Source organism: Ideonella aquatica, assembly GCF_018069755.1.
Classification (GTDB): Bacteria; Pseudomonadota; Gammaproteobacteria; order Burkholderiales; family Burkholderiaceae_C; genus Ideonella; species Ideonella aquatica.
Genome location: NZ_JAGQDE010000022.1, coordinates 1 through 55569, shown reverse-complemented (window position 1 = coordinate 55569; position 55569 = coordinate 1). Strand labels below are relative to the sequence as shown.

Annotated in this window: 54 protein-coding genes and 1 pseudogene; 28 read left to right on the top strand and 27 right to left on the bottom strand. The window is 70.5% G+C overall.

The features are described 5' to 3' along the window. The first annotated feature begins 61 nt into the window (after positions 1 to 61). Complete coding sequence (locus KAK06_RS19345) at positions 62 to 1195, top strand: substrate-binding domain-containing protein (protein ID WP_210803790.1); 1134 nt, start codon at positions 62 to 64, stop codon at positions 1193 to 1195. A gap of 6 nt (positions 1196 to 1201) precedes the next feature. Here the strand turns inward: KAK06_RS19345 and KAK06_RS19340 are convergent, their stop codons facing one another. The 4 genes from KAK06_RS19340 to KAK06_RS19325 form a co-directional block, all read right to left on the bottom strand. Further along, complete coding sequence (locus KAK06_RS19340) at positions 1202 to 2197, bottom strand: quinoprotein relay system zinc metallohydrolase 1 (protein WP_210803789.1); 996 nt, start codon at positions 2195 to 2197, stop codon at positions 1202 to 1204. Next, positions 2194 to 2988 (bottom strand): quinoprotein dehydrogenase-associated SoxYZ-like carrier, encoded by a 795-nt coding sequence (locus KAK06_RS19335; protein ID WP_210803788.1) that lies wholly within the window; start codon positions 2986 to 2988, stop codon positions 2194 to 2196. The genes KAK06_RS19340 and KAK06_RS19335 overlap by 4 nt, the downstream gene beginning before the upstream one ends. A 2-nt stretch (positions 2989 to 2990) precedes the next feature. Next, positions 2991 to 5099 carry a TonB-dependent receptor family protein gene (locus tag KAK06_RS19330; RefSeq protein WP_210803787.1) on the bottom strand — a complete coding sequence of 703 codons (2109 nt, stop codon included), beginning with the start codon at positions 5097 to 5099 and terminating at the stop codon, positions 2991 to 2993. A 169-nt stretch (positions 5100 to 5268) separates the two neighbouring features. After that, complete coding sequence (locus KAK06_RS19325; protein ID WP_210803786.1) at positions 5269 to 6270, bottom strand: XdhC family protein; 1002 nt, start codon at positions 6268 to 6270, stop codon at positions 5269 to 5271. Between the two features lie 251 nt (positions 6271 to 6521). On the opposite strand from KAK06_RS19325, the gene KAK06_RS19320 reads away from it, so the two are divergent. The 6 genes from KAK06_RS19320 to KAK06_RS19295 all read left to right on the top strand — a co-directional run bounded on the left by KAK06_RS19320 (position 6522) and on the right by KAK06_RS19295 (position 13031). Then, positions 6522 to 6986 carry a (2Fe-2S)-binding protein gene (locus KAK06_RS19320; protein WP_210803785.1) on the top strand — a complete coding sequence of 155 codons (465 nt, stop codon included), beginning with the start codon at positions 6522 to 6524 and terminating at the stop codon, positions 6984 to 6986. Positions 6987 to 7004: 18 nt separating this feature from the next. After that, complete coding sequence (locus tag KAK06_RS19315; protein ID WP_210803784.1) at positions 7005 to 9356, top strand: xanthine dehydrogenase family protein molybdopterin-binding subunit; 2352 nt, start codon at positions 7005 to 7007, stop codon at positions 9354 to 9356. Between the two features lie 24 nt (positions 9357 to 9380). Beyond that, on the top strand, positions 9381 to 10166 hold the full coding sequence (locus KAK06_RS19310; protein WP_210803783.1) for an FAD binding domain-containing protein: 786 nt from the start codon (positions 9381 to 9383) through the stop codon (positions 10164 to 10166). A 70-nt stretch (positions 10167 to 10236) separates the two neighbouring features. Further along, positions 10237 to 11157 (top strand): AAA family ATPase, encoded by a 921-nt coding sequence (locus tag KAK06_RS19305; protein WP_210803782.1) that lies wholly within the window; start codon positions 10237 to 10239, stop codon positions 11155 to 11157. 88 nt (positions 11158 to 11245) lie between these two features. Continuing rightward, complete coding sequence (locus KAK06_RS19300; RefSeq protein ID WP_210803781.1) at positions 11246 to 12451, top strand: vWA domain-containing protein; 1206 nt, start codon at positions 11246 to 11248, stop codon at positions 12449 to 12451. A gap of 25 nt (positions 12452 to 12476) precedes the next feature. Further along, on the top strand, positions 12477 to 13031 hold the full coding sequence (locus KAK06_RS19295) for an SRPBCC family protein (RefSeq protein WP_210803780.1): 555 nt from the start codon (positions 12477 to 12479) through the stop codon (positions 13029 to 13031). On the opposite strand, the gene KAK06_RS19290 is transcribed toward KAK06_RS19295, so the two are convergent. After that, on the bottom strand, positions 13032 to 13652 hold the full coding sequence (locus tag KAK06_RS19290; protein WP_210803779.1) for a LysE family translocator: 621 nt from the start codon (positions 13650 to 13652) through the stop codon (positions 13032 to 13034). Between the two features lie 9 nt (positions 13653 to 13661). After that, positions 13662 to 14012, bottom strand: coding sequence for an iron chaperone (locus KAK06_RS19285; protein WP_210803778.1), 351 nt, complete (start codon positions 14010 to 14012; stop codon positions 13662 to 13664). A gap of 315 nt (positions 14013 to 14327) precedes the next feature. Here KAK06_RS19285 and KAK06_RS19280 point away from each other — a divergent pair, with 315 nt between their 5' ends. The 13 genes from KAK06_RS19280 (at position 14328) to KAK06_RS19220 (ending at position 29484) form a co-directional block, all read left to right on the top strand. Then, on the top strand, positions 14328 to 15566 hold the full coding sequence (locus KAK06_RS19280; protein WP_247652984.1) for an ABC transporter substrate-binding protein: 1239 nt from the start codon (positions 14328 to 14330) through the stop codon (positions 15564 to 15566). 16 nt (positions 15567 to 15582) lie between these two features. Continuing rightward, positions 15583 to 16515 (top strand): carbohydrate ABC transporter permease, encoded by a 933-nt coding sequence (locus KAK06_RS19275; protein ID WP_375140904.1) that lies wholly within the window; start codon positions 15583 to 15585, stop codon positions 16513 to 16515. Positions 16516 to 16558: 43 nt separating this feature from the next. Next, positions 16559 to 17392 (top strand): carbohydrate ABC transporter permease, encoded by an 834-nt coding sequence (locus tag KAK06_RS19270; RefSeq protein ID WP_247652989.1) that lies wholly within the window; start codon positions 16559 to 16561, stop codon positions 17390 to 17392. A gap of 8 nt (positions 17393 to 17400) precedes the next feature. Then, the gene (locus KAK06_RS19265) at positions 17401 to 18543 is read left to right on the top strand and encodes an ABC transporter ATP-binding protein (protein ID WP_210803775.1); all 1143 of its coding nucleotides are present in this window, start codon (positions 17401 to 17403) and stop codon (positions 18541 to 18543) included. Then, entirely contained in the window at positions 18540 to 21038 is a 2499-nt protein-coding gene (locus KAK06_RS19260) for a family 20 glycosylhydrolase (protein WP_210803774.1), read from the top strand. The genes KAK06_RS19265 and KAK06_RS19260 overlap by 4 nt, the downstream gene beginning before the upstream one ends. Beyond that, positions 21035 to 21727, top strand: coding sequence for a GDSL-type esterase/lipase family protein (locus KAK06_RS19255; protein WP_210803773.1), 693 nt, complete (start codon positions 21035 to 21037; stop codon positions 21725 to 21727). The genes KAK06_RS19260 and KAK06_RS19255 overlap by 4 nt, the downstream gene beginning before the upstream one ends. A gap of 28 nt (positions 21728 to 21755) precedes the next feature. Continuing rightward, entirely contained in the window at positions 21756 to 23000 is a 1245-nt protein-coding gene (locus KAK06_RS19250) for an ABC transporter substrate-binding protein (RefSeq protein ID WP_310741124.1), read from the top strand. Between the two features lie 12 nt (positions 23001 to 23012). Continuing rightward, on the top strand, positions 23013 to 23729 hold the full coding sequence (locus KAK06_RS19245) for a response regulator (protein ID WP_210803772.1): 717 nt from the start codon (positions 23013 to 23015) through the stop codon (positions 23727 to 23729). Then, the gene (locus KAK06_RS19240; protein ID WP_310741123.1) at positions 23719 to 25161 is read left to right on the top strand and encodes an ATP-binding protein; all 1443 of its coding nucleotides are present in this window, start codon (positions 23719 to 23721) and stop codon (positions 25159 to 25161) included. Before KAK06_RS19245 ends, KAK06_RS19240 begins: the two co-directional genes overlap by 11 nt. Positions 25162 to 25359: 198 nt before the next feature. Beyond that, positions 25360 to 26484, top strand: coding sequence for an acyltransferase family protein (locus tag KAK06_RS19235; RefSeq protein ID WP_210803770.1), 1125 nt, complete (start codon positions 25360 to 25362; stop codon positions 26482 to 26484). After that, entirely contained in the window at positions 26481 to 27365 is an 885-nt protein-coding gene (locus tag KAK06_RS19230) for a glucosamine kinase nucleotide-binding domain-containing protein (RefSeq protein WP_210803769.1), read from the top strand. The genes KAK06_RS19235 and KAK06_RS19230 overlap by 4 nt, the downstream gene beginning before the upstream one ends. Next, positions 27362 to 28468 (top strand): N-acetylglucosamine-6-phosphate deacetylase, encoded by a 1107-nt coding sequence (gene nagA, locus KAK06_RS19225; protein ID WP_210803768.1) that lies wholly within the window; start codon positions 27362 to 27364, stop codon positions 28466 to 28468. The genes KAK06_RS19230 and nagA overlap by 4 nt, the downstream gene beginning before the upstream one ends. Before the next feature lie 5 nt (positions 28469 to 28473). After that, on the top strand, positions 28474 to 29484 hold the full coding sequence (locus KAK06_RS19220; protein ID WP_210803802.1) for an SIS domain-containing protein: 1011 nt from the start codon (positions 28474 to 28476) through the stop codon (positions 29482 to 29484). Positions 29485 to 29513: 29 nt separating this feature from the next. Here the strand turns inward: KAK06_RS19220 and KAK06_RS19215 are convergent, their stop codons facing one another. From KAK06_RS19215 to KAK06_RS19170, 10 genes are all read right to left on the bottom strand, one after another. Continuing rightward, positions 29514 to 29837 carry an addiction module antidote protein gene (locus KAK06_RS19215; protein WP_210803767.1) on the bottom strand — a complete coding sequence of 108 codons (324 nt, stop codon included), beginning with the start codon at positions 29835 to 29837 and terminating at the stop codon, positions 29514 to 29516. Further along, positions 29834 to 30136 (bottom strand): type II toxin-antitoxin system RelE/ParE family toxin, encoded by a 303-nt coding sequence (locus tag KAK06_RS19210; RefSeq protein WP_210803766.1) that lies wholly within the window; start codon positions 30134 to 30136, stop codon positions 29834 to 29836. Before KAK06_RS19210 ends, KAK06_RS19215 begins: the two co-directional genes overlap by 4 nt. A 147-nt stretch (positions 30137 to 30283) precedes the next feature. Next, positions 30284 to 31147 carry an endonuclease/exonuclease/phosphatase family protein gene (locus KAK06_RS19205; RefSeq protein ID WP_210803765.1) on the bottom strand — a complete coding sequence of 288 codons (864 nt, stop codon included), beginning with the start codon at positions 31145 to 31147 and terminating at the stop codon, positions 30284 to 30286. Continuing rightward, positions 31144 to 31992: a glycoside hydrolase family 16 protein gene (locus KAK06_RS19200; RefSeq protein WP_210803764.1), complete on the bottom strand. Its 849-nt coding sequence runs from the start codon at positions 31990 to 31992 to the stop codon at positions 31144 to 31146. The genes KAK06_RS19205 and KAK06_RS19200 overlap by 4 nt, the downstream gene beginning before the upstream one ends. Beyond that, positions 31989 to 33341, bottom strand: a complete 1353-nt coding sequence (locus KAK06_RS19195) for a GH1 family beta-glucosidase (protein WP_210803763.1) — start codon at positions 33339 to 33341, stop codon at positions 31989 to 31991. Before KAK06_RS19195 ends, KAK06_RS19200 begins: the two co-directional genes overlap by 4 nt. Then, complete coding sequence (locus KAK06_RS19190) at positions 33338 to 34171, bottom strand: carbohydrate ABC transporter permease (protein WP_210803762.1); 834 nt, start codon at positions 34169 to 34171, stop codon at positions 33338 to 33340. The genes KAK06_RS19195 and KAK06_RS19190 overlap by 4 nt, the downstream gene beginning before the upstream one ends. Beyond that, on the bottom strand, positions 34168 to 35067 hold the full coding sequence (locus KAK06_RS19185) for a carbohydrate ABC transporter permease (RefSeq protein ID WP_210803761.1): 900 nt from the start codon (positions 35065 to 35067) through the stop codon (positions 34168 to 34170). The genes KAK06_RS19190 and KAK06_RS19185 overlap by 4 nt, the downstream gene beginning before the upstream one ends. After that, positions 35064 to 36353: an ABC transporter substrate-binding protein gene (locus tag KAK06_RS19180; RefSeq protein WP_210803760.1), complete on the bottom strand. Its 1290-nt coding sequence runs from the start codon at positions 36351 to 36353 to the stop codon at positions 35064 to 35066. Before KAK06_RS19180 ends, KAK06_RS19185 begins: the two co-directional genes overlap by 4 nt. Before the next feature lie 47 nt (positions 36354 to 36400). Beyond that, complete coding sequence (locus tag KAK06_RS19175) at positions 36401 to 37879, bottom strand: sensor histidine kinase (protein WP_210803759.1); 1479 nt, start codon at positions 37877 to 37879, stop codon at positions 36401 to 36403. A 3-nt stretch (positions 37880 to 37882) separates the two neighbouring features. Further along, on the bottom strand, positions 37883 to 38572 hold the full coding sequence (locus tag KAK06_RS19170; RefSeq protein ID WP_210803758.1) for a response regulator transcription factor: 690 nt from the start codon (positions 38570 to 38572) through the stop codon (positions 37883 to 37885). Between the two features lie 146 nt (positions 38573 to 38718). Here KAK06_RS19170 and KAK06_RS19165 point away from each other — a divergent pair, with 146 nt between their 5' ends. The 8 genes from KAK06_RS19165 to KAK06_RS19130 all read left to right on the top strand — a co-directional run bounded on the left by KAK06_RS19165 (position 38719) and on the right by KAK06_RS19130 (position 50036). Further along, a complete protein-coding gene (locus tag KAK06_RS19165; protein WP_210803757.1) occupies positions 38719 to 41493 on the top strand; it encodes a TonB-dependent receptor in 2775 nt (924 codons plus the stop codon). An 87-nt stretch (positions 41494 to 41580) separates the two neighbouring features. Beyond that, positions 41581 to 42936: a GH1 family beta-glucosidase gene (locus tag KAK06_RS19160; RefSeq protein WP_210803756.1), complete on the top strand. Its 1356-nt coding sequence runs from the start codon at positions 41581 to 41583 to the stop codon at positions 42934 to 42936. A 14-nt stretch (positions 42937 to 42950) separates the two neighbouring features. Next, positions 42951 to 44213: an ABC transporter substrate-binding protein gene (locus KAK06_RS19155; protein ID WP_375140903.1), complete on the top strand. Its 1263-nt coding sequence runs from the start codon at positions 42951 to 42953 to the stop codon at positions 44211 to 44213. An 80-nt stretch (positions 44214 to 44293) separates the two neighbouring features. After that, positions 44294 to 45172, top strand: coding sequence for a carbohydrate ABC transporter permease (locus KAK06_RS19150; protein ID WP_210803754.1), 879 nt, complete (start codon positions 44294 to 44296; stop codon positions 45170 to 45172). Continuing rightward, positions 45169 to 46023, top strand: a complete 855-nt coding sequence (locus KAK06_RS19145; RefSeq protein WP_210803753.1) for a carbohydrate ABC transporter permease — start codon at positions 45169 to 45171, stop codon at positions 46021 to 46023. Before KAK06_RS19150 ends, KAK06_RS19145 begins: the two co-directional genes overlap by 4 nt. Then, the gene (locus tag KAK06_RS19140; RefSeq protein ID WP_210803752.1) at positions 46020 to 47096 is read left to right on the top strand and encodes an ABC transporter ATP-binding protein; all 1077 of its coding nucleotides are present in this window, start codon (positions 46020 to 46022) and stop codon (positions 47094 to 47096) included. Before KAK06_RS19145 ends, KAK06_RS19140 begins: the two co-directional genes overlap by 4 nt. 19 nt (positions 47097 to 47115) lie before the next feature. After that, entirely contained in the window at positions 47116 to 48639 is a 1524-nt protein-coding gene (locus KAK06_RS19135) for a tryptophan halogenase family protein (RefSeq protein ID WP_210803801.1), read from the top strand. Next, entirely contained in the window at positions 48636 to 50036 is a 1401-nt protein-coding gene (locus tag KAK06_RS19130; protein WP_210803751.1) for a glycoside hydrolase family 30 protein, read from the top strand. Before KAK06_RS19135 ends, KAK06_RS19130 begins: the two co-directional genes overlap by 4 nt. A 17-nt stretch (positions 50037 to 50053) precedes the next feature. Here KAK06_RS19130 and KAK06_RS19125 read toward each other — a convergent pair whose 3' ends face one another. The 11 genes and pseudogenes from KAK06_RS19125 to KAK06_RS19075 form a co-directional block, all read right to left on the bottom strand. Next, complete coding sequence (locus KAK06_RS19125) at positions 50054 to 50476, bottom strand: DUF3052 domain-containing protein (RefSeq protein WP_247652983.1); 423 nt, start codon at positions 50474 to 50476, stop codon at positions 50054 to 50056. A 38-nt stretch (positions 50477 to 50514) separates the two neighbouring features. After that, a complete protein-coding gene (locus KAK06_RS19120) occupies positions 50515 to 50865 on the bottom strand; it encodes a DUF2200 domain-containing protein (RefSeq protein ID WP_210803750.1) in 351 nt (116 codons plus the stop codon). Between the two features lie 57 nt (positions 50866 to 50922). Continuing rightward, on the bottom strand, positions 50923 to 51225 hold the full coding sequence (locus KAK06_RS19115) for a hypothetical protein (RefSeq protein WP_210803749.1): 303 nt from the start codon (positions 51223 to 51225) through the stop codon (positions 50923 to 50925). Between the two features lie 114 nt (positions 51226 to 51339). Then, on the bottom strand, positions 51340 to 51831 hold the full coding sequence (locus KAK06_RS19110) for a GNAT family N-acetyltransferase (RefSeq protein ID WP_210803748.1): 492 nt from the start codon (positions 51829 to 51831) through the stop codon (positions 51340 to 51342). A 61-nt stretch (positions 51832 to 51892) separates the two neighbouring features. After that, entirely contained in the window at positions 51893 to 52423 is a 531-nt protein-coding gene (locus tag KAK06_RS19105; protein ID WP_210803747.1) for a hypothetical protein, read from the bottom strand. Between the two features lie 96 nt (positions 52424 to 52519). Then, positions 52520 to 53188 carry an alpha/beta fold hydrolase gene (locus tag KAK06_RS19100; RefSeq protein ID WP_210803746.1) on the bottom strand — a complete coding sequence of 223 codons (669 nt, stop codon included), beginning with the start codon at positions 53186 to 53188 and terminating at the stop codon, positions 52520 to 52522. Between the two features lie 66 nt (positions 53189 to 53254). Continuing rightward, on the bottom strand, positions 53255 to 53770 hold the full coding sequence (locus KAK06_RS19095; RefSeq protein WP_210803745.1) for a hypothetical protein: 516 nt from the start codon (positions 53768 to 53770) through the stop codon (positions 53255 to 53257). Next, a complete protein-coding gene (locus KAK06_RS24450; RefSeq protein WP_210803744.1) occupies positions 53767 to 54042 on the bottom strand; it encodes an IS66 family transposase in 276 nt (91 codons plus the stop codon). The genes KAK06_RS19095 and KAK06_RS24450 overlap by 4 nt, the downstream gene beginning before the upstream one ends. A 64-nt stretch (positions 54043 to 54106) precedes the next feature. Beyond that, positions 54107 to 54631, bottom strand: a complete 525-nt coding sequence (locus KAK06_RS24280; protein WP_310741127.1) for a DUF924 family protein — start codon at positions 54629 to 54631, stop codon at positions 54107 to 54109. A gap of 168 nt (positions 54632 to 54799) precedes the next feature. Next, positions 54800 to 55207: pseudogene (locus tag KAK06_RS24275) on the bottom strand (GNAT family N-acetyltransferase); the annotation flags it as partial. A 263-nt stretch (positions 55208 to 55470) separates the two neighbouring features. After that, a complete protein-coding gene (locus KAK06_RS19075) occupies positions 55471 to 55563 on the bottom strand; it encodes an integrase core domain-containing protein (RefSeq protein ID WP_310741126.1) in 93 nt (30 codons plus the stop codon). Positions 55564 to 55569 lie beyond the last annotated feature (6 nt).

Sequence of the window (55569 nt, the reverse complement as noted above, 5' to 3'; positions counted from 1 at the left end):
GCTGAAGGGTGCGGCAAGGCGCCGCCAGCGGGCATCGGTTATCGTTCAAGCTGGAGCCCTCATGAAATCCCGCGGCGTTCACCTTCAATACAGCTTCCAGTCGGACGGCCAGCGCGGCGCGGACATCCAGAACCCGCTGTTCGACCTGCTCTCGGCGCTGCGTCAGCACGGCTCGATCCAGCACGCGGCCACGGCCACCGGCGCCTCTTACCGCCACGTCTGGGGCGCGCTCAAGCAGTGGGAGCAGGTGATCGGCGAGCCGCTGGTGCTGTGGGCCAAGGGCCAGCCGGCCCGGCTGACACCCTTTGCCGAGCGCCTGCTGTGGGCCGAGGCGCGCGCCCGCACACGCATGACACCGCACATCGAGGCCCTGCGCTCCGAGCTGGAGCGCGTGCTGGCCGAGGCGCTGGATGGCAGCCACCAGGTGCTCACCATCTACGCCAGCCATGACCTGGCGCTGCCGGCGCTGCGCGAGGTGGCCGCCGAGCACCACCGCCTGCACATCGACCTGCGCTTTGCCGGCAGCATGGACGCGCTGCGCGCGCTGTCCGAGGGCCGCTGCACCGTGGCGGGCTTCCACGTCCCGCCGCTGGAGGACGCACGCAACCTGTTCGCCGAGGCGCTCAAGCCGCTGCTCAAGCCCGGCGTGCACAAGCTGATCGGCTGCACCCGGCGCACCCAGGGCCTGATGGTGGCGCGCGGCAACCCGCTGCGCCTGCGCGGCCTGGCGGACCTGGCCAGCGGCTCGGTGCGCTTCATCAACCGCCAGGAAGGCTCGGGCACCCGGCTGCTGACCGATCACCTGCTGGCCCAGCAAGGCCTGTCCAGCAGCTTCGTGCCGCGCTACCACGACGCGGTGGAAGACAGCCACCTGGCCGTGGCCGCGGCCATCGCCAGCGGCCTGGGCGACGTCGGCGTGGGCATTGCCGCGGCGGCCGAGCAGTTCGGCCTGGACCTGGTGCCCCTGGTCGAGGAAGACTACTTCCTGGTCTGCCTGAAGGATGCGCTGGAACATCCGGCGGTGCAGCAGTTGTGCGAGGCCCTGGCAGGCACGCCGATGCACAACGCCGTCTCGGCGCTGCCGGGCTATGCGCTGAACACGCCGGGCGAGGTGCTGTCGCTGACCCGGGCCCTGCCCTGGTGGCATTTCCGCACCCGCAAGGAAGCGCACGAGGCCCGCCACGCTGCCGAGTAGGCCCGGTCAGCGCCGGGACGCGGCGGCCAGCGCCTCGCGCTCGTAGCGCGGATACAGGTGGGCCACGTTGCGCACGTACTCGGTGCGGAACGCGGCCCAAGCGCGGAATTCGTCGGGCACGGGCGCGCGCAGCAGGTCGTTCATCTCCCAGCCCTGCTGCGCGGCGCGGCGAAAGTGGCCGTCCAGCCACTGCAGGTAGCGCCGCGTCTGTGCCAGGCCGCGCGTGCCCTCGTGCACCGGCCCATGGCTGGGGACCACGGTGCGCAGGCCCTGGGTCTGCAGCGCGTCCAGGCTGGCCAGCCAGTCGGGGATGCGGGCGTGCGGCGTGGTGGGAATGCGGTCGGCAAAGACCAGGCCGCCGACGAAGGCCACGCCGCTGGCGCGGTCGAACAGCACCAGGTCGGAATCGGTGTGGCCGCGCCACTCGCGCAACTCCAGCTCGCGCGAGCCGATGCGCCAGCGCAGGCCCTCGGGCGGCACCACCAGGTCGGTGTCGGGCGCCAGGGTCTCGGTGCCCTTCATCCAGTCGCCGCACAGGCGGTAGAGGTTGGTTTCGTAGGCGGCCGCTTCGCGCGCCACGCCGGCCCGCGTGGTGGCGGTGGCGCGCCGTGGCACGTCGGCAAAGGCCTGGTCGCCCAGGAAGTAGTCGGGGTGCAGGTTGAGCTGCAGCACCTGCACCACCGGCTCGGGCGTGGTGCGGGCGATCAGGGCGCGCAGTTGCTGGCCATACAGCCGGCTCGGGCCGGTGTTGATGACCACCACCCCCGCACCGGTGGCGATGAAGCCGGTGTTGATGATGTTGCAGCCATTGGCCACGCTGAAGTCGTCGTTCGCGCCTTCGACCACCCACACGCCGGGCGCCAGCGCGCGCGCCTGCAGTCGGTAGTCCTGCGTGCCCACGTCGGGCGCGGCCTGCACGCACGAGGGCAGCGCTGCCAGCGCCACCAGCGCACAGGCCAACAGCAGCGCGCCCAGGGGCGTCTGGAGACCGGGCCACTTCATTCGAGCCGTCCGTCGATGCGGTTGCCGTTGTTGTCGGCGCCCACGATGCGTACGCCACCCGCGGGCGGGCTGCGGAAATCCAGGCTGAACACCGGGTTCTCGCTGACCGGCTCAAAGGCCTGCAGCCGGGCCAGCTCGCGCCCCTGCCCGTCCTGCACCGACAGGCGGTTGACGAAGAAGGCCGGCACACCGCCCACCAGGCCGGTGTCCATCGGGTGCATCACGCGCAGGCGCAAGCGCGCCGCCGGGCTGGAGGGGCCTTCGCTCTGCAGCGCAAAGACGCGGCCGCTGAGCTCACCCAACGTGCGCGACCAGCTTCCGTCCTTGCGGCTGTCACCGCTGACCGTGCAACCACCGCCGGCCGAGTCGATCTCGGTGCCGCCAACGTGCCACACGCCATCGGCGGTGCGCGCGGCGGCGCGGATCGGCGAAGCCTGCTCCAGCTTGAAGCGCAGCGACAGGCTGGGCAGCGCCAGCATCGGCTGGAAGGCCACCACCCGCTTGATCGGGTTGCGGTCGACCAGCACCACAATCTGCTCGATCGGGCCCAGCGCCGGATCGACACGCACGCTCACCGGCACGTTCATCGGGTCTTCGGCGAAGGCCGGGGCCTGCACCTGCACCCGCTGGTCATAGACCACCCGCCCGCCGCCCAGGTACTCGCGGCGCATGTCGATCCAGACGTGCGAGCGGTAGGGGTCGCCCTCGAACTCATCGGCGCGCGCGCCGAGGCCGCCGGCCAGCGCGGCGGCCGCCCCGAGCCAGCGCAGGCAGTCGCGACGCAGCAGCATGGTCAGCGCCCCAGTCCCAGGCGCAGGCCCAGCAGCACGCTGCGCGGTGCGCCCGGCTCGAAGAAGCGGCCGTTGCCGTCGTTGACGATCACGCTGCCGGCGTAGACCCGATCAGCCAGGTTGTCAACGCGCGCCAGCAACTCGGCGCGGGTGCCGTCGGGCAGCGTGTAGGCCTTGCGCCAGCGCAGCGCCAGCACGCCGTAGCCGCCGGCAAAGTCGGTGTTGCGGTCGTTCACCGCCACGCTGCCGGAGCCGCGCGCTTCCAGGCCGAATTCGCCCCAGCGCGCATCGCGCCAGGCCACTTCGGCAAAGCCGGTGCTGCGCGGCGCACCGGCCACGCGGTTGCCAGCCGCCACATCGGCGGTGGGCGCGGTACAGGGCGTGCCAGCGCAGGTCTTGAAGGCATCCAGGTAGGTGGCGTCCAGCCAGGTCAGCGCGGTGGCCGCGCGCCAGCCGCTGGCCGGGCGCCAGGCGGCCGACAGCTCGGCGCCCTGGCGGCGGGTGCGGCCCACGTTCTGGAAGCTGGAGCGGCCGCCGCTGTTGGTGGCGGTGCTCAGTTCGTCGTCGACCTGGGTGTGGAACAGCGTGGCATCGAGCTGCCAGGCCTGGGCGCGCCAGCGCGCACCCAGCTCGGCCTGGCGGCTGGTCTGGGCCTTCAGCGCGGTGTTGAAGCCGCCCTGGCCGTCGGGCCGGTAGGCCAGCTCGCCCAGCGTGGGCGCCTCCACACCCCGGGCCACGCTGGCATGCAACTGCCAGCCTGGCGCGGCCTGCCAGCGCAGGCCCAGCACCGGGTTGGTGTAGGTGTAGCTGACCTCGCCGGAGTCGTCGCCGTTGGCCAGGTAGGCATCATCCGCCGACAGGCTGACCTTGCCGTGGCGCAGGCCGGCACTCAGCGCCAGCGTGGGGCTCAGCTGCCAGTCGGCCTGGGCGAACACATCGCGGGTGTCGGCGCGGTCGACCTCGTCGCGCCGCAGGCGACCGGTCACGCCCAGCGTGCTGCCGATGAAGTTCTCATAGCCGCGGCGGTCATCGCGCTGGCTGTCGAGCGCCGCACCAACCACCAGGTCCAGCGCGTCCCAGCCCCAGCGCAGCCGGGCCTCGGCGCCATGGAAGCCGCGGTCGAAGTCGACCACGCCGCCGCCATGGCGCGGGCTGCCCTGCGCCGCCACCGGGATGGCCTGCCACTGCGTCACACTGCGCTGGCCGCTGTAGCCCGCCAGGCTGGCCTCGCGCAGCGCGCCGGCGTCGAAGCGGTGCGTCCAGCTGCCGCCCACCTGGGTCTGGGCCAGTTCCTTGCGGGTGTTGAAGTCCAGCGCCACCTGCGCGGTCTGGTAGGGATCGGCGTCGAAGTCGGCGCGGTTCAGGCCCAGCGCGTCCTGCGCGTTCTGGCGCAGATGGTTGAGTTGCAGCACGACGCGGTCGTTGCCCTCTTCCCAGGCGCCGCGCAGTGTGCCCAGCGTGCGCTTGGCGGCGCTTTGCGGCCGGAAGCCGTCCAGCGTCATCTGCGTCAGCGAGGCGCGCACGCCAATGCCTGCGGTCGTCAAGGCGCCCACCGAGGCGCGCACCTGACGCAGGCCATCACTGCCGCCGTCGACGCTGAAGTCGGCCTCGGGGCCCTTGACCGGCGCGCTGAACAGCGAGATCACGCCGCCCGAGCTGTTGCCATACAGCGCCGAGAACGGCCCGCGCAGCACCTCGATGCGCTGCGCATTGACCAGGTCGAACTGCGAGACCTGGCCCTGGCCGTCGGGGCCGCTGGCCGGGATGCCGTCGGTGTACAGGCGGATGCCACGCACGCCGAAGCCGGCCCGCGCGCCAAAGCCGCGGGCGCTGATCTGCAGGTCCTGGGCGTAGTTGCTGCGGTTGTTGACGACGACGCCGGGCACGCGGCCGATGGCCTCGCTGAGGTTGATGCCCGGGCCGGCGGCGCTGATCGTGTCGCGGTCGACCACGCCGATCGCGAAGGGCACCAGGTCGGCGGCGCGCGGCGCGGCGCTGCCGCTGACCACCACCTGGGTGGCGGCGGCGTCCTGGGCCTGGACGGACGGAAGACAAGCGGCCAGCGCGGCCAGCGCGACAGGGCGGAGCAGGGAACAGTGGTGTCGAATCATGGGGCGCGATTGAGCAGCAGCCGACTCGGCCGCGATCTGATCCGCATCAGACCCGGACGGCGCGCGCCCGCAAAGCTCGCGAAAACCCCGAGCGCTGCGCCAGGACGTGACACTGCCCAGCGCGCGCGCTGGCGCCGCCCCGGATCAGGGCTTGCCCCAGGTGTGGGAACTACACCACGCAGCCGGCCGTGACGCTGGTCGCCGCGCCGCCCACGAAGCGGGGCTCGGGAATCGCCCAGCCGTAGCGGATGGCCGTCAGCTCGGCCAGGATGGACACCGCGATCTCGGGGGGCGTGCGCGCGCCGTTCTTGATGCCCACCGGGCCGTGCAGCCGCGCCAGCTCGGCCTCGGTCATGCCGAAGTGCTCGGCCAGGCGCTGCTTGCGCTTGGCCTGGTTGACGCGCGAGCCGATCGCACCGACGTAGAAGCAGGGGCTCTTGAGCGCCTCCATCAGCGCCAAATCGTCCAGCTTGGGGTCGTGGGTCAGGGCGATCACCGCGGTGTGGGCATCGGGCTTCATCGCGATCACCGCGTCGTCGGGCATCTCGCGGGTGCGCTGCACGCCGGGCAGCTCGGGCAGGTACTCCTCGCGCGGATCGCAGACCGTGACCTGGTAGTCCAGCGCCTGCGCCATCTGCGCCAGGTAGACCGTCATCTGGCCGGCGCCGATCACCATCAGGCGCCAGTGCGGGCCGTGGGTGGAGACCAGCGTGGTCTCGTCCAGCAACACGGTATCGGCACCCTCGGCCGGGGCCAGCGTGACCGCGCCGCTGTGCATGTCCAGCGTGCGCCGCACGCGTTGGCCGCTGGCCAGGCGCTGCAGCAGGTCCTCGACCAGGCTGTGCGCCGCCAGCGGCTCCAGCACCAGCTCCAGCGTGCCGCCGCAGGGCAGGCCGAAGCGCGCGGCCTCGTCGCCCGACACACCGTAGCGCACCACCTGCGGCGCATCGGCCACCAGCGCCTTCTCGCGCATGCGGGCGATCAGGTCGTCCTCGATGCAGCCGCCCGACACCGAGCCGGCGATCTGGCCGTCATCACGCACCGCCACCACCGCGCCCACCGGCCGCGGCGCCGAGCCCCAGGTGCGGGTGATCGTGCCCATCACCACCGCATGGCCGGCCTCGCGCCAGGTCACGACCTGGCGCAGCACCTGCAGATCCACGTTGTCCATCGCTCGATTCTGATCCGGGTCCGCTGCCCCTGCAGCCTCAGGCCGCATTAGGCCCCTGGGCACGGTCGGGCAGGCGCGCGTCTTTCCCTTATGCAGATCCCTGCATAGCGCGCAAACCCACCCATGCACTGTCACCCATGCACGCGATTTCATAAGTGTTTCCGGGACAAGCCAAGGACCGGCGCCCTGCCTAGCATCGTCGCGGTCGCGGGGCTGAACCCGCACGCCATCCAACCGCCAGGAGACAAGGCATGACCACGATCACGTTGAAGGTCAACGGCCAGAGCGTCACGAAGGACGTCGAGCCGCAGACCCTGCTCGTCGAATTCATCCGCGAGACACTGCGCCTGACCGGCACCCACGTCGGTTGCGACACCGCCCAGTGCGGCGCCTGCACCGTGCACCTCAACGGCCGCGCGGTAAAGAGCTGCAACATGCTGGCCGTACAGGCCCACGGCGCCGATGTCATGACCATCGAGGGCCTGGCCGCCGCCGACGGCACGCTGCACCCGATGCAGGTGGCGTTCAACCAGTGCCATGGCCTGCAGTGCGGCTTCTGCACCCCCGGCATGGTGATGAGCGCGGTCGACCTGGTGAAGCACCATGGGGCGGCCTCCGACGAATCGGTGCGCGCCGGCCTGGAAGGCAACATCTGCCGCTGCACCGGCTACCAGAACATCGTCAAGGCCGTGCGCAGCGCGGCCGCCCAGGGCTGAGCGCAGGAGGCACGACCCATGAACGCACCCCAAGGATTCATCGGCAAGTCGGTCGTCCGCCGTGAGGACACCCGCTTCCTGACCGGCCGCGGCCAGTACACCGACGACATCACCCTGCCCGGCCAGACCTTCGGCTACTTCCTGCGCAGCCCCTATGCGCACGCCCGGATCAAGTCGCTCGACACCAGCGCCGCAGCGGCGGCGCCCGGCGTGGTGGGCATCCTCACCGGCGATCACTTCAAGGCGGTGGGCGGCCTGCCCTGCGGCTGGCTGATCAACAGCCTGGACGGCAGCCCGATGAAGGAGCCCAAGCACCCGGTGCTGGCCGACGGCAAGGTGCGCTACGTGGGTGACCGCGTGGCGCTGGTGGTGGCCGAGACGCTGGAGCAGGCCAAGGCTGCCGCCCAGCTGATCGAGGTGGACTACGACGAGCTGCCACCGGTCATCAACCCCGCGGGCGCCACCAGCGCCCCGGCCAACGTGCACGACGACGCGCCGGGCAACCTCTGCTACCACTGGGGCATTGGCGACAAGGATGGCGTCGAGGCCGCGTTCAAGGGCGCCGCCCACATCACCACGCTGAAGTTCAGGAACAACCGGCTGGCGCCCAACGCCATGGAGCCGCGCTGCGCCAACGCCAGCTACAGCCGCGCCGACGACAACTACACGCTCTATGTGGCCAACCAGAACCCGCACGTCGAGCGCCTGCTGATGTGCGCGTTCGTGCTGGGCATCCCCGAGCACAAGATGCGCGTGGTGGCGCCCGACGTGGGCGGTGGCTTCGGCAGCAAGATCTTCCTCTACGGCGAAGAGACCGCACTGGTCTTTGCCAGCAAGCTGCTGAACCGGCCGATCAAGTGGACCAGCGAGCGTGGCGAGGCCTTTCTCTCCGACGCCCACGGCCGCGACCATGACAGCCTGGCCGAGCTGGCGCTGGACAAGGACGGCCACTTCCTGGCCCTGCGCGCCACTACCACGGCCAACATGGGCGCCTACCTGTCCACGTTCGCCTCGTCGATTCCCACCATCCTGCACGCCACGCTGCTGGCCGGCCAGTACAAGACGCCCAAGATCTGGTGCGAGGTGACCTCGGTCTTCACCAACACCAGCCCGGTAGACGCCTACCGCGGCGCCGGCCGCCCCGAGGCCACCTACCTGCTCGAGCGCATCGTCGAGACCGCGGCTCACGAGATGGGCATTGATCCGGCCGAGATCCGCCGCCGCAACTTCATCACCGAGTTCCCCTACGCCACCCCGGTCGGCCTGACCTACGACACCGGCGACTACAACGCCACGCTGACCCGTGCGATCGAGCTGGCTGACGTGGCCGGCTTCCCGGCGCGCAAGGCCGCTTCCGAGGCCAAGGGCCTCAAGCGTGGCCTGGGCTACTCGGCCTACATCGAGGCCTGCGGCATCGCGCCGTCCAGCGTGGCGGGCGCGCTGGGCGCCCGGGCCGGCCTGTTCGAGGCCGGCGAGGTGCGTGTGCATCCCACCGGCAAGGTCACCATCTTCACCGGCGCCCACAGCCACGGCCAGGGCCATGAGACCACCTTCGCGCAGGTCGTGGCCGACAAGCTGGGCATCCCGCTGGAGGACGTGTCCATCGAGCACGGTGACACCGGCAAGGTGCTGTTCGGCATGGGCACCTACGGCAGCCGCTCGCTGGCCGTGGGTGGCACCGCCATGGTCAAGGCGCTGGACAAGGTCATCGCCAAGGGCAAGAAGATCGCCGCCCACCTGATGGAGGCCGCCGACACCGACGTCGCCTTCGAGAACGGCGTCTTCAAGGTGGCGGGCACCGACAAGAGCGTGCCATTCGCGGCGGTCGCGCTGACCGCCTACGTGCCGCACAACTTCCCGCACGACAAGCTGGAACCCGGCCTCAACGAGAACGCCTTCTACGACCCCAGCAACTTCACCTACCCGGCCGGCAGCTACATCTGCGAACTGGAGGTCGACCCCGCCACCGGCGTGGTGCGGCTGGACCGCTTCACCGCGGTGGATGACTTCGGCAACGTGGTCAACCCGATGATCGTCGAGGGCCAGGTGCACGGCGGTCTGGCGCAGGGCATCGGCCAGGCACTGCTGGAGCACGCCGTCTATGACGAGGAAACCGGCCAGCTGCTGACCGGCAGCTACATGGACTACGCGATGCCGCGCGCCGACGACCTGTGCCACTTCACGGTGGAAACCGCCAAGGGCACGCCCTGCACCCACAACCCGCTGGGCGTGAAGGGCTGCGGCGAAGCCGGCGCGATCGGCTCGCCGCCCGCGGTGATCAACGCCATCTGCAACGCGCTGGGCGTGAAGGACGTGCCGATGCCGGCCACGCCCTTCACCGTCTGGAAGGCCGCCAACGGCCAGGCCTGATCCCACCGAGCACAGGAGACACTCATGCAAGCATTCGCCTACCAGAACCCGGCCTCGGTGGCCGCCGCCGTCGGCGCCGCCGGCGGCGACGCCAAGTTCCTGGCCGGTGGCCAGTCGCTGCTGGCCGCGATGAAGCAAGGCCTGGCCGCGCCCTCGGGCCTGGTCGACCTGGGCGCTATCGCCGAGCTCAAGGGCATCACCGTCAGCGGTGGCACCGTCACCATCGGCGCGATGACCACCCATGCCGAGGTCGCCGCATCCGCCGCCGTGCGCCAGGCCATCCCGGCGCTGGCCGACCTGGCCGGCAACATCGGTGACCGCCAGGTGCGCAACCGCGGCACGATCGGCGGCAGCCTGGCCAACAACGACCCGGCCGCCTGCTACCCGGCCGCCGTGCTGGGCCTGGGCGCCACCATCAAGACCGATCGCCGCAGCATCGCCGCCGACGACTTCTTCCAGGGCCTGTACACCACGGCGCTGGAAGAGAACGAGATGATCGTCTCGGTCAGCTTCCCGGTGCCGGCCAAGGCCGGCTGGCAGAAGTTCAAGCAGCCGGCCTCGCGCTTCTCGATCGTTGGCGTTTTCGTCAGCCAGGGCCCGCAAGGCGTGCGCGTGGCGGTGACCGGCGCCGGTGCCGGCGTCTTCCGCGCCAGCGGCATCGAGCAGGCCCTGAGCGGCAGTTGGAGTGCCGCCGCCGCGCAGGGCGTGAAGGTCAGCGCCGACGGCCTGTCCAGCGACCTGCATGGCTCGGCCGAGTACCGCGCCGCACTGATCCCGGTGCTGGCCGGCCGCGCGGTAGCCGCCAGCTAAGCGTCGGCGCATCGCCCCACCGAAACGCCGCACGCCGTGCGGCGTTTCTCTTCCATCCGCAGCGCATCCCATGGCCTCGACCGACCTGCCCACCAGCATCGACGACACCGTCGCCCGCCTCACTGCACTTGACTACGTGCCCAGCCGCGAACTGGCCACCACCGTCTACCTGGCGCTGAAGCTGCAGCGCCCGCTGTTCCTGGAGGGCGAGCCCGGCACCGGCAAGACCGAGATCGCCCGCACGCTGGCCGCGATGCTGGGCCGCCCGCTGATCCGGCTGCAGTGCTACGAGGGGCTGGACCTGGCCGGCGCCGCCTACGAGTGGAACTACGCCCGCCAGATGCTGGAGATCCGCTTGCAGGAGGGCAGCACTGCCGACCGCCAGCAGTTGGCCAGCGAACTCTTCAGCCAGCGATTCCTGATCGGACGTGCGCTGCTGCAGGCGATCGACCCGACGCAGCCGGTGCCGCCGGTGCTGCTGATCGACGAGCTCGACCGCGCGGATGAACCCTTCGAGGCCTTCCTGCTGGAGGTGCTGTCCGACTTCCAGATCACCATCCCCGAGCTGGGCACGATCAAGGCGGCGGAGCCGCCCATTGTCGTGCTCACCAGCAACCGCACGCGCGAGGTGCACGACGCCGTCAAGCGCCGCTGCCTGTACCACTGGGTGGATTTCCCCGATCTGCCGCGCGAGCTGGCCATCCTGGAGCGCCGCGTGCCCGGCGCCGGCCGTGCGCTGGCGCAGGAGATCGTCGCCTTCATCCACCGCCTGCGCCAGCTCGACCTGTACAAGCTGCCCGGCGTGGCCGAGACCATCGAGTGGACCCGCGCGCTGCTGGCGCTGGACGCGATGGTGCTGGACCCCGAGCTGATCAGCCACACGCTGGGCGTGCTGCTGAAGTACCAGGATGACATCGCCAAAGTGGCGGGCTCCGAAGCGGCGCGCCTCCTCAATGAGGTCCGTGACGCCATGCGCGGCGCCGTGTCATGACAGCCCCCACGTCGCTTCGCTCCTGCCCCCCGAGGGGGCTGGCAGCCGCCTTGAGGCGGCTCTGCGCCGGCTGCGGCGCCTGACACCCATGCTGCTGGCGCCCCGGGTTGAATCACTGCCCGGCCACCTGGCCGAGAACGTGCTGCACTTCGCGCGCGTGCTGCGCCACGCCGGCCTGCCGGTGGGCACTGACCGGGTGCAGCTGGCGCTGACGGCGCTGCGCCACGGCGGACTGGAAAGCAAGCGCGACTTCCACGCCGCGCTGGCCGCCTGCTTCATCGACCGCGCCGAGCACCGCACGCTGTTCGACCAGGCTTTCCACATCTTCTGGAAGGACCCCGACCTGGAAGGCCGCATGCGCGCGCTGCTGCTGCCCAAGGTCCAGACCCACGAGAGGGCCGCCGACGCGCCGCCCGAGAACCGGCGCCTGGCCGGCGCGCTGTTCCCGAACATGCCCGAGCGGCCCTCGACCGAACCGCCACGCGAGCGCATCGATGTCCAGGCCACCCTGACCTTCTCCGAGCGCGAGGTGCTGCGGCAGAAGGACTTCGACACCATGACCAAGGACGAGTGGCAGCAGGCCCGCCAACTGCTGCAGCGCCTGGCCACTTTCTTCGAGCCACTGCCCACGCGGCGCCAGCAGCCTGCCGCACGCGGCACGCCTGACTGGCGCGCCAGCCTGGCCGCGATGGCCCGCCTGGGCGGCGACACCTGGGTCATGCGCCACCGCCAGCCGCGCCGCCGGCCCGCGCCGCTGGTGGTGCTGGCGGACATCTCGGGCTCGATGAGCAACTACTCGCGCATGCTGTTGCACTTCACCCATGCGCTGAGCCACGCCGACCTGCGCGTACACAGCTTCGTCTTCGGCACCCGGCTCACCCCCATCACCCGCGCGCTGCGCCAGCGCGACCCCGACATCGCCGTGGGCAGCGTGGCGCGCCAGGTGGTGGACTGGTCGGGCGGCACGCGGCTCTCGGCCAGCCTGCACAGCTTCAACCGCCACTGGGCGCGGCGCGTGCTGTCGAGTCGCTCCACGGTGCTGCTGATCACCGACGGCCTGGAGCACGGCGACACCGCCGCACTCGGCTTCGAGACCGAGCGCCTGGCCAAGAGCTGCCGCCAGCTCGTCTGGCTGAACCCGCTGCTGCGCTATGACGCCTTCGAGGCCCGCGCCGCCGGCATCCAGGCGATGCGGCCGCATGTGCACCGCTTCCTGCCCGTCCACAACCTGGCCAGCCTGCAGGCGCTGGCCGAGGTGCTCGCCGGCCGTGCCGGCCCCGTACCCGCCCTTTGAACACCAGAACGAAAGGACCCACCCGATGGACATGACCAGCCAGCAAGCCCTGCCCGTATCGCAGGCCATCGCCTGGGAGGCACTGAACGACATCGCCATGCTGCAGGCCGCCATCCCCGGCTGCGAAAGCATCACGCCCACCGAGCCCGATCACTACGACGTGGCCATCACCGCCGCCATCGGCCCGGTCAAGGCCAAGTTCAAGGGCAAGCTGCGCATCGAGGACAAGCAGGCGCCCAGCGGCTACGGCATCCACTTCGAGGGCCAGGGCGGTGCCGCCGGCCATGGCAAGGGCCACGCCACGGTGACGCTCGAGCCCACCGGCGCCCACCAGACAATGCTGCACTACACCGCCCACGCCACCGTGGGCGGCAAGATCGCGCAGCTGGGCTCGCGCCTGGTGGACATGGCGGCGCAGAAGATGGCGGCGGACTTCTTCGCCAATTTCAACGCCGCACTGGAAGCCAAGTATCCGCCGCCCGCCACCACGGAGGTCGCCGCCCCCGCCCAGGCCCCCGCCAGCGGCGGCGGCCTGTTCGGCGGCCTGCTGGCCTGGCTGAAGCGCCTGTTCGGCGGCTGATCAGGCGCCGTCGCGCCACCCCTGCCACAGCAGGCGCGCGCCATAGGTGCCCACCACCAGCCCCGAGCCGCGGTTGAACGCCCGCGCATGGCGCAGCCAGGCCTTCTGCACCGCGCGCTGCGACAGCGCCCAGGCCAGGCCGCCGTGCCACAGCACCGAGTTGCCGAAGACCAGCGCCACCGCCGCCGCAGACAGCAGCACCGACGGATTCAGCGGCATCGCGGTGGCGAACACGCTGCCGTAGAACAGCGCGATCTTCGGGTTCAGCATCGAGGTGGTAAAGCCCACCCGAAAGGCCGCCACGCGCGACAGCCCGCTGGCATCAGCCGCCGCCTGTGGCGCCCCGGCGCGCCACAGCTTCCAGGCCAGTTGCAGCAGGTACAGGCCGCCCGCCACCTGCACCCCCAGGCGCAGCGCCGGGTGCGCGGCGAACACCACGCCCACCCCCAGCACCGCCAGCAGCGCCCAGCACAGCGTGCCCAGCGTCATGCCCCCCACGGCGGCCAGCGCGCGGTCGCGGCTGCCGCCGGCGGCCAGTTGGCCGATCAGCACGAAGTTGAAGCCGGGCACCAGCAGCACGGCCCAGTGCAGCACGGCGATGGTGGCGAGTGAGGTCAGCATGAGCGCATGCTAACGTCGCTGTTCAGCCAGCCGCGCCCGCACCACCGCCTCGATCAGGTCCATCGGCAGCGGCTGGTCATGGCGCAACTGCAGGTTGCCCTTCGGGCCCGCCCAGGGCGCCAGCCGCGCGCGCAGCGCCGCGTCCCGCACCGGCGGGTACAGGCCGATGTGCTGCTGGAAGGCGGCGTAGTGCAGCACCACGCCGCCGCGAAACATGGTGGGCATGCGGTAGCTCAGCCGCTCCTGGCCATCGGGCACGCAGCGCTGCAGCAGCGCACGGATGTCGCGCAGGCGCTGGCGCACGGCCGCATCGGGCCAGTCCTCGATCCAGGCCTGCACGGCCGCTGCGCCTTCGTCCATCACGGTCTGCCTCCGGGGTCCATGGTGCACGACGAAGCAGGCCGGCGCCGATCGACGGCGCAGCGCCCTGTCGGGCCGGCGCAACGCGCAGGCGCCGCGCCGATGGCTATTTTTTGTAAGCCCTGGGGCGCGGGCCGAGGCCCGCCGCCCAGCCAGGCCCGGGTCAGACCCGGGCCTGCGTTAAGAAGCGTAAGCGCCAGCCCACCAACCCCGCCGCGGCCCCGGGTGGCTGCCCATGCCGGTGCGGCCAGGCGATGCTAGCCTGCGCCACCGAAGACGCGGTTGCCACGCGTCCGACCGATGGAGACCCTGTTGATGCGCACGCCCTTTCTGGCCACCTTGCTGGCGGCCACCCTGCTCGCCCCGGCCCAGGCCGGCACGCTGACGATCGAGAGCTGGCGCGTCGACGACAAGGCGCTGTGGGAGAGCACGCTGATCCCCGCCTTCCAGCGCAAGCACCCGGGCGTGGAAGTGAAGTTCGCCCCCACCGCACCCACCGAGTACGACTCCAGCCTGTCGGCCCGCCTGACCGGCGGCACCGCCGGCGACCTGATCGCCTGCCGGCCGTTTGACGTGTCGCTGGCGCTGTACAAAAAGGGCCACCTCGAGAAGCTCGACGGCCGCCCCGGCATGGAGCACTTCCCCGCCAGCGCCAAGGTGGCCTGGCAGACCGATGACGGCAAGGACAGCTACTGCATGCCGATGGCTTCGGTGATCCACGGCTTCTTCTACAACAAGGCCATCTTCCGCAAGCTCGCGCTGCAGCCGCCCAAGACCGAGGCCGAGCTGTTCGCGCTGCTGGAGGCGGTCAAGAAGGCCGGCGGCATCGCCCCGCTGGCACTGGGCACGGCCGACCAGTGGGAGGCCAACCAGATCGTCTTCACCAACCTGGGCCCGAACTACTGGCAGGGCGAGGCCGGCCGCAAGGCGCTGATCGCCGGCCAGGCCAAGTTCACCGACCCGGCGTTTGAAGGCGTGTTCGAGCTGATGTCGCGTCTGGGCGCCTACCTGCCCAAGGGCGCCAGCGCGCAGACCTATGGCGACAGCCAGAACCTGTTCGCGCTGGGCCGCGCCGCGGTCTACCCGGCGGGCTCCTGGGACATCGCCTACTTCAACCAGCAGGGTGTGGAGTTCGGCGCCTTCCCGCCGCCGGTGCGCAAGGCCGGCGACAAGTGCTTCATCTCCGACCATACCGACATCGGCATGGGCATCAACCGCAAGTCGAAGAACAAGGAGGACGCGCAGAAGTTCATCACCTGGCTGGGTTCGCAGGAGTTTGCCGATCTGTACACCAACAAGGTCACCGGCTTCTTCTCGCTGTCCAACCACCTGATCGCGGTGCGCGACCCGGTGGCCAAGCAGATGATGGACTGGCGCACCCAGTGCGGCTCCACCATCCGCCTGAACAGCCAGGTGCTCAACCGCGGCACGCCGCCGATGGAGAACGAACTCTGGAACGTCGGCGCGCAGGTGCTGAACGGCAAGCTCGCACCCAAGGACGCCGCCACCCGCATCCAGACCGGGCTGGCCAAGTGGCACAAGCCGGCGCAGTGACGCGGTCCTGCAACGCATGAGCCCTATGCGCCCCTCACCGCCAGTGCCCGGCTGGGTGCTGGCCGTGTTCCTGCTGCCGGCGGTCGCGATCTACGCCATCTTCAGCGCGCTGCCGCTGCTCGACACCCTGCGCCTGGGTCTGTTCGTCGCCGATGACAGCGGCGCCGCCCATTTCGCCGGCCTGGCCAACTTCCACACGCTGCTGACCGACCCCGACTGGTCGACGGCGTTCTGGAACGCGATGGGCAACAACCTGCGCTTTTTCGTGATCCACATGCTGGTGCAGAACCCGATCGCGCTGGGCCTGGCCGCGCTGCTGAGCCTGCGCGGCCTGCGCGGCGCCGCCGTCTACCGCACGCTGATCTTCCTGCCCACGCTGCTGTCGGTGGTGATCATCGGCTTCGTCTGGCAGCTGATGCTGTCGCCGCTGTGGGGCCTGGGCGAGCGCATGCTGGGCTGGGTGGGCCTGGCCGAGCACTTCCAGCCCTGGCTGGGCCAGGAGGAGACGGCGCTCACCACCCTCGCGCTGATCTCGGTGTGGCAGTACGTGGGCATGCCGATGATGCTGATCTATGCCGCGCTGATCGCGGTGCCCGAGGACATCATCGAAGCCGCGCATGTCGAAGGCGCCAGCGCCTGGCGCATCTTCTGGGCGATCCGCCTGCCGCTGATCTACCCCACGCTGGGCCTGGTCACCATCCTCACCTTCGTGGGCAACTTCAACGCCTTCGACCTGATCTACTCGGTCAAGGGCGCGCTGGCCGGACCGAACTTCTCCACCGACCTGCTGGGCACACTGTTCTACCGCAGCTTCTTCGGCTACCAGGCGCAGATCGGCAGCCCGCAGATGGGCGCGGCAGTGGCTACGCTGATGTTCCTGGTGATCCTGGGCGGCGTGGGTTTGTACTTTGCGCTGGTGCAGCGCCGACTGGTGCGCCATGCCCTCTAGTCCAGCCTCGCGCAAGCCGCCCTTGCTGAGCCGACCTCAGCCGATGGGCGCGGGGCCCGGCCTGGGCCGCGCCGGCGTGCACGCGCTGCTGCTGGGCTACACGCTGATCGCGCTGTTCCCGATCGCGCTGGTGATGATCAACGCGGTCAAGTCGCGCGCTGCGATCTTCGATGATCCACTGGCCCTGCCCACGGCCGAGAGTTTTTCGCTGGTGGGCTGGCACAAGGTGCTGGCGGCCACGGATTTCACCCACTACTTCGGCAACAGCCTGGTGGTGACGCTGGGCTCGCTGGTGCTGATCCTGCTGTTCGGCGCCATGGCCGCCTGGGCGCTGACCGAGTACGACTTCCGCGGCCGGCGCCTGCTGGCGCTGTTCATGGCCTTTGGCATCATGATCCCGATCCGGCTGGGCACGGTGTCCATCCTGGAGCTGGCGGTGCAACTGGACCTGGTCAACACGCTGACGGTGCTGGTGCTGGTCTACACCGCCCAGGGCCTGCCGCTGGCGGTGATGATCCTCTCCGAGTTCATCCAGCAGGTGCCCAGCGAGCTGAAGGACGCCGCGCGCTGCGACGGCGTGGGCGAGCTGCGCATCTTCTTCCAGGTGGTGCTGCCACTGATACGCCCCGCGGTGGCCACGGTGGCGGTGTTCACGATGATCCCGGCCTGGAACGACCTGTGGTTCCCGCTGATCTTGGCGCCGTCCGATTCCACCCGCACCGTCACGCTGGGCGTGCAGCAGTTCATCGGCCAGTACGTCACCGACTGGAACGCCGTGCTGGCCTCGCTGTCGCTGGCGGTGCTGCCCATCCTCGTGCTGTACGCGCTGTTCTCGCGCCAGCTCATCCGCGGCCTGACCTCAGGCGCCGTCAAATAAAGTCCCCCATGGCCCGCGTCCGCCTCTCCCGCATCCGCAAGTCCTACGATGGCCGCACCGATGTGCTGGCCGGCATTGACCTGGACATCGCCCACGGCGAATTCGTCGTGCTGCTGGGTCCGTCGGGTTGCGGCAAGTCCACGCTGCTGCGCCTGCTGTGCGGGCTGGAGCCAATCACCGAGGGCACGCTGGAGATCGGCGATCGCGTCGTCAACACGCTGCCGCCGGCCGAGCGCGGTATCGCCATGGTCTTCCAGAGCTATGCGCTGTACCCGCACATGACGGTGTGGAAGAACATGGCCTTCGGCCTGACGATCGCCGGCCAGAACAAGGCCGAGATCGATGCCCGCATCCGCCGCGCCGCGGGCATCCTGAAAATCGAACACCTGCTCGAGCGCCTGCCGCGCGAGCTCTCGGGCGGCCAGCGCCAGCGCGTGGCCATCGGCCGCGCCATCGTGCGCGAGCCGCAGCTCTTTCTGTTCGACGAGCCGCTGTCCAACCTCGACGCCGCGCTGCGCGTGCAGACGCGGCTGGAGATTGCCAAGCTGCACCGGCAACTGGACGCCACCATCGTCTACGTCACCCACGACCAGGTCGAGGCGATGACGCTGGGCGACCGCATCGTGGTCATGCACGAGGGCCGCATCCAGCAGGCCGGCACGCCGCTGCAGCTGTACCAGCAGCCCGCCAACCTGTTCGTCGCCGGCTTCATCGGCTCGCCGACAATGAACCTGCTGCCGGCCCGCGTGCTGAGCGCCGCGGCCGAGGGCGTGGTGCTGAGCCTGGGCGACGGCACGCAGCTGCGCGCCGCGGTGGACGGCAGCGGCCTGGCCGCCGGCAGCGCGGTCACGCTGGGCCTGCGCGCCGAGCACGCGCGCGAGGGCCACGGCGCCAGCGAGCATTTCAGCGGCCAGGTGCAGGCGGTCGAGCACCTGGGCGAGTCCAACCACATCTACCTGGCGCTGGCCGACGGCAGCGAACTGGTGATCCGTGGCGAGGGCGACCGCCCGGTCGATGCCGACGCGCCACTGCATTTCTCGGCCGATCCCGCGGCCTTCCATGTCTTCGATGCCCAGGGCCAGGCGCTGCGCCGGCTGCAGCCGGGCAATCTGCTGACCAGTGGCCGCTCGCGCGCCGCCGTGCCGGCATGAGGCGCGCCCTGGCTCTGGCGGCGCTGCTGCTGATGTCTGCCAGTGCGCCCGCTCAGACCGCCCAGACCGCCCAGACCGGCCAGTTGCAGTGGTCGGTGCTGCGCAACGGCCCGGTGGCCGGCCACCCCGACCCGTTGGGCCTGCTGGAGTTGCAGCTGAGCCTGCCCCCTGGGCTGGCACTGCCGGACACCGGCTGGTCGCTGTACCTCAGCACCGTCTCAGGCCTGCGCACCGGGCCGACCGACGGCGGCCTGGTGGTGGAGCAAGTCAAGGGCACCCACTACCGCGTGCGGCCGACCCAGCCGACGCCGCTGGCCGCCGGCCAAACGCTGACGCTGCGCCTGCTGGCGGGCGAGCCGATGCAGCGCGTTGACAAGGGCCCGCGTGGCGCCTACCTGGTGCTGGCTGCCGAGCCCGACCGCGCCTGGCCGCTGACCACCACGGCACGCCCCCTGGTGCCCGGCCCGGGCGACCCGCAGCCGCCCACGCCGGCCGAGCTGTATGCGCGCTACCAGCCCGCGGCCACGGCGGCAGTGGGGCCCCTGCCGCCGGTGTTTCCGCCACCGCTGCGCTGGCAGGCCGGCCCGGGCGGGTTGCGCTGGTCCACCCGCCCCGCGCTGCAGGCCGCGCCTGCGCTGCGCGCCGAGGCCACCCAACTGGCGCGCTGGCTGGACGAGCGCTGGCCTGGGCCCGCCGATGCCCGCCAGCCCCCGCTGCGCCTGCGCCTGGGCGCGGTGGCCGGCAGCACCTCGCCCGAGGCCTACCGGCTGCAGATCCACCCGCAGCGCGGCATCACGCTCACCGGCCGCAGCCCCGCCGGCGTGGCGCGCGGCCTGCAATCGTTGCGCGACCTGTGGCCGGCCCCGGGCGCCGCCTGGCCGGCGCTGGACCTCACCGATGCACCGCGCTTTGCCGTGCGCGGCCTGCTGGTCGACATCGCGCGCAACTTCCAGTCGCCCGACACCCTGCGCCACACGCTGGCGCTGATGGCTCGGCTGAAGCTCAACACGCTGCACCTGCACCTGACGGATGACGAGGGCTGGCGCCTGGCCATCCCCGGCCTGCCCGAGCTCACCGACTACGGCGCCCGCCGCGGCCACAGCGCCGACCCCTGGCGCCACCTGCCGCCGGCCCACGGCTCCGGCGGCGACGTCCATGATGCGCACGGCAGCGGTCACCTCAGCCGCGCCGACTACATCGCGCTGCTGCGCGAGGCCGCCGCGCTGCAGATCACCGTGCTGCCAGAAATCGAAATGCCCGGCCACGCCCGCGCCGCCGTGTGGGCCATGGCCGCGCGCGAGCACGCACTGGCCGCGCAGGGCCGGCCCGATGCCGCGCAGTACCGGCTGCGCGACCCGTCCGATCCGTCGGTCTACCGCTCGGCCCAGCTGCACACCGACCATGTGATGGACCCCGGCCTGCCCGGCACCTACGCCTTCATCGACAAGGTGGTGGCCGAGATCGCCGCGATGCACCGCGAGGCCGGCGTGCCGCTGCGGCGCATTCACCTGGGCGCCGACGAGCTGCCCGGCAAAGCCTGGAGCGCCTCGCCCGCCAGCCTCGAGACCATCCGCCGCCTGGGCCTGCGCGACCGCGATGGCCTGTGGAACCACTTCTACCAGCGCGTCGACGGCATCGCCCGCCGCCATGGCGCACGCGTCGATGGCTGGGAGGAGCTGGGCGCGGTGCGCCGCCCGCACGTGAACAGCAACGGCGCAGGCAGCCGGCTGGAACCCAACCCGGTGTTCCTGGGCCGCGGCATGCGGCTGTTCGTCTGGAACAACCTGGACGACTCCGACGACCTGGCCTACCGCCTGGCCAATGCCGGCCACGACGTGGTGCTGGCCCCGGCCACGCGCCTGTACTTCGACATGGCGCATGACGCCGAGCCCAACGAGGTGGGCGTCAACTGGGCCGCGCTGACCGACCTGCAGCAGACCTGGTCCTTCATCCCGCTGGACGATCTGCGCGCGCAGCCCACCGACCCCAGGCCCCTGCCCGGCCGTGCCACGCTGAGCACCAGCGGCCGCCGGCATGTGCTGGGCCTGGAGGCCACGCTGTTCTCGGAAGTCGTGCGCGAGCCCGCCACGATGCAGCGCCTGCTGCTGCCGCGCCTGCTGGCCCTGGCCGAGCGGGCCTGGTCGGCCGATCCCGCCTGGGCGCGCAGCCGCGTGCCGGCGGACGCCGCCGCCGGCCATGCGCAGGACTGGGCCCGCTTCACGCGGCAAGTGGGCACGCAGGTGCTGCCGCGCCTGCTGGCCGAGCAGCCGGGCCTGGCCTACCATGTGCCGCCCCCGGGCCTGCAGGTTGACGGCACGCGCACCCTCACCGCCACCGCCTGGCCCGACCTGCAGGTGCGCTACACCACCGACGGCAGCGATCCCGGCCCTGGCAGCCCGCTGGCCGGCCCCGACGGCATTCCCGCCACCACCGGCGTGCGCGCCGCCGCCTTCGGCCCGGGCGGCCAGCGCAGCCGCACCATCGCCCTGCCATGATGATCCACCGCCTGCTCCTGTCCCTGCTGCTGACCCTGCCCCTGATGAGCACCGCCGCCCCCCCGCCCGAGGACTGGGCCCAGCTGGGCCGCTACCGCGAGGCCAATGTCGCGCTGGGCGCGCCGCGCGCGGGTGAGGCCCGCGTGGTCGTGCTGGGCGATTCGATCACCGAGCACTGGAGCCACGACGCGCCCGATCCCTTTGCGCCCGGCGGCTGGATCAACCGCGGCATCAGCGGCCAGACCACGCCGCAGATGCTGCTGCGCCTGCGCCAGGACGTGATCGCGCTGGCGCCGCGGGTGCTGGTGATCATCGCCGGCACCAACGACATCGCCGGCAACACCGGCCCTGCCACCGTGGAGGCCATCGCCGGGAACATCGCCTCGATGGCCGAGCTGGCACGCGCGCATGGCATCCGCGTGGTGATCGGCACCGTGCCGCCGGCCAGCCGCTACTGGTGGGCACCCGCGATCGACCCGCGCGCGCCCATCATTGAACTGAACCACCTGCTGCGCCGCTACGCCCAGCAGCAAGGCCTGGTGCTGCTGGAGCTACACACGCCGCTGGCCGATGCCGACGGCGGCATCGCCCAGGCCCTGGCCGAGGACGGCGTGCACCCCACCGCCGCCGGCTACCGCGTGATGAGCGCCGCCGCGCGCGACGCGGTGCAGCGCGCCCTGGCCCGCTGACGCGCCGGTCTGGGCAGACAATGCCGCCGTGCGCCCTGCCCTGTCCACCCTTGTGCTGATGCTGCCGCTGGCCGCCGCCGCGGCCACGCCGCTGCAGGTGCTGCACTGGTGGACCTCGGCCAGCGAGCGCCGCGCGGTGGAGGTGCTGGCCGCGCATGCGGCCGCCGAGGACATCGCCTGGCGCGACGCGGCCGTGCCCGGCGGTGCCGGCCAGGGCGCCGGCAAGGTGCTGCGCAGCCGCGTGCTGGCCGGCGATGCGCCCGATGCCACGCAGATCATCGGCCGCTCGATCGCCGACTGGGCCGAGGTGGGCGTGCTGCTCGAGCTCGACAACGTCGCCGGCACCTGGCCCCAGCAGCTGCTGCCCCCGGTGGCCGCGCTGCTGCGCCACCGCGGCCACACGGTGGCGGCGCCGCTGGGCATCCACCGCGCCAACGCGCTGTACCTGCACAAGCCCACCTTCGACCGCCTGGGCCTGAAAGCCCCCACCAACTGGGCCGAGCTGGAACGCACCGTGGCCGCGCTGAAGGCCGCTGGCGTGGTGCCGCTGGCGCAGAGCAGCGAGCCCTGGCAGGTGGCCGGTCTGGCCGAGGCGATGATCCTGGCCGAGGGCGGTGTGGCTCTGCACCGCGCGCTGTTCGTGCGCCACGACCCCGCCGCCGCCGCCGACCCGCGCCTGGCCACCGCGCTGCGCCGCCTGCGCCAGTTGCGCGGCTGGATCGGCGGTGCCGCCGTTGACCGCCCCTGGACCGATGAGGTCCGCCGCCTGCAGCGCGGCGAGGCGGCGATGCTGCTGATGGGCGACTGGGCCAAGGGCGAGCTGCTGGCGCTGGGCGCCCGGCTGGACCAGGACGTGGTCTGCAGCACCTGGCCCGGCACCCAGCGCCAGCACCTCTACAGCATCGACTCGCTGGGCATGTTCACCAACGACTACGCCCGCAGCCCGGCCCAGGAGCGCCTGGCGCGGCTGCTGGTGTCGCCCGCGGTGCAGGCCGACTACAACGCCGTCAAGGGCTCGGTGCCGGTGCGCCGCGACACCGACCCGGCCCGCCTGGATACCTGTGCCCGCGACTCCTGGCTGAGCTTTGCCCAGGGCGCCGCCCAGCGCGCGCCCAGCATGGTCCACCGCATGGCCACCGACGAGGCCAGCAAGGAGGCCCTGGTCGACGAGCTGCGCCGTTTCTTCCTGGATGAGCAGGCCACGCCCGCCTCCCTGCAGCAGCGCCTGGCCGCCGTGCTGCGCACCCTGCCCCAACGCGCCACTGACGACTGAACCGACACACCCATGGGACGCCAGATCCTTGTCGTCGACGACGACCAGAAAACCCGCCAGTTGCTCAAGACCTACCTTGAGAAGAACCAGTTCGAGGTGCTGGTGGCCCACGACGGCGCCAGCTTCATGGCCGAGTTCCTGCGCCATGCCGATGAGCTGGCGCTGGTCATCCTGGACGTGATGCTGCCCGACACCGACGGCTTCGCGCTGTGCCGCGAGGTGCGCGCCCGCGCGCCCAAGGTGGCCATCATCATGCTCACCGCCAGTGCCGACGAGACCGACCGGGTGGTCGGCCTGGAGATCGGCGCCGACGACTACATGGCCAAGCCCTACAGCCCGCGCGAGCTGCTGGCGCGCATCAAGGCCATCCTGCGCCGCAGCGGCGCCGAGCTGTCGCCCGCGCTGCGCTTTCACCGCTTCGCGGGCTTCACGCTGGACCTGGTCGAGCGCACCGTGGTCGATGCCCAGGGCCAGCCGGTGGTGCTCACCGGCCTGGATTTCCAGCTGCTGCGCTGCTTCGTCGAACACCCCGGCGTGATCCTCGACCGCGACCAGCTCTGCGAGCAGACCCGCGGCCGCGAATCGGGCCCGCTGGACCGCTCGCTCGACGTGCAGATCAGCCGCCTGCGCCTGCGCCTGGGCGACGACGGCAAGCAGCCACACCTGATCAAGACGGTGCGCGGCGCCGGCTATGTCTTTGCCGCCGAGGTCGTCTCCGGTGCCGTCTGAGGTGCGCGGCGGCTGGCCGACCTCGATGATGGGTCGGCTGTCGCTGCTGCTGGTTGGCGGCGTGCTGGTGGTGCAGCTGGCGCTGGGCGCGCTGTGGAACGCCCAGTTGCGCGCCGACCGCCGCGCCGAGGCCGAGGCCGCCGCCCAGGTGCTGGGCCACGGCGCGGCCCACACCATCCGCTCGCTGCGCAGCGTGCCGGCCAGCTACCGGCCGCTGGTGGTGCAGCAGCAGCGCGACATGGGTGGCGCGCGCTTCCTGCTGTGGTTGAACGACGCGCCGGTGCCGGTGCGGCCGATCGCCCCGGCCGCGCTGGCCGAGCAGGCGCTGGGCTCGCTGGCGCGCACGCTGCACGCCGACCTGGCCAGCCTGCCGGGCCTGCAGCTGGCCTTTTCGTGGCCCGGTGAGGTGCAGGTCAGCCCCGCCGGGGCGCGCCTGGTGGAGCTGCCCGAGCTGTGGGCCCAGCAGCTGCTGCTGCCGCAGCCGGCGCCAGTGCTGCTGGTGCAGACCGAGCTGGAGCCCGGCCACTGGCTGCTGCTGGCCACGCTGATGCCCAACCCCTACTTCCTGGACGGCAGCGACGCCTTCAGCGCCGAGCGCCTGCTGCTGCCCGGCATCTCGCTGGCGGTGGCGCTGCTGCTGCTGATGCTGTTCGTGCTGCGCGGCATCATCCGCCCGCTGGCTCAGCTGTCCGACGCCGCCACCGCGATCGGCCGGGGTGAACCGATGCCGGTGCTGCCCGACACCGGCAGCCGCGAGTTCATCAACACCGCCCGCGCCTTTCGCGCCATGCAGCAGCGCATCCACAACTACCTGGAAGACCGCGAGCGCCTGTTCGTCGCCATCTCGCACGACCTGCGCACCCCCATCACGCGGCTCAAGCTGCGCTCGGAGCTGCTGGACGACGACACGCTGCGCAGCGAGTTCGAGGAAGACCTCGACGAGCTCGACATGATGGTCAAGGGCGCGCTGCAGAACGTCAGCGACAGCGACATCCACGAGGATGTGGTGGACGTGCGCCTGGATGCCCTGATCAGCCGCCTGGTGCGCGGCGCGCAGCTGTCCGGCCACGCGGTGGCCTTCACGCCGGCGGGCCTGACGGTGCGCGCCAAGCCGCTGGCGCTCAAGCGCGCGCTGGGCAATCTGCTGGACAACGCCTTGTTCTACGGCGAGCGCCCCGAGGTGTCGGTGCACCGCGAGGGCACCGAGATCGAGATCGCCGTGCGTGACCACGGCCCCGGCGTGCCCGACGAGGCCTTGCCGCGCCTGTTCGACCCGCACCTGCGCCTGTCGCAGGGCCGCGAACACAATGCCAGCGGCATGGGCCTGGGCCTGGGCATTGCGCGCAACCTGGTGCAGGCCCAGGGCGGCGAGCTGCTGCTGGCCAACCACCCCGAGGGCGGATTCGTGGCGCGGATCCGACTGCCGGCCTGATCACCGGTCCGCCGCCGGGCAAGTTTTTGTAATCTTCGGTGAACCTGCGCGCGCCCCGCAGATCTGGAATTCGCCCGGCGGGGTAATGATGCGTAAGGCCGCCCGACGCTGGCCCTGATGAATCAGGCACTTGCGCGGGCCCCCTGGCCCATCAGCGCGGCTGGCCTTGGCGCGCCGGGGATGCTAACTTGGGTACCGATGTCCGCCGTCCCCCCGTCCCCCGACACCTCACGCTCGCTCGCCCTGGACGTGATGCGCGGCCTGACGGTCGCGCTGATGATCGTGGTCAACATGTCGCTCAGCGAGCAGCTGTCCTATGGGCAACTCCTGCACGCGCGCTGGCATGGCTTCACGCTGACCGATCTGGTCTTTCCCAGCTTCCTGTTCATCGTCGGCGCGGCGATGGCCTTCTCGCTGGAGCGCAGCGCACAGGCCGGCCGAGGCGTGGCCTTCGCCCGCGTGCTGCGCCGCTCGGCCCTGTTGTTCGGCTGCGGCCTGCTGCTGTACTACTTTCCGTTCGTGCAGGCCGCGCCCGACGGCGGCTGGATGCTGCGCCCACTGGCCACCGCCCGCATTCCCGGCGTGCTGCAGCGCATTGCGCTGTGCCAGGCGCTGGCCGCGGCGGTGCTGCTGTGGGGCGGCCGGCGCGGCGCCATCGCCTACAGCGTGATCGCGCTGCTGGGGACCTGGGCGGTGCTGCTGATCGGTGGCGACCTCACGCTGGCAGGCAACGCCGCGCGCCGCCTGGACCTGTGGCTGTTCGGCGCCGGCCACATCTACCAGGGCGAAGGCCTGCCCTACGACCCTGAAGGCCTGCTGGGCACCTTCGCCGCCACCGTGCATGTACTGGCCGGCTACGGCGCCACGCGCTGGCTGCGCGCCGCACCAACGCGGTCGCTGGCACCGCTGGTGGTGGTGGGCGCCACCGCCGTGGGGCTGGCGCTGGCCTGGAACGCGCTGCTGCCGATCAACAAGAAGCTCTGGACCCCCAGCTATGGGCTGCTGACCATCGGCCTGGACGGGCTGATCCTGGCCGCGCTGACCACGCTGATCGACCGCCGCGGCTGGCGCCGCGGCCTGTGGGTGTGGCAGGTCTTTGGCATGAACCCGCTGGCCATCTACCTGCTCAGCGAGGTGGGCAATGCGGTCCTGTGGCTGACGCCGGTGCATGGCAGCTCGCTGATGGAGTGGCTGTACCAGCGTGGCTTCCAGTCCTGGGCCGGCGACAAGCCGGGTTCGCTGCTCTACGCGCTGGCCTACACCGGCGCCTGCTGGCTGCCGGGCTGGTGGCTGTGGCGGCGTGGCATTGTGGTGCGGCTATGACGAAGCCCCGCTACCTGGCCGGCGTCGATGGCGGCGGCACCGGCACGCGCGTGCGGGTGACCGACGCCGCCGGCACCCCCATCGGCCACGGCCGCGCCGGTGCGTCGGCCCTGATGCATGGCAGCGACCGCGCTTGGCAGGCGGTGCGTGACGCACTGACCGACGCCTTCGCCCAGCAGGGCCTGGCCCTGCCGCCCTGGCAGCACATCGCGCTGGGCCTGGGCCTGGCCGGTGCCAACAACCCGCCCTGGGCGGCGGCCTTTGTGGAGGCTGATCCCGGCTGCGCCGCGCTGTGCCTGGCCAGCGACGCGCTGACCACGCTGTTGGGCGCCCACGGCGGCCAGCCCGGTGCGGTGGTGGCCATGGGCACCGGCAGCGTGGGTCTGAGCCTGGACGCCCATGGCCGGCGGCGCGAGGTGGGCGGCTGGGGCTTCCCGGCCGGTGACGAAGGCAGCGGCGCCTGGTTGGGCCTGCGCGCGGCCGCCCATCTGCAGCAGGTGCTGGACGGCCGCGCCCGTGCCGACGCGCTGTCCCACGCCGTGGCCCAGCGCTGCGGCGCCGTCCCCGACAGCCTGCGCACCTGGCTGGGCCAGGCCAGCCAGGGCCAGTTCGCCAGCCTGGCGCCGCTGGTGCTGGCCCACGCTGCCACCGACGCCCTGGCCAGGTCCTGGGTGACCCAGGCCGCGGTGGAGGTGGTGCGTCTGGCCGACGCGCTGGTGCCCCAGGGCGATCTGCCGCTGTCGCTGTGCGGCGGTCTGGCCGCGCCGCTGATGCCCTGGCTGCCTGAAGACTTTCGCAAGCGCCTGCAGCCGCCGCGCGGCGACGCCGCCGACGGCGCCCTGATCCTGCTGCGCCAACATCTTTCGCACACTGAGTCATGACCCTGACCACCCTGCACGCCAACCTGCTGACGCCCGACGGCTGGCGCCGCGGCCTGCTGCGCTTCGATGCGCAGATCCAGGCCCTGGACGGCGACCCGATCGAGCAGCCCGACCCCGCGCTGCCGATCGCCCTGCCCGGCTTCATCGACCTGCATGTGCACGGCGGCGGCGGCGCCGACGCCATGGAGGGCGCCAACGCCGTGCGCACCCTGGCCCGCCTGCATGCGCGCCACGGCACCACCGCGCTGCTGGCCACCACGATGACCGCACCCACCGCCGAGGTGCAGCAGGCGCTGGACGGCGTCGCCGCCGCCATGGCCGATGGCCCGGGCGACGGCGCGCGCGTGCTGGGCGTGCACCTGGAGGGCCCCTGGCTCAGCCCGCAGCGCCTGGGCGCGCAGCCCCCCGACACCCACGCCGCCACGCTGGCCGAGCTGGACGACTTCTGCGCCCGCGCCCCGCTGCGCGTGGTCACGCTGGCGCCCGAGGAGCGTGGCCACCTGGCCTTGATCCCGCAGTTGGTGGCGCGCGGCCTGCGCGTGCAGATCGGCCACAGCGAGGCCAGCTACGAGCAGGGCGTGGCCGCGCTGGCCGCCGGCGCCAGCGGCTTCACCCACCTCTTCAACGCCATGTCCGGCCTACACCACCGCGCGCCCGGCCTGGTGGGCGCGGCGCTGGCGCATGCGCAGCATGCCGAGCTGATCCCCGACGGCCTGCACGTGCACCCCGGCGCACTGCTGGCCGCGCTGCGCGCCATCCCGCGCGTGCATGCGGTGACCGACGCCACCGCCGCCGCCGGCATGCCCGACGGCGCATTCCGCCTAGGCCGCCAGACCGTGCACCACTGCGCCGGTGGCGTGCGTCTGGCCGACGGCACGCTGGCCGGCAGCGCGCTGACCATGGACCGCGCGCTGCGCCACCTGGTGGGCCTGGGCCTGTCGCTGGCCGACGCCAGCGATCGCGTCTCGCGCTTCCCGGCCGACTACCTGGGTGAAACCACCCGCGGGCGCCTCAGCCCCGGCGCCGACGCCGACCTGGTGCTGCTGGACCACCATCTGCAGCTGCAATCGGTGTTCGTCGCCGGTCGGGAGCTGCCGCGATGAGCCGCATGCGCGATGAGGCGCTGGAGGCCGCTGCAGCGGTCGAGCGCCAGGGCCTGGCCGAGGACGCCCGCCTGGCCGCCCTGGGCCGCCATCTGGCCGCGTTGTCGCCTGCGGTGACGCTGACGCTGGCCCGCGGCAGCAGCGACCACGCCGCCAGCTACCTGGCCTACCTGGTGATGGCGCGCCTGGGCTGCGTGGTGGCCTCGCTGCCGCTGTCGCTGCTGACGCTGGGCCAGGCGCCGCTGCGCACCGCCGGCGCGCTGGCCGTGGCCGTGTCGCAATCCGGCCAGAGCCCCGACGTGGTCGAGCCGATGCGCGCGCTGCGCGCCAGCGGCGCCTGCACCGTGGCCCTGGTCAACGACACCACGTCCCCGCTGGCCCAGGCCACCGAGTGGACCCTCGGCCTGCACGCCGGCCCCGAGCGCAGCGTGGCCGCCACCAAGAGCTTCATCGCCAGCCTGGCCGCCGCCGCCCGCCTGGTCGCCCACTGGCATGACTCGGCCGCGCTGCACGCCGCACTGGCCGAACTGCCGCACGACCTGACCCGCGCCGCCCAGACCGACTGGTCCGCCGCCCTGCCCGTGCTGCAAGGCGCCCGCCAGCTGATGGTGGTGGGCCGCGGCCTGGGCCTGTCGGTGGCGCAGGAGGCCGCGCTGAAGTTCAAGGAAACCTCGGCCCTGCAGGCCGAAGCCTTCAGCAGCGCCGAAATCCGCCACGGCCCGATGGCCCTGGTCGAGCCCGGCTACCCGCTGCTGATCTTTGCGCTGCGTGGGCCCACGCAACCGGGACTGCGCGCGCTGGCGGCCGACATGCGCCAGCGGGGTGCCGCTGTGCTGCTGGTGGCGCCTGCGGATGTTCCGGAGAGGGATCTGACGCTGCCCACCGCCACCTTGCCGGAGTTGGATCCAGCGTGTGCGATCCAGGCGTTCTACGGGATGGCGGCGCAACTGGCCGAGGCGCGGGGATTGGACCCGGACCAGCCGAGGCACCTCAGCAAGGTGACGAAGACGGTGTGAGGCCGTGGGGCGCCCTCGTCGCGCACCGGTCAGACAGCCTGGACAGTGAACCTGACACCCAGGGCCCGCGCCACCTTCATGACCGTCTCGAAACGAGGTTTGGCGCCTTCCGCCAATGCCTTGTAGAGGCTTTCGCGGCTCAAACCCGCGTCCTTGGCCACCTGTGCCATGCCCTTGGCCCGGGCGACATCGCCCAACGCCAGCAGCAGCAGACCCGGATCGTCGGCTTCGAGCACTGCCGTCATGTACTCGGCGATCGCCTCATCGTCCCCCAGGTACCGGGCTGCGTCGAACGCGACCAGCTTCAGGGGGTTCTTGGTCTTGGTCTTGGTCTTGGTCTTGGTCTTGGTCATACATCGTCTCCAAGTTCCGACGCCAGCTTCAACGCACGGCGAATGTCTTGCTTTTGGGTCGACTTGTCACCTGCGTCGAGCATGACCACGATGACGCGGCCCCTTCGTACGAAGTACAGGCGGTAGCCGGGGCCGCAGTGCACGCGCATCTCAGAGACCTCGCCTTCAACCGGTTGCCAGTCGCCCAAGCTCCCGGCCTGAACCTGCCGCAGCCGCGCGGCGATTCGAACCTGTGCGCTCTTGTCCTTCAGAGCGTCGAGCCAGGCGACGAACTCCTCTGTCTGGAGCACGGTGAACATGGGCGCATTGTAGCCAAATGGCTACAATGCGCCAAGCCACTTGGGTCCACGGCTGACGAGGACATGTCTATGAACGGCGCGTTCTTGAGGGGGCGGCCTCACCTCCCCCCGGCGCTGGACCAGCCAGCCGTTCGGCAGGCCGCCTCGTCATCGCCCACCCTTCGCGCCCGCGTCGCCCTGCCCACCCCACTGAACCGTCAACACCAACGGAAAGTGGTCACTGGTATAGCGCCCGCGCAATGAATCGGTCAGCACCGCGTAGTCCAGCACCCGCACCCCCGGGCTGACGAAGAGGTAGTCGATGCGCTCGTCCGCCGGTGCATCCCAGCGAAACGCATTGAAGGTGCCCACCGGCCCATAAGGCGGTGATTCGCTGAGCTCGCGCGCATCGCGCAGCGCGGCCCGCATGATCGCCACCGGCTCGCTGTCGGGGGTGGCGTTGAAGTCGCCCAGGCACAGCACTGGCAGGCCCTTCGACAGCGCCTGCACGCGCTGCACCAGCAGCCGCGCTGATTCACGGCGCGACACCGCCGCCTCGTGGTCGAAGTGGACCGAGAAGGCGATGAAGCGCTGGCCGCTGGCGCGGTCGCGCAGCCGGGCCCAGGTGGCCAGGCGGTGGCAGCAGTTGGAGTCCCAGCTCATCGACGGTTGGTCGGGCGTGGCGCTGAGCCAGAAGTCGCCGTGGTCCTCCAGTGCCAAGCGGTCACGGCGGAAGAAGATGGCGGAGTGCTCGCCACCCTCGCGACCGTCGTCGCGGCCCACGCCCACGCGGGCCCAGCCGGGCATGGCTTCGAGGTCGCGGATCTGGTCGATCAGGCCCTCCTGCGTGGCCACCAGGTCCAGACGGTGGTAGCGGATCAGGGCCTGGACCTGCTCGCGGCGGTGCGGCCAGGCGTTGGGGCCGTCACCGGCGTCGTTCAGGCGCAGGTTGTAGCTGGCCACCTTCAGCGGCGGTGTAGCCTGTGCCACGCCGGCCATGCTCAGCAGCAGGGCCAGCAGCCAGGCCCTCATCGGGCACTCCCGGCCTGCCACACCCGCACATGGTCCACCGCCATCGTCACCGGGAAGATGCTGTCGTCCACGCGCCCACCCAGGTCGCCGCCGATGGCGATGTTCAGCACCAGGAACTGCGGTCGATCAAACGGCCAGGCGTCGCCGCCGTGGTTCAGGTAGCGGTAGTGCGGCACGCCGTCGATGCCGAAGTCGATGTGCGTGGGCGTCCAGTGCATCTGGTAGTCGTGGAAGGCGGTGCACACGTCGGTCAGCGTGCGTTCGGCGCCGCTGCCCCAGGCGCCGCTGCCGGCCTGGGTGTGCACGGTGCTGAAGACGCGGTCGGGCCGCTCGCCGATCTGCTCCAGGATGTCGAGCTCGCCATCGGCCGGCCAGCGCCCGCCGCTGCCCACCATCCAGATCGCCGGCCAGGTGCCCTGGCCGCAGGGCAGTTTGGCGCGGATCTGGAAGAAGCCATAGGTCCAGTCGCCGGTGCCCTTGGTAATCAGGCGGGCCGAGCTGTAGGGCTGGCCGCCCCAGTCGGGCTGATCGCGCAGCGATTCGCGGCGTGCGGTGATGTGCAGCAGGCCGCCCTGCACCTGGGCGTTGTCCGGGCGGCGGTCGCTGTAGTACTGCGCCTCCCGGTTGTACCAACCCGCCTTGTTGCGGTGGGTGTCGTGTACCCAACGGGCGGGGTCGGGCAGGCCGTCGCGATCGAACTCGTCGGACCACACCAGGGTGTAGCCGACGGGCACGGCCAGGCGCTCGGGCAGCGGTGCGGTGAGCGGCTGAACGCGCTGGGGCGGGCTGCTGCAGCCGGCCAGTGCAAGCAGCGCGGCGCTCAGGCCGGTGGCCAGCGCCTTCATGCGCGGGCTCCGACGCGCCAGCGCGTCAGCGCGTCACGGTAGGCGCGGGCGCTGGCCTTGGGGGTGCGCGCCAGGGTGGCGTAGTCGACATGCACGATGCCAAAGCGCTTGGCATAGCCGCTGGCCCATTCGAAGTTGTCCATCAGGCTCCAGACGAAGTAGCCGGCCAGCGGCACGCCCTCCTGGGCGGCGCGCACCACGGCGGCGATGTGGGTGCGCAGGTAGTCGATGCGGTCCTGGTCGTGCACCAGACCGTCGGCCTGTACCGGGTCGGGGAAGGCGCCGCCGTTCTCGGTGATGAAGGTGGGGGGCAGCGCATAGTCGCGGTGCAGACGCGTGAGCAGCGCGTGGAAGCTGTCGGGGCAGATCTCCCAGCCCATGTCGGTCACCGGCAGGCCGTGCGCGACCGGGTCCCAGGGGCCCGCACTGCTGACCACGTTGCGGGTGTAGTAGTTGATGCCCAGCCAGTCCAGCGGCTGGGCGATCGCGGCCAGATCAGTGGCTTCCATGCGCGGCGCGTCGCGGCCCAGGTCGGTCCACGCGTCGTCGGGGTAGCGGCCGCGCAGCAGCGGATCCAGGTACCAGCGCAGGCCGTGGCCGTCCTGCAGGCGCGCCAGCGCGCGGTCGGCCGGGCTGTCAGTGGCGGGCTCCTGCGGCGACATGTTCAGTACGATGCCCAGCGGCGCGCTGGCCCCATCGGCGCGCAGCGCCTGCAGTGCCAGACCGTGGCTCAGCAGCAGGTGGTGGTTGACCTGGGCCGCCGCGGCGCGGCTGGTCAGGCCGGGCGCGAAAATGCCCTTCTCGTGGCCCAGGATGGCGATCACCCAGGGCTCGTTGTGGGTGGCGATGCTGGCCAAGCGGTCACCCAGGCAGCGCTGGATGCCGCGCGCGTAGTCCACAAAGCGGTGTGCGGTGTCGCGCGCCATCCAACCGCCCTGGGTTTGCAGCACCTGCGGCAGGTCCCAGTGGTTGAGCGTGGCGAATGGGCGGATGCCACGCGCCAGCAGGCCGTCGACCAGGCGCTCATAAAAGCCCAGACCCTCTTCGCTCCACGGCCCCCAGCCCTGCGGCTGCACGCGCGGCCAGCTGATCGAGAAGCGGTACGCGTCCACGCCCAGGCTGGCGATCAGGTCCAGGTCCTCATCCAGCCGGTGCACGTGGTCGCAGGCGATGCGGCCATCGCTGCCGTCGGCGATTGCACCGGGCTGGCGGCAAAAGACATCCCAGATGGATTCGCCCTTGCCGTCTTCGTCGGCGGCGCCCTCGATCTGGAAGGCGCTGGTGGCCACGCCCCAGATGAAGTCGGGACGCAGCAGGTGGGTGGGATCGATGTGCAGAGTCATGGTCATTTGACGGCGCCGGCGGTGAGACCGGCGATGAGCTGGCGCGAGCTGATCGCGAACAGCACGATCAGCGGCAGCGTGGCAATCGCCGAGCCGGCCATCAGCGCACCCCACTCGGTGCTGCTGGGGGCTTGCAGCGTGCGCAGCGCCAGCGGCAGCGTGTAGTGGGCGGTGCTGCGCATCACCACCAGCGGCGCCATGAAGTTGTTCCACGAGCCGATGAAGGTGACCAGGCCCAGCGTGCCCAGCGCCGGGCGCAGCAGCGGCAGCGCGATGCGCCAGTAGATGCCCCACTCGCTGCAGCCGTCCATGCGGGCGGCCTCGACCAGCTCCTTCGGGATGGCGCTGCCGGCGTACTGGCGCACCAGGAAGATGCCGAAGGCGCTGGCGGCGCCGGGGATGTACAGCGCGCGGTGCTGGTCGATCCAGCCCAGCGCATCCATCACCATGAAGGTGGGGATCATGTTCATGAAGGTGGGCAGCAGCATCGTGCCCATCACGAAGCCGAACAGCGCGTTCTTGCCGCGGAACTCCAGCCGTGCGAAGGCATAGCCGCCCATCGAGCAGAACAGCAGCGTCAGGCCGGTGGACATCAGCGCCACGTACAGGCTCCAGCCCACGTTGTGCCAGAACGGCAGCTTGGCGGTCAGGATGCCCAGGTTCTCCAGCAGCGCGCTGCCGAAGAAGGCCGGCGGCGGCAGGCGGAAGATCTCGCCGCGCGGGTGGGTGCCGAAGACGAACATGAACCAGAACGGCGCCAGCATCAGCAGCGCGCCGGCCCCCACCACGGCGTAGGCGGCACCGGTGGCCAGCGAGGACGTGGCGTGATGCTTCATTCGCTGGGCTTGAGCAGACGGTGCGTCAGCCAGGTCAGGCCCAGCACCACCAGAAACAGCAGCCAGGACATCGCGCTGGCGCCACCGAAGTCATTGAAGTCGAAGGCCATGCGGTAGAGGTACATGGCCGCCGTCATGCCGGCCTGGTCCGAGCCACCGCGGCCATTGGTCAGCACGAAGGGCTCCTCGAACAGCTGCAACCCGCCGATCACGCTGAGCGTGACGCCGAAGAAGATCATCGGCTTGAGCGAGGGCAGCGTGATGTGCAGGAACTGCCGCCAGGGCGTGGCGCCGTCCAGCGCGGCGGCCTCGTACAGGTCGCGCGGAATGGTCTGGATGGCTGCCAGGTACAGCACCAGGTTGAAACCCAGGAAGCGCCAGAACACCACCATCGCGATCGCCGGCTTGATGAACTCGGGCCGGTTGAGCCAGTCGATGCCACTGATGCCGGCCAACCGCTGCAGCGTGACATTCACCAGGCCGTAGTCGGTGGAGAAGAACGAGGCGAACAGGATGGCCACCGCCACCGTGCTGGTGATGTAGGGCAGGAAGTACGCCCCCACCACCCAGTCGCGGCCGCGGCGCACGCGCCGGTCGATGAAGGCCGCCAGCGGCAGCGCCACCAGGTGCTGCGGCAGGCCTGACATCACCGACAGCCACAGCGTGTTCCACAGCCCCTTCCAGAACCACTCGTCGCCGATCGCGAAGGCAAAGTTGTCCAGGCCCACCCAGTGCATCGCGCCCAGGCCGCCGGTGGGCTCCCAGGACTGGAAGGCCAGCCACAGCGAGAACAGCAGCGGGAACAGGCCGAACACCGCGAACAGCGCAAAGAAGGGCGCCACGAACAGGTAGGGCGCCCAGGCAGGCGGGATCCAGGCGCGGCGCGGTGCGCTCATCGGTTGGCCCGCCGCGCCAGCAGCCGCGCCGCGTCCTGCAGCGCTTGCGCAATGTCCTTGCCGTGGTCCATCACCTTGTCGAGCTCACCGCCCACCACTTCCTCGGCAAAGGCGTTCTGCTTGTGCACCGGTACCGCCGGCAGCCGGCGCGCGGTGTCGCGCCACTGGCGCCGCGCGCGCTGGCCGCCCAGGAAGGGCAGCGGCTCGTCGAAGAACGGATCGTCCAAGCTGGCCTGCAGCGTGGGAAAAGCGTCGAACTGCTTGAAGGCGTGCAACTGCACCACCGGGTCCAGCGTCATCATGCGGATGAAGTCCCAGGCCAGCGCCTTGGTGGCGGGGTCGGAGCGGCGCGGGATGGCGTAGCTGGAGCCGCCGTAGCCGATCAGGGCGCCCTCGGGCAGTGGCGCGGCGCGCCACAGGCCGGCGGTCTCGGGCGCCAGCCAGCCGCTGAGCTGGCCGGCCATCCAGGCGCCCGTGAGCGCGGTGGCCACGCGGCCGCGGCGCAGTGCCTCGACCCACTCGTTGGTCCAGATCATGTAGCGGCCGTCCAGCCGCTCCTGCCGCACCTGGCGCGCCAGCGTGAAGCCGCGCACGAAGCGCGCCGAGCTGACCTGCGGCCGGTTGTCGGCGCCGTAGTACAGGCCGTCGCCCGGCGCGATGCCGGTGCGCGCGACGATGTCCTTGAGCTCCAGCGCATGGCCCACCAGCCGAGCGCCGGTGCGGGCCTGGATCTGGCGGCCGGCGTCGATGTAGCTGTCCCAGGTGCTGCTGAGCCGCGCCGGGTCGACCCCCGCCTTGTCCAGCACATCGGCGCGGTAGAACATCGTGCCCGGGCCCACATCGGCCGGCGCCGCCACCACTTCACCGCGGCGGTTGCGACCCTGCTCGTAAGCGCCGCGGATCCAGCGGCCAGCCTCGGCCTCGATGTGGTACGGCGGCTGGCGCAAATCCTCCAGGCCGCTGCCCTGGCCAAAGCGGCCGACGAAGCCGATCTCCAGCGCCATCACGTCGGGCAGGTGCGAGGCGGTGGACAGCGCAGTGGTCATCGCCGTGTGGTGGTCCATCCACTGGCGGCTGATGACCTCCAGCGCCACGCCCGGGTGGCGTTGCTGCCAGCGCGGCGCCATGCCCTCGATCAGCTTGTCCAGCAGCGGAAAGGCCGCCACGCTGAGCTGACGCGGCGCCTGCGCCAGCGCGCGGTCGGCGGCCGCACCCACGCACCAGGCGCCCGCCGCGCCGAGGACGCGGCGGCGGGTGAGCGGTGGGGCAAACGAAGGACTGGACACGCGGGCGGGATGTCAGACAACGCCCGCGATGTTAATGTTTCATTAAACTATGAACGCTCGGGGCTTACCCTGGCGGGGGCCACATGCGGCAGGCAGGCGCGCGCCAGCAAGCCGCGCGGCGTGGCCGGCAGCAGGCGCACCTGGCCCGCATGGCGTTCGACGATCTCGCGCACGATGGCCAGGCCCAGGCCGCAGCCGCTGCCGTCGTGGCGGGCGCGGGCGAAGCGCTCGAACATGCGCTCGCGGTCGGCCTCGGACAGGCCGGGGCCGTCGTCCTCGACCTCCATGCAGACCTGCGCAGCGCAGCGCCGCACCCGCACCGTCACCACGCGACCGGCGCCGGCATAGCGCACCGCGTTGTCGATCAGGTTGTGCAGCGCCTCGCGCAACAGCAGCGCGATGCCTTCGACCTGGGTGTCCTCGGGCGGCGGCGCCGGCTCGGGCTCGTCATAACCCAGGTCCACGCCGGCGGCCAGCGCGCGCGGCACCCACTCGGCGGTGAGCTCGCGCGCCAGGCGGGCCAGGTCCAGCACCGCGCGGTCCTGGCGCGAGGCCGACTCGGGCTCGGCGCGCGCCAGCGTCAGCAACTGATTGACCAGGTGGGCGCTGCGCGCCGCGCTCTCGTGCACCCGCTCAAGCCGGGCGCGCAGCGCGGGCTCGGTGGCCTCGCGCAGCGCCAGCTCGGTCTGGCTCTTCAGGCCGGCCAGCGGCGTGCGCAACTGGTGCGCGGCGTCCGAGATAAAGCGCCGCTGCGCCGCCACGCTGTGCTGCACTTCGCCCAGCAGGGTGTTGATCGCGCGTGCCAGCGAGCGCACCTCGGGCGGCGCGGCCTCGATCTCGATCGGCGCCAGGTCGTTGGCGGTCTGGCCCTGCACCTGCTGCTGCAGCTGGTCCAGCGGCTGCAGGCCGGCGCGGATGCCGGCCCAGACGATCAGCGTCATCAGCACCACCAGCGCCGACAGCGGCAGCGCCGTGTCCATCAGGATGCGCCGCGCCAGCTCCTCGCGGTTGGCACGCGAGCGGCCCACCTGCACCAGCATCATGCCGCCCGAGGCGCCCTCGGCCGCAAAGGGCAGGTACAGCGCCACCATGCGCACCGGCTCGGGCGCCGCCTCTGTGCGCGCCGGGTCGGGCAGCAGGCTGTCGTAGTGGTAGGGCTCGCCCAGGCGCGGCTCGGGGATGTCGGGCACCGGCAGGTTGGGCGTGCCGATCAGGAACTGGCCCGGCGGCGAGCTGACGGCGTAGAGCACACGGTCGGACGGGTCGGCCTCGAGGATCTCCTGCGCCGAGCGCGGAAAGTCGATGTACAGGCCGGTGGCGGTGGGCTTGATCTGCCGCGCCAGCGCGCGCGAGGCCTGCACCAGGCTGGCGTCGATCGCCTCCTGCACATAGTGGCCGGCCAGCTTGTAGGTGAAGCCCGCCGCGGCCAGCCACAGCACCACCTGGGGCAGCAGCAGCCACAGCAGCAACTGGCGGTGCAGCGAGCGCGCACCGGGCAGGCGGGCCAGGTGGCGCAGGCCGTTCATGCCTCAGGCGCGGGCGCTGTCGGGTTCGAGCAGGTAGCCCAGCCCGCGCACCGTGCGGATCGACAGGCCGGAGTCTTCCAGCTTGCGACGCAGGCGGTGGATGAAGACCTCGATCGAGCCGGCCGCGCCCGGGTCGGCGCCATCCGCCGCCCAGGCCTGCACGATCTCGTCCTTGGTGACCACCTGCTCGCGGCGGTTCAGCAGCAGCTCCAGCAGCAGCCACTCGCGCGGGCTGAGCTCCAGCGGCTGGCCATCCACCGTGGCGCGGCGCGCCTGGCGATCGAAGACCAGCCGGCCCAGACCGATGTCGCCGGCAGCCGGCCGGCTGCGGCGCAGCAGCGCGTGCAGCCGGGCCTCCAGCTCGGGGAAGTCAAAGGGCTTGGTCAGGTAGTCGTCGGCCCCGGCGTTCAGGCCGGCCACGCGGTCGGCCAGGCTGTCCAGCGCGGTCAGCACCAGCACCGGCACCGGCTTGCGCGCCTCGCGCACGCGGCGCAGCACGGTCAGGCCGTCCACCATCGGCAGGCCCAGGTCCAGCACGGCCACATCCCAGGGCTGGCGCAGCAGCAGGTACTCGGCCACCGCGCCGTTGGGCGCGTGCTCCACCTGGAAGCCGGCCTGCTGCAGTTGCGCCGACAGCGCATCGGCCAGGATGGCGTCGTCCTCGGCCAGCAGCAGGGTCGTGGTGGTGGGCATGGTGGCCCGGACTGTAGCGCGCAGCGTGGCGGGAAGTGGACAACCTAGGGTTAACGTTCAATTAACAACATTTCCATCTCGTTAAGAATCAGAGCAAAGGCCCCCAGCAAGTGCCTTCCCACTGACCGTTGCAGGAGACATCTGAGATGACGAGACCGACTGAACGCAGCCATCCATCCCGACAGCGCCGCCATTGGCAGCTCACCCCCTTGGCCGTCGCCAGCACCCTGGCGCTGGGCGGCATGGGCGCTGCGCAGGCCCAGGAATCCACGCAGTCGGTGGTCGTGACCGGCATCCGCCATGCGATCGAGACCTCGATTGCCATCAAGCGCAACTCGGACTCCATCGTCGAGGCGATCACCGCCGAGGACCTGGGCAAGCTGCCCGATGTCAGCATCGCCGAGTCGCTGGCCCGTCTGCCGGGCGTGACAGCGCAGCGCGTGAACGGCTCGACGCAGAAGATCTCGGTGCGCGGCATGCCCGACAAGTACACCGTCACGCTGCTCAATGGCCGCGAGGTGGTCAACGGCGGCGAGAGCCGCGAGGTCGAGCTCGACCAGTTCCCGGCCGAACTGATCAATGGCGCCGTGGTCTACAAGACCCCGGACGCCACCCTGTCGATGCAGGGGCTGGCCGGCACGATCAACATGCAGACCGTCCGTCCGCTGGACCTGGCCAACCGACAGATCACGATCAATCTGCGCGGCGAAAAGAACTCCAACGGCGAGCAGATCCCGGGCCTGTCGGCGACGGGCAACCGCCTGAGCGCGTCCTACGTTGACCAGTTCGCCGACCGCACGATCGGCCTGGCACTGGGCTATGCCCACCTTGACAGCCCCGAGCAGCAGCAGCACTACGCCAACTGGTGGTGGGCCAACACCGCCAACACCAGCTCCTACCCGCCCGACTGGTGCGGTGGTGACTGCAGCATCAAGGGCCTGGCCAAGGACGCCGTGGCACTGCAGGGCTTTGAAGCCACCGCGTTCTCGACCAACCAGGTGCGCGACGGCGTGATGGCGGTGCTGGAGTTCAAGCCCAACAAGGACCTGCACACCGTCGCCGACCTGTACTACTCGACCTACGACAAGAAGTACGTGGGCCGCGAGTTCCAGGCCGAGATGACCACCTGGGGCGGCGCCGAGTACGTCAACCCCGGCTACTCCAACTGGGACGGCGAAAAGGTCGTCACCAGTGGCGGCATCAAGAACGTCTCGGCCAAGCTGCTGTCGCGCAGCAACCAGCGCAATGACACGATCGCCGCGATCGGGCTGAACAACGAGTACAAGATCGCCGGCTGGACCACGGTGGCCGACCTGAGCTACTCGAAGGCCAAGCGCGAGGAAAGCACCTCGGAGATGTACGCCGGTATCGGCAGCCTGAACAACGGCTTCAGCAGCTTCAGCATCAACCGCAACGGCTTCTCGCAGTTCACACCGTCGGTGGACTGGTCGGATCCGGCGATCATCAAGATGCAGCAGTTCTGGGGCCAGATGGGCGCCACCCGCTTCTTCGATGTCAACGACGAAGCCAAGGCGATCAAGCTGGGCGGCCGACGTGATGTGGCCTGGGGCCCCGTGACCCGCTTCGAAGGCGGCCTCAACTACGCCGAGCGCAGCAAGGACTACAAGGCCACCAAGGTCGCCTACGACATGAAGAACGGCAGCACGATCGCCGACTTCCCGGCAGGCATCCTGATGTCGCCGGCCACGCTGGGCTTCGGCTCGATCCCCGCCGTGGCCAACTTCGACGTGCAGCAACTGCTCGCCACCGGCCTGTTCAGCTCGCGTCCGGATGACCTCAGCAGCGCGCCCAATCGCCAATGGGGCGTCGCCGAGAAGATCACCACCGGCTATGCGAAGTTCGACCTGGACTTCACCGTCGGCGGTCTTGAGGTGCGGGGCAATGCCGGTCTGCAGGTGGTGCATGCGGACCAGACCGGCACCGGTCTGCGCTGGGACGCCACGACCAACAGTGCCGCGCCGATCAGCGGCGGCACCAGCTACACCGACGTGCTGCCCAGCCTGAACCTGTCGACGAGCGTGGGTGAAGGCAATGTGATCCGCTTCGGTCTGGCGCGCCAGATGGCACGCCCCAACATGGAGGACATGCGCGCCGGCATCCGCGATGTCGCCCGCGCCCAGACCGGTCCGGGCCTGTGGTCGGCCAAGGGTGGCAACCCCAAGCTCGAACCCTGGCGCGCGGACGCGGTTGACCTGTCCTTCGAGAAGTACTTCGACAAGCGCAGCTACGCGGCCGTCGCCGCCTTCTACAAGGACGTCAAGTCCAGCGTCTACAACCAGGACATCCCGTACGACTTCACCGGCTTCCCCGACCCCTGCGTGCCGTCGGGCTCGACGACCTGCACGCCGGTCAACACCTACCTGGGCACGGTCAACGCACCGGCCAACGGCAAGGGCGGCTATGTGCGAGGCAGCGAGTTCACCCTGGCGCTGGATGCCGGCCGCTTGGCACCGATGCTCGATGGCTTCGGCACCATCCTGTCGGCCTCGTTCACGCAGAGCAATATCCACCAGGGCAACAACCTGAGCAACCCGCTGGAAGGCCTGTCGGGCACCGCCACCAGCATGGTCTTCTACTACGAGAAGGCGGGCTTCCAGGCGCGGGTCGGCCAACGCTACCGTTCGCGCTACCTGGCGGCCGTGCGCAATGCCTGGGGCGATACCTCGTACACCACCATCGAGCCGGAGCGCATCACCGACCTGCAACTGGGCTATGGCTGGGACAGCGGCTGGCTCAAGGGACTGTCGGTGCTGCTGCAGGTCAACAACCTGACCAACGAGCCGTACCGCACCAAGATGGGCGTTGACTCCAACAGCGGCAAGGTGGCCAACCTGCTCTATCCCGCCATCTACGAGAAGTACGGCAGGCAGTACCTGCTGGGTCTGAGCTACAAGCTCTGATCCCGGCCCCTCGACCGGGGCGGTCCTTGCGCTCATCCGCGACAAGGCCCGCCCCGGTCGTCCCTCTGACACGACCACGATTCCACGATGTTCGACGCCGCGACGGCGCGCCAGCTGCGCCGCACCGACTTCCCGCCCGACTTCCGCTGGGGCTGCTCCACTTCCTCGTACCAGATTGAGGGTGCCGTCGGTGAAGACGGCCGCGGCGAGTCGATCTGGGACCGCTTCTGCGCCCAGCCCGGCCACATCCGCGACGGCAGCAGCGGCGCGGTGGCCTGCGACCACTACCACCGCTGGCCTGAGGACCTGGACCTGGCGCGCTCGCTGGGCGTCAACGCCTACCGCTTTTCCATCGCCTGGCCGCGCATCCAGCCCAGCGGCCGCGGCCCGGCGCTGGAGGCCGGTCTGGACTTCTACGAGCGCCTGATTGACGGCATGCTGGAGCGCGGCCTGCAGCCCTGGGCCACGCTCTACCACTGGGACCTGCCGCAGGCGCTGCAGGACCAGGGAGGCTGGGCCGAGCGCCGCACGGTGGATGCCTTTGTCGACTACGCCGGCCTGGTGGTGCGCCGACTGGGCGACCGGGTGCGCCACTGGATCACCCACAACGAGCCCTGGTGTACCGCCTTTCTGGGCCATGCCGAGGGCTGCCACGCCCCCGGCCTGAAGGACTTCGGCGCGGCCATCCAGGTCTGCCACCACCTGCTGCTGTCGCATGGTCTGGCGGTGCCGGTGATCCGCCAGGCCTGCCCTGGGGCGCAGGTGGGCATCACGCTGAGCCTGCACCCCATCCATGCGGCCAGCGACTCTCCCGCCGACCAGGCCGCGGTGCAGCGCCACGACGGCTTGCGCAACCGCTGGTTCCTGGATCCGCTCCACGGCCACGGCTACCCGGCCGACACCCTGGCGCTGCTGGGCAAGCTGGCACCGCAGGTGGCGCCGGGGGACCTGGCCGCCATCGCCACGCGCACCGACTTCCTGGGCATCAACTACTACTTCCCCGAGGAGGTGGCTGATGCACCGGGCCAGGGCGTGCTGCGCACCCGCGTGGTTGAACGCGAGGGCGTGGAGCGCACCGCCTTTGGCTGGGAGGTCTCGCCCGAGGGCATGGTGACGCTGCTGGCCCGCGTGCAGCGCGACTACACGCCCGGCCCGATCTACCTGACCGAGAACGGCTCCACCTGGGACGACACGCTGGGCCCCGATGGCCAGGTGCATGACACCCAACGCCTGGACTACCTGGCGCGCCACCTGGCCGCCGCGCGCGAGGCCATGCGCCAGGGCGTGCTGCTGAAGGGATATTTCGCCTGGAGCCTGCTCGACAATTTCGAGTGGGCCGAGGGCTACACCCGCCGCTTCGGACTGACCTATGTCGACTACCCGACGCAGCGGCGCCTCCTGAAGGACAGCGGCCAATGGTACGCCCGCTTCCTCCACGCCTGAGACACTGCATGCCGATGCGCCGACCGCTCCGCCCTTTGCTGACCGCCGCCCTGGCCCTGGGTCTGGCCTGCGCCCAGGCCGCCGGCCCCACGCCGCCCGCCGCGCCCGCCTCCGGCCCGCGCGCCGAGGTCATCCACTGGTGGACCTCGGGCGGCGAATCGGCCGCCGTCAAGACCCTGGCCGACGCCTACCGCGCTGGCGGCGGCACCTGGGTGGACATGGCGGTGGCGCTGGGCGAGCAGGCGCGTGCGGTGGCGGTCAACCGCATCATCGGCGGCAACCCGCCCACCGCCGCACAGTTCAACACCACCAAGCAGTTCCACGACATCGTCGAGCAGGGCCTGGTGCTGCCGATGGACGAGGTGGCGCAGAAAGACGGCTGGGACCGCTTCCTGCCCGAGATCGTGCTGAGCGCCATCCGCATCAAGGGCCACTACTACGCGGTGCCGGTGAACATCCACATGCCCACCTGGATCTGGTACTCCAAGGCGGCGTTCAGGCAGGCCGGCATTGCCGGCGAGCCGCGCAGCATGGAGGAGCTGTTCGCCGCGCTGGACAAGCTCAAGGCCGCCGGCCTGGTGCCGCTGGCGCATGGTGGACAGGCCTGGCAGGACAACACCGTCTTCACCGCCGTGCTGACCAACGTGGGCGGGCGCGAGTTGTACCTGAAGGTGCTGCGCGACCGCGACCCCGCGGCCATCAACTCCGAGGCCTTCCGCCAGGTGCTGCTGACCTTCAAACGGCTGCAGGGCTATGTCGACAAGGGCTCGCCCGGGCGCAACTGGAACGACGCCACCGCCATGCTGATCAGTGGCAAGGCCGGTGTGCAGTTCATGGGCGACTGGGCCAAGGGCGAGTTCGCCCAGGCCCGGCAGGTGGCCGGCCGCGACTACGGCTGCATCCCCGGCTTCGGCCCGCAGGCGCCCTACATCATCCAGGGCGACGTGTTCGTCTTCCCGCGCCAGAAGACCCCAGGCCCGCAGCCCGCCCAACAGTTGCTGGCGCATGTGGTGACGCAGCCCACCACGCAGGTCGAGTTCAGCCTGCGCAAGGGCTCGATCCCGATCCGCACCGATGTCGACGTCAGCAAGCTCGACATTTGCGCCCAGCAAGGCGTGGCGGCCATGAAAGACAAGGCGCGTCAGCTGGGCAATGGCGAGCTCTACCTCACACCCGACCAGAACGGCGCGCTGCAGGACATCCTGACCACCTACTGGAACCGCAACATCCCGGTCGAGAAGGTGCAGCGCGACATCCTCGCGGCACTGCGCAGCTGACATGAAGCCCCCACGCTCACTGCGTTCGCTGCCCCCCAAGGGGGCGCGTCAGCCCCTTCGGGCGACCGGGCGGGGCTGACGTGTCCCGATTCGGGCGCTTGCGGCGCAACATCGTTTCGTGGGCCGCACTAGGCCCGCTGCTGCTGACGGTGCTACTGGTCTACGGAGGCTCGGTGCTGTGGACGCTGCGCGTGTCCCTCAGCAGCTCGCGCACGCTGCCGGTGGATGACTTTGTCGGCCTGGCCCAGTACGAACGCTTGCTGAACAACAGCCGCTGGCTGGAGTCGCTGCAGCACCTGGCGCTGTATGGCGGTCTGTTCATGGCGGTGTGCCTGGGCCTGGGCATCCTGCTGGCGGTGGCGATCGACCAGCGGGTGCGCGCCGAAGATCTGCTGCGCAGCGTCTTCCTCTACCCCTACGCGCTGTCCTTCGTGGCCACCGGCCTGGTCTGGCAATGGCTGCTGCAACCCGATGGCGCGGTGGCGGCCGGCGTGCGCGCCCTGGGCGGCGACGGCTTTGACTGGCTGATCGACCCCGAGCGGGTGCTCTACACCCTGGTCATCGCCACCACCTGGCAGGCCGCCGGGCTGGTGATGGCCATCATGCTGGCCGGGCTGCGTGGCGTCGACCCGCAGCTGTGGCAGGCCGCGCGGCTGGATGGCATCCCGCGCTGGCGCGTGCTGCTGCAGATTGTGCTGCCCACGCTGGGCCCGTCGCTGGCCACCGCCACGGTGCTGCTGTTCACCGGCGTGGTCAAGCTCTTCGACGCGGTGGTGGCCATGACCCAGGGCGGCCCCGGCAACGCCAGCGACGTGCCGGCGCGCTTCATCATGGACCACCTGTTCGGCCGCGCCAACATCGGCCTGGCCTCGGCCGGCGCGGTGCTGATGCTGCTGAGCGTGCTGCTGCTGGTGGCGCCGCTGCTGTACTGGCGCGCCACGCGCCGGGAGGCCGCATGAGGCGCCGTATCGACCCCGGCCGCTGGGGCCTGTGGGCCTTCCTGCTGCTGTCGGCGCTGTTCTTTGCGCTGCCGCTGTGGGCCATGGTGGTCACTTCGCTGAAGGACATGGACCAGATCCGCAGCAGCAGCCCGCTGGCCTGGCCCGATGCGCCCACGCTGCAGGCCTGGCAGGCGGCCTGGAGCGAAGCCTGTGCCGGCGTGGAATGTGGCGGCGTGCGCAGCGGCTTCTGGAACTCGGTGGCGATCGCCCTGCCCTCCACGCTGCTGCCCATCGGGGTGGGCGCGCTCAACGGCTATGCGCTGTCGTACTGGCAGCCGCGCGGCGCCGGCTGGCTCTTCGGCGCGCTGCTGCTGGGCGGTTTCCTGCCGGTGCAGGTGATGATCTATCCGCTGGTCAAGACGCTGGCGGCGGCCGGCCTGTTCGGCACCCTGCCGGCCATCGTGCTGGTGCACCTGGTGTTCAGCATGCCGGTGATGACGCTGCTGTTTCGCAACCACTTCCTGTCGCTGCCGCGCGAGCTGTTCCTGGCCGCGCGGGTGGACGGCGCCGGCTTCTGGCGCGTCTTCGTGCAGCTGATGCTGCCGATGTCGCTGCCCATCATGGTGGTGGCCGGCATCATCCAGGTCACCGGCGTGTGGAACGACTACCTGCTGGGCCTGGTCTTCGCCGGCCCCGATTGGCAGCCGATGACCGTGCAGCTCAACAACATCGTCAACACCAGCACCGGCGAACGTCGCTACGACCTCAACATGGCCGCCACGCTGCTGACCTCGCTGGTGCCGCTGCTGGTGTACTTCGGCTCGGGCCGTTGGTTCGTGCGCGGCATTGCCGCCGGAGCGGTCAAATGAGTCACCTGGAGCTGCGCCAGCTGGCGGCCGGCCATGGCCGCGAGCCCGTGTTCCAGGGCCTGGATCTGGCGGTGGCCGAGGGCGAGTTCATCGTGCTGCTCGGCCCATCGGGCTGCGGCAAGAGCACGCTGCTGCACGCCATCGCCGGCCTGGTCGACGTGCAGCAGGGCCAGGTGCTGATCGGCGGGCGCGACCTGACCGACGCCGACCCCGCCGAGCGCGGCATCGGCATGGTGTTCCAGTCCTATGCGCTCTACCCGACGATGACGGTCGCCGGCAACATCGGCTTCGCGCTGCGTGTGGCCGGGATGCCAGCGGCCGAGGTGACCCAGCGCGTGCAGCGCGTGGCCCGCGTGCTGCAGCTGGAGCCGCTGCTGCAGCGCAAGCCGGCGCAGCTCTCGGGCGGGCAGCGCCAACGGGTGGCGATCGGCCGCGCACTGGCACGCGAGCCGGCCCTGTTTCTGTTCGACGAGCCGCTGTCCAACCTGGACGCCCAGCTGCGCACCGAGCTGCGGCGCGAACTGAAGCTGCTGCACCGCCAACTGGGCTCGACCATGGTGTACGTCACCCACGACCAGGTCGAGGCCATGACCCTGGCCACCCGCCTGGTGGTCATGCACGAGGGCCGGATCCAGCAGATCGGCACACCGGCCGAGGTCTACGGCCGCCCGGCCAACCGCTTCGTCGCCAGTTTCGTGGGCTCGCCGGGCATGGCCTTCGAGGCCGGCACGCTGCGCGCGGGGCCGCAGGGCCAGACCTCGTTTGTATCCCCGCGCCTGCAGCTGCCGCTCGACCCAGCCACGCTGGACCACGCGCCGCGCGACGGCCAGGCCGTGCACCTGGGCCTGCGTACCGACCAGATCCGCCTGCACCCCGACGGGCCGCATGAGGCCGCCGTGCAACTGGTCGAGCCGCTGGGCGGCCAGGCGGTGGTCTGGCTGGACCTGGGCGGCTGCCTGCTGGCCGCGCTGTGGTCCGACGCGGTGCTGCCGACGCTGGACCAGCGCCTGCGGTTCACGATCCTATCGGCCGGCGCGTCGGTGTTCGACGCCACCACCGGCCAACGTTGCTGAGAGACGCTGCATGAACGAGATGCGACTGCAACCGGTGCGCCGCGTGGTCATCGTCGGTGGGGGCACCGCCGGCTGGATGAGCGCCGCGGCCCTGTCCACCGTGCTGGGCCCGCTGCACGAGATCCACCTGGTGGAGTCCGACGAGATCGGCACCATCGGCGTGGGCGAGGCCACCATCCCGCACATCCGCGTCTTCAACCAGGCCTTGGGCATTGCCGAGGACGAGTTCATCCGCGCCACCCAGGGCACCTTCAAGCTGGGCATCGAGTTCGTCCACTGGGGCCAGCTGGGCGACCGCTACATCCACGGCTTCGGCACCATCGGCCACGACTACCACGGCACACCCTTCCACCACTGGTGGCTGCGCCGACAGGCCGAGGGCTGCGGGGGTGACCTGGCCGCGGTGTCGATCAACACCGCCGCGCCGATGCAGGCGCGCTTCATGCGCCCCCGCGCCGACATGGCCGGCTCGCCGCTGGCCGACATCGCCTACGCCTTCCACTTCGACGCCAGCCTGTATGCGCGTTTCCTGCGCGGCTTTGCCGAGCAGCGCGGCGTGCGCCGGCACGAGGGCCGCATCACCCGCGTCCACCAGCGTGAAGGCGACGGCTTCATCACCGGCGTCGAGCTGGCCGACGGTCAACGCATTGACGGCGACTTCTTCATCGACTGCTCGGGCATCCGCGCGCTGCTGATGGAGCAGACGCTGATGGTGGGCTACGAAGACTGGCGCCACTGGCTGCCCTGCGACCGCGCGATCGCCGTGCCCTGCACCAGCGTCCAGCCCTTGCTGCCCATCACCCGCTCCACCGCCCACAGCGCGGGCTGGCAGTGGCGCATTCCGCTGCAGCACCGCATCGGCAACGGCCATGTGTTCTGCAGCCGCTTCATGAGCGAGGACGAGGCCCAGTCCATCCTGATGAAGCACCTGGATGGCGAGCCGATGGCCGAGCCGCGCACCATCCGCTACGTGACCGGCCGGCGCCTGAAGTTCTGGGACCGCAACTGCGTGGCCGTGGGCCTGTCCAGCGGCTTCCTGGAGCCGCTGGAGTCCACCAGCATCCACCTGATCCAGACCGCCATCAGCCGCATCATCCAGTGCTTTCCGCACACCGGCTTCGACGCCGCAGACATCGCCGAGTACAACAAGCAGACCCGCTACGAGTACGAGCGCATCCGCGACTTCCTGATCCTGCACTACCACGCCACCGACCGCACGGACTCGCCATTCTGGAACCACTGCCGCACGATGGAGGTGCCCGAGTCGCTGCGTCACCGCATGGCCCTGTTCCTCAGCAACGGCCGCGTGGTGCGCGAAGGCAACGAGCTGTTCGCCGAGGCCAGCTGGTTCCAGGTGATGTACGGCCAGCGCATGCGCCCGCGGGCATATCACCCGCTGGTGGCGCAACGGCCGCTGGCCGAGGTGCAGGAATTCATCGACGGTGTCGAGCAGGTGATCGGTCGCTGCGTTGACGTGATGCCCGACCACGCCGGGTTCATCGCCGCTCACTGCGCTGCCCCCATCCCGAAGGCCATGGCATGAAGCGACTGAGCATGCTGGCGCTGCTGGGCACCGCGCTGGCGCTGGGTTCGCCGGCCCAGGCGGCCCCGCAGGCCTGGGTGACCAGCGGTGACGGCCTGCAGCTGATGCAGCCGCAGCCAGCCCTGCGCGCCGCGCCTTCAGCCCGCGCACAGCTGATCGAGATCGACCCCGCCCAGCGCTTTCAGACCATGAGCGGCCTGGGTGCCAGCCTCACCGACGCCTCGGCCCAGTTGCTGATGCGCTTGCCCCCGGCGCGCCGCGACGCGCTGCTGCGCGAGCTGTTCGGGCGCCAGGGCGCGGCGCTGGGTTTTTCGCTGACCCGGCTGACGATCGGCGCCTCGGACTTCTCCACCCGCCACTACAGCTTCAACGACCGGCCGCCGGGCCAGACCGATGAGGCGCTGACCCACTTCTCGCTGGCGCCGCAGCGCGCCGACGTGATCCCGGTGGTGCGTCAGGCCCTGGCCATCAACCCCCAGTTGCAGGTGATGGCCTCGCCGTGGAGCGCTCCGGGCTGGATGAAGACCAATGACGCGCTGATCCAGGGCGCACTGCGGCGCGACCGGCACGCGGTCTTCGCCCGCTACCTGCTGCGCTATGTCGACGAGATGGCCCGCGAGGGCGTGCCCATCTTCGCGCTGACGGTGCAGAACGAGCCCCACTTCGAGCCCGGCGACTACCCCGGCATGCGCATCGAGCCCAAGGACCGTGCCGCCCTGGTGGGCCAGCACCTGGGCCCGCTGCTGGCCGGGCGCCAGCCGCCGGTGCAGATCATCGAGTGGGACCACAACTGGGACCAGCCACGGGCGCCGCTGGAGATGCTGTCCGACCCCCAGGCCCGGCGCCATGTCAGCGGCGTGGGCTGGCACTGCTACGCGGGCGATGCAGGTGCCCAATCGGTGGTGCGCGACGCCCACCCCGACAAGGATGTCTGGTTCACTGAATGCTCGGGCGGCCGCTGGAAACCGCACTGGCCTGAGACCCTGCCCTGGATGATGCGCAACGTCGTGATCGGCAGCATCCGCCACTGGGCGCGCGGCGTGCTGATGTGGAACCTGGCACTGGACAACGACGGCGGGCCGCACCTGGGCGGCTGCCCCGACTGCCGCGGGGTGGTCAGCATCGACCCCGCCAGCGGCGCTGTGACACGCAATCTGGAGTACTACGCACTGGGCCATGTCAGCCGCTGGGTGCGGCCGGGCGCGGTGCGCATCGGCAGCTCAAGCGGCAGCGACGGCATCGACACCGTGGCCTTCCACCATGCCGATGACGGCTCGGTGGTGCTGGCGCTGTGCAACTCGGCGCCCGAGGAGCGCTGGTTGACGCTGCGCCTGAGGGGCCGCGACGCCACCCTGCGCCTGCCGCGCGAAAGCGTGGCCACGGTGGTGTGGCGCTGAGTGCCCCTCGCCGCTGCTCAGCGCGCGCCAGGGTCTCGCAAGGCCTTGCGAACCACCAGCTTCAAGCCGGACCACACCTCGCTGACTGCGCACACCTTGATGTCCACCCAACCCAGAGGCCGTGCCAGCTCTCGGATCACGTCTTCGGTGACCGTGGTGGGCACCTTCGAGGCCTTCTTCGGCCAGGACACCCAGACCGCCGCCTCGGGACCCAGCGTGGCCCGCAGCCCCGCCAGCGCCTGAGCCAGCGCCGCGCGCTCAGTCACGAAGAGATGGACCAGTGTGGTCGCCTCGGTGACGACCGCCTGCTGCCGCGCGCCCGGGGGCAAGGGCCCGTACAGCGCCGGCAGCTCGTCGGGCGCATGCAGCACCGCCAGCCGCGTGCTGGCGGTGATGCCCAGCTTCTTCAGCAGCGGCGTTCCTGAGTAGCCTTCAGGCATGGCATCTCCTGGGTGACGGGCGTCGTCCCCGCGCCGCGTCAGCGGCGCAGGATCTTGTCCATCGGCCGACCCTTGGCCAGCTCGTCCACCAGCTTGTCCAGCTGCCGGATCTGCTGCATCAGCGGATCCTGGACGGTCTCCACCCGGACGCCGCACACCGTGCCCGTGATCAGGGCGCGGTTCGGATGCAGGGCCGGGGCCCCGGCGAAGAAGCTGCGGATGTCCGACCGGTCCTGCAGCCGCGCCTGCAGCCCGACCGGGTCATAGCCGGTCAGCCAGCAGATCACCTGGTCCAGCTCAGCTTGGGCTCGCCCCTTGCGCACCACCTTGTTCACATAGGCCGGGTACACGGCAGCAAACGGCATGGCGAAAAGGCGGTGCTCGGTCATGGCCAGAGGACGATCGGGGGTTGCGGACAGTCCGGGCGATGGTAGCCCTGAACCGGGTCACAGAGCAGCGCCCGCCTTGAACACCCGTCTCAGGCCCTCTCCACGGCTGTAGAAGTACTCGCCCGTCGGGCTGATCACCACCGCCCGGTGGTCGCGCGCCTGCGAGAAATAGCGCCATCCGTGGGCGGCATCGCCGGGCGAGGTGACGACCGGCACGACCAGCCAGCCGGCGCTGTCGGGCTGGGGCTGGGTCTGGGGCTGCGGCGCGTGCGCCGGCGCGCGGTGATCGCCTGCCATGGCCGTCGCACTGGCCATGAACACGACAAGGCATTGCGCCAAGGCTGGGTTGATAAGCTTCATGGTTCCTTCCTTTCCGATGCCTGGTTCCAGTCCACGCTGACTGTGCGTGCACTGTGGGCGTCGGAACTTAGGAAGGTCTGATGCCTGGGCGCCCGGCCATCCAGTGCGGGCCCCTCAGGGAGCACCGGCCGCCGGCAGGTGATGTGGGTCAGGCCGCGAGGTGTCAGCGCCCAGCAGCACCTGGTTCTCATGACGCCCCTGGCCCAGCACGAAGTGCGTCGTGCCGATCTGGGTGTAGCCATGGTGTGCATAAAAGCGCAGCGCCCGGGTGTTCTGCGCATTCACGGTCAGCCACAGCGGGCCAGCCGACGCCTCACCGGCCTGAGCCTTGGCGGCCTTGAGCAACTGGCTGCCGATGCCCTGGCCCGCCAGGTGCTCCTGCACATACAGCGTCTGCAGTTCCGCCACCGAGCGCGCAGCCCAGGGGCACGGCTCAGCCAGCTTCAAGACGGCGAAGCCCAGCAGCCATTCGTCGCGCTCGGCCACGACCATGCGGGTGTCAGCCTCGGCCAAACGGAGAGCAAACCGCTCAGGCGTCAACGCCGACAGCACATACTGGGCCACCTCGCCGTTGATGCCCGCCCTGCAGTAGGTATGCAGCCACACCTGAACCGCGAGGACCGCCAGTCGGTCGGCATCCGCCGGTTGACCGGCTCGCAACCGGACGCTATGGCGCATACAACTCGGCCCCAACCGGCTTGAGCACCGAGAACAGACCCTGTGCGTCGAACTCACTCAGCGCCGTCCAGCGCCGTGCGCCGATGGCCACCTGCCCGGCCTTCAGGACCGGTACGACAGCCCCCGCCAAGGGAGCGAGCCCAAAGCCTTCAGTCCCGCGCGTCGGGACAGCCGTGTACAGAAAACGCCGGTCGCCAGCCACCAGCGTGAGCGCACTCGCCGTGGACGGCATCGACACATCCGGCTCAAGCGCCAGAAGCTCGTAGCGACCCGGGGCCAGCGCGATCGCAGTGAAGGTTCCTCTCGCCAGCTTGGCGACCCGCTCGCCATTGACCAGCACCTGGACCTCGACCGGCTCACCCGGCACGCGAAGGAGGTAGACCACCGCCATTCCCGGGCTGGGCGACACCAGCGCCATGGGGTCCGGGAAAGTCAAGGGCCCCCGGTCGACCGCACAACCCGTCAGGGCCAGGGCCAAGAACCCCAAGATCGGTGCGATCACTGCGATGCCATACCTCATGACGACCTCTTGTGAGATGGGCGATGAGAGCCCGCCGATGAACCCGAGGCCACACGCCAGACACTCGCGTGGGCCCCGGCCATGGTGAATGGGGCCTCAGCCCGCGCTCCTGAGCAGTTCTTCAAGCAGACCCTCGTCACGCAGCGTCTTCACCAGAGCATGGCCGCCATGAGGGTGGCGTTGGATGTCAATGTGGGGGAACTGGGCCAACTCATCGGCATGCAACTCATCCAGCCTATCGGTCTGGGACACCAGGACCCTGGCTTTCATCTCGGGGTGCATGCGGGCGATCCAGGGCTCAAGGTCGAGGATGTCCGACTCACGCTTGCTCGACTGAAGCCTGCTGATCTGGGGGGCCCATCGTTGGTCCCTGTGCAGGCTGCGCTTCTCCGCACTCACGAAGGTCTGCGGCGCAAAGGCAATCGCATGACCCGTGCGCAGCATGGCGCAAAACAGAAGCGCCGCGAACCCGCCCATGGAGTTGCCGATGAAGCAGATGTCCGACGCCCCCGTTTCACGGATCTTCCGCTGGAGATACTCGCCCACAGACAACGCATCGTCACCCACCCCGCTCAGCCCGCGCTGATACCAGGCCTGCTCAAGGTCGCGCATGAAGACCTTGCTGTGGTCGAGAATTCCCGCAGCGCGATAGAACTCAAAGGGAGGAATTCCAATCGCGCCTGCGATTCCCCCAAAGAAAAAGAACAACTTGCTCGACCCCGGCACAAGTTGCTCAGTCACCGCAGTTCTCTCATCGATCCTCATGTTCACTCCTTGATGACCAACGGTCAGCGTGGCCCCAAGGCCCCTCTTGACTTGCTTGGCGTTTGGTCAGATGTCGACCACATGCCGCAGCAGGCCGAAGCCCACGCGCCAGGTCATGCCGTCCCCCGGGTCGATCGTGGCGGTGCGCTGGTTGATGCGCACGATGACCCCGACCACGGTGTTGAGGTGCTTGTCCTCGAAGGCCACCTTCTCGCCGCAGCGGAAGTCGTTGCGGCTGGCGCGTGGCGGGGCCGGTGGCTCGGCGGTGGGTGCGGGTCTGGCTGCACCGGGCGCCGGGGGCTCCACGGCGGTGTAGGGCAGCGTCCAGGCGCTGCGCGTACCGTCTTCTTGAACGGTCAGCTGCGTGTCCTTCATCGCGACGATCTTGCCCAGTCGCATCTGACCATCGCGCCAGTCCATGAAACGCACCGTCTGGCCCAGGTGCAGGTCCTTGCGCACCTGCACGATGCGTTTGGGGTCGGCCAACATCCTCTCGATCACCGAGTTCAGCTGGAACAGCTGCAGGTTGCTGGCGTGCTGCAATACCTCCAGCAGCCGGGGGTCGATGCCACGATCGTTCATGCCGCTATCTTGCCGTACTCGCCGCATGCGATCGGCTGCAAGCCGATATTCCAGGGCAGCAACGCCTTCGGCCAGTGGCGCGATGCCTTGCCCAGCGGCTGGGCGTGCGCTTGCCGCTGAGCCCGGCGCACCTGGGGTGGCTGGCCGCGCAGGTCGTCTTCGATGTCAAGGAGCGCACCGATGCGGCGCAGTGCTCCGGCCGCCAGGCTGTCGGAGTCGCACTTGCTGTCGAGCAACAGGTCCCACCCGGGCCGGCGGGCAGAGCGGCGCATGCCCACTGTCGCAAGACATCAGGCCTGAGCGGCGTCGCAAGCTCGGGCGCACGGCACGTCAGGTCTAGAAGCGTGAGCCTGGCCCGGATAGGAAGCGCAGCTCCTCCGGCGTGGACCGACGACCCAGGGCCTCGTTGCGGTGCGGATAGCGACCAAACCGATCGATGATCGCCTTGTGTCTGAGCTCGAAATCGTGATTGGAGGGCAGGCCCAGCGCAGCAAACAGCCGCTCTGCCTGGGTGTGGACATGGCGTGACTCACTGTGCATGTAGGGCATGTACAGGAAGACACGCTCGGTCTGCGCCAGCGCAGCATCGTGCCCGCCAGCGACCGCCTCCTGGGCCAGCACCAGCGCTGCGGCGTCGCCTGCGAAGGCATGCGCCGTCCCCCTGTGGATGTTGCGAGAGAACTGATCCAGGACGATGATCTCTGCCAGGCGACCGCGAGGACTCGTGCGCCACCCGGACAGCTCACCCTTGCGCGCGGCCATCAGCAGATCAGCAAAGCGCTCGGCCACCGTGGCGTCAAAGGCCGGGTCGACTCGCCACCACTGGGCGGGCGTGATCTCGACGAACCAGAAGTGAAGCACCTGCTCGGGCGTCTGGGGGGCCGTGGGCCAGAGGTTCGGGCTTGACGCCGAGCCGCCCCCGCCGGCGTGCCCGGAGCCGCCGGTCGCGGTCGCGGTCGCGCCCGTGCGCAGCGCAAGGGCCATGACGATCTCTCCGTCGTCCACTTGCCCCGTTGGCGCGAAGCCAAGTGACCTGTACAAGGGCTCAGGGCACCCCTCCCCAGGCACATAGGACAACAGCAGGCGGCGCACGAGCGGCTTGGCGCGAACGTGCTCGATGACCAGGCCAAGCGCCGCGCGACCGATGCCCTTGCGCTGGTGCTGCGCGTCCACCATGAAACGCCAGATCCACACCTCAGGCTCATCAACCAACGGCTCGCGAAGGGACTCATCGGAGAGCATGACAAAGCCCACCGGCTCGTCTCCCAGGTAGATGGCCCGGTACCACGCCTCGGTGGCGAACAGCGCCTGGGCCAGCGATTCCGCATTCGTGGCAACAAAGCGCCGCTGATCAGGCCCGACCGCCAGCCTGGTGATCGTGCGCACCGTGGCGGCGCTGATCTCTCGGAGTGTGACTTGCGCTGTGACGTCAGTCATGTGCGGCCTTGTGTTGGATCTCCCCGGAGCACGGGAGCGGGCAGCTTCAGCCCGGTCCGCCAGCATAGCCCCAGCGCCGCAGCCCAGGCTGGCGCAGGCCACGCCGGTACGAGTCAGCTCGGGCTGAAGGGATAGGCTGCACTCGCCGCCCTACATGAGCCTTGCGATCTGAGCAATGAGCATGGCGGCTGGGACAAGAAGCGCTTGCCCCAGCAACGTGCCTACAAGGCGGCTGTGTATCGACCCAGCGGAATCTGCTCAGTTCAAGCCGCTATTGCATAAGCTTCAGCGGGGGTCCTCATGTTCAGCGCCTGATGAGGGCGCCGGTGGTTATAGAAGTGGATCCAGTCGCCGATCAGTCG

Excerpts from the sequence above, each read along its gene's own strand:
- KAK06_RS19345 (WP_210803790.1), top strand. The coding sequence starts at position 62 with ATGAAATCCCGCGGCGTTCACCTTCAATACAGCTTCCAGTCGGACGGC.
- KAK06_RS19340 (WP_210803789.1), bottom strand. The coding sequence starts at position 2,197 with ATGAAGTGGCCCGGTCTCCAGACGCCCCTGGGCGCGCTGCTGTTGGCC.
- KAK06_RS19335 (WP_210803788.1), bottom strand. The coding sequence starts at position 2,988 with ATGCTGCTGCGTCGCGACTGCCTGCGCTGGCTCGGGGCGGCCGCCGCG.
- KAK06_RS19330 (WP_210803787.1), bottom strand. The coding sequence starts at position 5,099 with ATGATTCGACACCACTGTTCCCTGCTCCGCCCTGTCGCGCTGGCCGCG.
- KAK06_RS19325 (WP_210803786.1), bottom strand. The coding sequence starts at position 6,270 with ATGGACAACGTGGATCTGCAGGTGCTGCGCCAGGTCGTGACCTGGCGC.
- KAK06_RS19320 (WP_210803785.1), top strand. The coding sequence starts at position 6,522 with ATGACCACGATCACGTTGAAGGTCAACGGCCAGAGCGTCACGAAGGAC.
- KAK06_RS19315 (WP_210803784.1), top strand. The coding sequence starts at position 7,005 with ATGAACGCACCCCAAGGATTCATCGGCAAGTCGGTCGTCCGCCGTGAG.
- KAK06_RS19310 (WP_210803783.1), top strand. The coding sequence starts at position 9,381 with ATGCAAGCATTCGCCTACCAGAACCCGGCCTCGGTGGCCGCCGCCGTC.
- KAK06_RS19305 (WP_210803782.1), top strand. The coding sequence starts at position 10,237 with ATGGCCTCGACCGACCTGCCCACCAGCATCGACGACACCGTCGCCCGC.
- KAK06_RS19300 (WP_210803781.1), top strand. The coding sequence starts at position 11,246 with ATGCTGCTGGCGCCCCGGGTTGAATCACTGCCCGGCCACCTGGCCGAG.
- KAK06_RS19295 (WP_210803780.1), top strand. The coding sequence starts at position 12,477 with ATGGACATGACCAGCCAGCAAGCCCTGCCCGTATCGCAGGCCATCGCC.
- KAK06_RS19290 (WP_210803779.1), bottom strand. The coding sequence starts at position 13,652 with ATGCTGACCTCACTCGCCACCATCGCCGTGCTGCACTGGGCCGTGCTG.
- KAK06_RS19285 (WP_210803778.1), bottom strand. The coding sequence starts at position 14,012 with ATGGACGAAGGCGCAGCGGCCGTGCAGGCCTGGATCGAGGACTGGCCC.
- KAK06_RS19280 (WP_247652984.1), top strand. The coding sequence starts at position 14,328 with ATGCGCACGCCCTTTCTGGCCACCTTGCTGGCGGCCACCCTGCTCGCC.
- KAK06_RS19275 (WP_375140904.1), top strand. The coding sequence starts at position 15,583 with ATGAGCCCTATGCGCCCCTCACCGCCAGTGCCCGGCTGGGTGCTGGCC.
- KAK06_RS19270 (WP_247652989.1), top strand. The coding sequence starts at position 16,559 with ATGGGCGCGGGGCCCGGCCTGGGCCGCGCCGGCGTGCACGCGCTGCTG.
- KAK06_RS19265 (WP_210803775.1), top strand. The coding sequence starts at position 17,401 with ATGGCCCGCGTCCGCCTCTCCCGCATCCGCAAGTCCTACGATGGCCGC.
- KAK06_RS19260 (WP_210803774.1), top strand. The coding sequence starts at position 18,540 with ATGAGGCGCGCCCTGGCTCTGGCGGCGCTGCTGCTGATGTCTGCCAGT.
- KAK06_RS19255 (WP_210803773.1), top strand. The coding sequence starts at position 21,035 with ATGATGATCCACCGCCTGCTCCTGTCCCTGCTGCTGACCCTGCCCCTG.
- KAK06_RS19245 (WP_210803772.1), top strand. The coding sequence starts at position 23,013 with ATGGGACGCCAGATCCTTGTCGTCGACGACGACCAGAAAACCCGCCAG.
- KAK06_RS19235 (WP_210803770.1), top strand. The coding sequence starts at position 25,360 with ATGTCCGCCGTCCCCCCGTCCCCCGACACCTCACGCTCGCTCGCCCTG.
- KAK06_RS19230 (WP_210803769.1), top strand. The coding sequence starts at position 26,481 with ATGACGAAGCCCCGCTACCTGGCCGGCGTCGATGGCGGCGGCACCGGC.
- nagA (WP_210803768.1), top strand. The coding sequence starts at position 27,362 with ATGACCCTGACCACCCTGCACGCCAACCTGCTGACGCCCGACGGCTGG.
- KAK06_RS19220 (WP_210803802.1), top strand. The coding sequence starts at position 28,474 with ATGCGCGATGAGGCGCTGGAGGCCGCTGCAGCGGTCGAGCGCCAGGGC.
- KAK06_RS19215 (WP_210803767.1), bottom strand. The coding sequence starts at position 29,837 with ATGACCAAGACCAAGACCAAGACCAAGACCAAGACCAAGAACCCCCTG.
- KAK06_RS19210 (WP_210803766.1), bottom strand. The coding sequence starts at position 30,136 with ATGTTCACCGTGCTCCAGACAGAGGAGTTCGTCGCCTGGCTCGACGCT.
- KAK06_RS19205 (WP_210803765.1), bottom strand. The coding sequence starts at position 31,147 with ATGAGGGCCTGGCTGCTGGCCCTGCTGCTGAGCATGGCCGGCGTGGCA.
- KAK06_RS19200 (WP_210803764.1), bottom strand. The coding sequence starts at position 31,992 with ATGAAGGCGCTGGCCACCGGCCTGAGCGCCGCGCTGCTTGCACTGGCC.
- KAK06_RS19195 (WP_210803763.1), bottom strand. The coding sequence starts at position 33,341 with ATGACCATGACTCTGCACATCGATCCCACCCACCTGCTGCGTCCCGAC.
- KAK06_RS19190 (WP_210803762.1), bottom strand. The coding sequence starts at position 34,171 with ATGAAGCATCACGCCACGTCCTCGCTGGCCACCGGTGCCGCCTACGCC.
- KAK06_RS19185 (WP_210803761.1), bottom strand. The coding sequence starts at position 35,067 with ATGAGCGCACCGCGCCGCGCCTGGATCCCGCCTGCCTGGGCGCCCTAC.
- KAK06_RS19175 (WP_210803759.1), bottom strand. The coding sequence starts at position 37,879 with ATGAACGGCCTGCGCCACCTGGCCCGCCTGCCCGGTGCGCGCTCGCTG.
- KAK06_RS19170 (WP_210803758.1), bottom strand. The coding sequence starts at position 38,572 with ATGCCCACCACCACGACCCTGCTGCTGGCCGAGGACGACGCCATCCTG.
- KAK06_RS19165 (WP_210803757.1), top strand. The coding sequence starts at position 38,719 with ATGACGAGACCGACTGAACGCAGCCATCCATCCCGACAGCGCCGCCAT.
- KAK06_RS19160 (WP_210803756.1), top strand. The coding sequence starts at position 41,581 with ATGTTCGACGCCGCGACGGCGCGCCAGCTGCGCCGCACCGACTTCCCG.
- KAK06_RS19155 (WP_375140903.1), top strand. The coding sequence starts at position 42,951 with ATGCGCCGACCGCTCCGCCCTTTGCTGACCGCCGCCCTGGCCCTGGGT.
- KAK06_RS19145 (WP_210803753.1), top strand. The coding sequence starts at position 45,169 with ATGAGGCGCCGTATCGACCCCGGCCGCTGGGGCCTGTGGGCCTTCCTG.
- KAK06_RS19140 (WP_210803752.1), top strand. The coding sequence starts at position 46,020 with ATGAGTCACCTGGAGCTGCGCCAGCTGGCGGCCGGCCATGGCCGCGAG.
- KAK06_RS19135 (WP_210803801.1), top strand. The coding sequence starts at position 47,116 with ATGCGACTGCAACCGGTGCGCCGCGTGGTCATCGTCGGTGGGGGCACC.
- KAK06_RS19130 (WP_210803751.1), top strand. The coding sequence starts at position 48,636 with ATGAAGCGACTGAGCATGCTGGCGCTGCTGGGCACCGCGCTGGCGCTG.
- KAK06_RS19125 (WP_247652983.1), bottom strand. The coding sequence starts at position 50,476 with ATGCCTGAAGGCTACTCAGGAACGCCGCTGCTGAAGAAGCTGGGCATC.
- KAK06_RS19120 (WP_210803750.1), bottom strand. The coding sequence starts at position 50,865 with ATGACCGAGCACCGCCTTTTCGCCATGCCGTTTGCTGCCGTGTACCCG.
- KAK06_RS19115 (WP_210803749.1), bottom strand. The coding sequence starts at position 51,225 with ATGAAGCTTATCAACCCAGCCTTGGCGCAATGCCTTGTCGTGTTCATG.
- KAK06_RS19105 (WP_210803747.1), bottom strand. The coding sequence starts at position 52,423 with ATGAGGTATGGCATCGCAGTGATCGCACCGATCTTGGGGTTCTTGGCC.
- KAK06_RS19100 (WP_210803746.1), bottom strand. The coding sequence starts at position 53,188 with ATGAGGATCGATGAGAGAACTGCGGTGACTGAGCAACTTGTGCCGGGG.
- KAK06_RS19095 (WP_210803745.1), bottom strand. The coding sequence starts at position 53,770 with ATGAACGATCGTGGCATCGACCCCCGGCTGCTGGAGGTATTGCAGCAC.
- KAK06_RS24450 (WP_210803744.1), bottom strand. The coding sequence starts at position 54,042 with ATGCGCCGCTCTGCCCGCCGGCCCGGGTGGGACCTGTTGCTCGACAGC.